Annotated in this window: 54 protein-coding genes and 1 rRNA gene (1 of these 55 cut by a window edge); 23 read left to right on the top strand and 32 right to left on the bottom strand. The window is 62.2% G+C overall.

Features of this window, described 5'->3' with window-relative positions:
- The 10 genes from AWB70_RS26940 to AWB70_RS26895 form a co-directional block, all read right to left on the bottom strand.
- Positions 1–351 carry the 5' portion of a hypothetical protein gene (locus tag AWB70_RS26940; protein ID WP_045458247.1) on the bottom strand. Its footprint begins 201 nt before the window's first position, so the window shows 351 of its 552 coding nt (coding positions 1–351); it begins with the start codon at positions 349–351; the stop codon falls past the left edge of the window.
- A 39-nt stretch (positions 352–390) separates the two neighbouring features.
- Positions 391–1,131 carry a hypothetical protein gene (locus tag AWB70_RS26935; protein ID WP_053569929.1) on the bottom strand — a complete coding sequence of 247 codons (741 nt, stop codon included), beginning with the start codon at positions 1,129–1,131 and terminating at the stop codon, positions 391–393.
- Positions 1,132–1,278: 147 nt separating this feature from the next.
- A complete protein-coding gene (locus AWB70_RS26930; protein ID WP_053569928.1) occupies positions 1,279–2,658 on the bottom strand; it encodes a sigma-54-dependent transcriptional regulator in 1,380 nt (459 codons plus the stop codon).
- A complete protein-coding gene (locus AWB70_RS26925; RefSeq protein ID WP_053569927.1) occupies positions 2,643–4,127 on the bottom strand; it encodes a sensor histidine kinase in 1,485 nt (494 codons plus the stop codon). Before AWB70_RS26925 ends, AWB70_RS26930 begins: the two co-directional genes overlap by 16 nt.
- 78 nt (positions 4,128–4,205) lie before the next feature.
- Positions 4,206–5,225 (bottom strand): GntR family transcriptional regulator, encoded by a 1,020-nt coding sequence (locus AWB70_RS26920; protein WP_053569926.1) that lies wholly within the window; start codon positions 5,223–5,225, stop codon positions 4,206–4,208.
- Entirely contained in the window at positions 5,222–6,235 is a 1,014-nt protein-coding gene (locus AWB70_RS26915) for an alpha/beta fold hydrolase (RefSeq protein ID WP_053569925.1), read from the bottom strand. Before AWB70_RS26915 ends, AWB70_RS26920 begins: the two co-directional genes overlap by 4 nt.
- Positions 6,236–6,237: 2 nt before the next feature.
- The gene (locus AWB70_RS26910) at positions 6,238–7,347 is read right to left on the bottom strand and encodes a zinc-binding dehydrogenase (RefSeq protein ID WP_053569924.1); all 1,110 of its coding nucleotides are present in this window, start codon (positions 7,345–7,347) and stop codon (positions 6,238–6,240) included.
- Between the two features lie 7 nt (positions 7,348–7,354).
- Complete coding sequence (locus tag AWB70_RS26905; RefSeq protein ID WP_053569923.1) at positions 7,355–8,191, bottom strand: phytanoyl-CoA dioxygenase family protein; 837 nt, start codon at positions 8,189–8,191, stop codon at positions 7,355–7,357.
- 26 nt (positions 8,192–8,217) lie between these two features.
- Entirely contained in the window at positions 8,218–9,420 is a 1,203-nt protein-coding gene (locus tag AWB70_RS26900; RefSeq protein WP_053569922.1) for an alpha-hydroxy acid oxidase, read from the bottom strand.
- A gap of 5 nt (positions 9,421–9,425) precedes the next feature.
- Entirely contained in the window at positions 9,426–10,691 is a 1,266-nt protein-coding gene (locus tag AWB70_RS26895) for an MFS transporter (RefSeq protein ID WP_053569921.1), read from the bottom strand.
- Positions 10,692–11,221: 530 nt separating this feature from the next.
- Between AWB70_RS26895 and AWB70_RS26890 the strand changes: the two genes are divergently transcribed.
- The 3 genes from AWB70_RS26890 (at position 11,222) to AWB70_RS26880 (ending at position 15,251) form a co-directional block, all read left to right on the top strand.
- Positions 11,222–13,651, top strand: coding sequence for an EAL domain-containing protein (locus AWB70_RS26890; RefSeq protein WP_053569920.1), 2,430 nt, complete (start codon positions 11,222–11,224; stop codon positions 13,649–13,651).
- A gap of 10 nt (positions 13,652–13,661) precedes the next feature.
- A complete protein-coding gene (locus tag AWB70_RS26885) occupies positions 13,662–14,396 on the top strand; it encodes an iron-containing redox enzyme family protein (RefSeq protein WP_041732440.1) in 735 nt (244 codons plus the stop codon).
- 123 nt (positions 14,397–14,519) lie between these two features.
- Positions 14,520–15,251 carry an OmpW/AlkL family protein gene (locus AWB70_RS26880; RefSeq protein WP_014192847.1) on the top strand — a complete coding sequence of 244 codons (732 nt, stop codon included), beginning with the start codon at positions 14,520–14,522 and terminating at the stop codon, positions 15,249–15,251.
- Between the two features lie 54 nt (positions 15,252–15,305).
- Here AWB70_RS26880 and AWB70_RS26875 read toward each other — a convergent pair whose 3' ends face one another.
- On the bottom strand, positions 15,306–17,045 hold the full coding sequence (locus AWB70_RS26875) for a sigma-54-dependent Fis family transcriptional regulator (RefSeq protein WP_053570297.1): 1,740 nt from the start codon (positions 17,043–17,045) through the stop codon (positions 15,306–15,308).
- A 442-nt stretch (positions 17,046–17,487) separates the two neighbouring features.
- On the opposite strand from AWB70_RS26875, the gene AWB70_RS26870 reads away from it, so the two are divergent.
- The 7 genes from AWB70_RS26870 to catA are packed head-to-tail and all read left to right on the top strand — an operon-like array spanning position 17,488 to position 23,078.
- On the top strand, positions 17,488–17,766 hold the full coding sequence (locus AWB70_RS26870) for a phenol hydroxylase subunit (RefSeq protein ID WP_082378120.1): 279 nt from the start codon (positions 17,488–17,490) through the stop codon (positions 17,764–17,766).
- A gap of 34 nt (positions 17,767–17,800) precedes the next feature.
- Positions 17,801–18,808 carry an aromatic/alkene monooxygenase hydroxylase subunit beta gene (locus AWB70_RS26865; protein WP_053569919.1) on the top strand — a complete coding sequence of 336 codons (1,008 nt, stop codon included), beginning with the start codon at positions 17,801–17,803 and terminating at the stop codon, positions 18,806–18,808.
- Entirely contained in the window at positions 18,801–19,073 is a 273-nt protein-coding gene (locus tag AWB70_RS26860; RefSeq protein ID WP_014192843.1) for an MmoB/DmpM family protein, read from the top strand. Before AWB70_RS26865 ends, AWB70_RS26860 begins: the two co-directional genes overlap by 8 nt.
- A 25-nt stretch (positions 19,074–19,098) precedes the next feature.
- Positions 19,099–20,685 (top strand): aromatic/alkene/methane monooxygenase hydroxylase/oxygenase subunit alpha, encoded by a 1,587-nt coding sequence (locus tag AWB70_RS26855; RefSeq protein WP_053569918.1) that lies wholly within the window; start codon positions 19,099–19,101, stop codon positions 20,683–20,685.
- Positions 20,686–20,707: 22 nt separating this feature from the next.
- The gene (locus tag AWB70_RS26850) at positions 20,708–21,070 is read left to right on the top strand and encodes a phenol hydroxylase subunit P4 (protein ID WP_053569917.1); all 363 of its coding nucleotides are present in this window, start codon (positions 20,708–20,710) and stop codon (positions 21,068–21,070) included.
- Between the two features lie 15 nt (positions 21,071–21,085).
- Positions 21,086–22,150 carry an NADH:ubiquinone reductase (Na(+)-transporting) subunit F gene (locus tag AWB70_RS26845; RefSeq protein WP_053569916.1) on the top strand — a complete coding sequence of 355 codons (1,065 nt, stop codon included), beginning with the start codon at positions 21,086–21,088 and terminating at the stop codon, positions 22,148–22,150.
- 19 nt (positions 22,151–22,169) lie between these two features.
- A complete protein-coding gene (gene catA / locus AWB70_RS26840; protein ID WP_053569915.1) occupies positions 22,170–23,078 on the top strand; it encodes a catechol 1,2-dioxygenase in 909 nt (302 codons plus the stop codon).
- Between the two features lie 10 nt (positions 23,079–23,088).
- Here the strand turns inward: catA and AWB70_RS26835 are convergent, their stop codons facing one another.
- From AWB70_RS26835 to AWB70_RS26810, 6 genes are all read right to left on the bottom strand, one after another.
- The gene (locus AWB70_RS26835) at positions 23,089–23,286 is read right to left on the bottom strand and encodes a hypothetical protein (protein ID WP_014192838.1); all 198 of its coding nucleotides are present in this window, start codon (positions 23,284–23,286) and stop codon (positions 23,089–23,091) included.
- A gap of 232 nt (positions 23,287–23,518) precedes the next feature.
- Positions 23,519–23,980, bottom strand: a complete 462-nt coding sequence (locus AWB70_RS26830; protein WP_014192833.1) for a carboxymuconolactone decarboxylase family protein — start codon at positions 23,978–23,980, stop codon at positions 23,519–23,521.
- A gap of 10 nt (positions 23,981–23,990) precedes the next feature.
- Positions 23,991–24,410 carry a cupin domain-containing protein gene (locus tag AWB70_RS26825; RefSeq protein ID WP_053569914.1) on the bottom strand — a complete coding sequence of 140 codons (420 nt, stop codon included), beginning with the start codon at positions 24,408–24,410 and terminating at the stop codon, positions 23,991–23,993.
- Positions 24,411–24,519: 109 nt separating this feature from the next.
- Complete coding sequence (locus AWB70_RS26820) at positions 24,520–25,647, bottom strand: porin (protein WP_053569913.1); 1,128 nt, start codon at positions 25,645–25,647, stop codon at positions 24,520–24,522.
- Between the two features lie 87 nt (positions 25,648–25,734).
- Positions 25,735–27,114 carry an MFS transporter gene (locus tag AWB70_RS26815; RefSeq protein WP_053569912.1) on the bottom strand — a complete coding sequence of 460 codons (1,380 nt, stop codon included), beginning with the start codon at positions 27,112–27,114 and terminating at the stop codon, positions 25,735–25,737.
- Between the two features lie 70 nt (positions 27,115–27,184).
- On the bottom strand, positions 27,185–28,699 hold the full coding sequence (locus AWB70_RS26810) for an amidase family protein (RefSeq protein ID WP_235024359.1): 1,515 nt from the start codon (positions 28,697–28,699) through the stop codon (positions 27,185–27,187).
- Between the two features lie 81 nt (positions 28,700–28,780).
- On the opposite strand from AWB70_RS26810, the gene AWB70_RS26805 reads away from it, so the two are divergent.
- From AWB70_RS26805 to AWB70_RS39570, 3 genes are all read left to right on the top strand, one after another.
- Complete coding sequence (locus AWB70_RS26805) at positions 28,781–29,698, top strand: LysR family transcriptional regulator (RefSeq protein WP_053569911.1); 918 nt, start codon at positions 28,781–28,783, stop codon at positions 29,696–29,698.
- Between the two features lie 112 nt (positions 29,699–29,810).
- Positions 29,811–30,236, top strand: a complete 426-nt coding sequence (locus tag AWB70_RS39575) for a nitroreductase family protein (RefSeq protein WP_268812240.1) — start codon at positions 29,811–29,813, stop codon at positions 30,234–30,236.
- A complete protein-coding gene (locus AWB70_RS39570; protein WP_321167020.1) occupies positions 30,137–30,517 on the top strand; it encodes a nitroreductase in 381 nt (126 codons plus the stop codon). The genes AWB70_RS39575 and AWB70_RS39570 overlap by 100 nt, the downstream gene beginning before the upstream one ends.
- A 29-nt stretch (positions 30,518–30,546) precedes the next feature.
- Here the strand turns inward: AWB70_RS39570 and pdxR are convergent, their stop codons facing one another.
- Positions 30,547–31,956 carry a MocR-like pyridoxine biosynthesis transcription factor PdxR gene (gene pdxR / locus AWB70_RS26795; RefSeq protein ID WP_053569910.1) on the bottom strand — a complete coding sequence of 470 codons (1,410 nt, stop codon included), beginning with the start codon at positions 31,954–31,956 and terminating at the stop codon, positions 30,547–30,549.
- A 220-nt stretch (positions 31,957–32,176) separates the two neighbouring features.
- On the opposite strand from pdxR, the gene AWB70_RS26790 reads away from it, so the two are divergent.
- Positions 32,177–32,839 (top strand): HD domain-containing protein, encoded by a 663-nt coding sequence (locus tag AWB70_RS26790; protein ID WP_053569909.1) that lies wholly within the window; start codon positions 32,177–32,179, stop codon positions 32,837–32,839.
- 38 nt (positions 32,840–32,877) lie between these two features.
- Here the strand turns inward: AWB70_RS26790 and AWB70_RS26785 are convergent, their stop codons facing one another.
- The gene (locus AWB70_RS26785) at positions 32,878–33,261 is read right to left on the bottom strand and encodes a winged helix-turn-helix transcriptional regulator (protein WP_014192824.1); all 384 of its coding nucleotides are present in this window, start codon (positions 33,259–33,261) and stop codon (positions 32,878–32,880) included.
- 88 nt (positions 33,262–33,349) lie between these two features.
- On the opposite strand from AWB70_RS26785, the gene AWB70_RS26780 reads away from it, so the two are divergent.
- The 3 genes from AWB70_RS26780 (at position 33,350) to AWB70_RS26770 (ending at position 36,201) form a co-directional block, all read left to right on the top strand.
- Positions 33,350–34,510 carry an alkene reductase gene (locus AWB70_RS26780; RefSeq protein ID WP_053569908.1) on the top strand — a complete coding sequence of 387 codons (1,161 nt, stop codon included), beginning with the start codon at positions 33,350–33,352 and terminating at the stop codon, positions 34,508–34,510.
- A 159-nt stretch (positions 34,511–34,669) separates the two neighbouring features.
- Positions 34,670–35,776, top strand: a complete 1,107-nt coding sequence (locus tag AWB70_RS26775) for an S-(hydroxymethyl)glutathione dehydrogenase/class III alcohol dehydrogenase (protein ID WP_053569907.1) — start codon at positions 34,670–34,672, stop codon at positions 35,774–35,776.
- A 41-nt stretch (positions 35,777–35,817) separates the two neighbouring features.
- A complete protein-coding gene (locus AWB70_RS26770; protein ID WP_014192821.1) occupies positions 35,818–36,201 on the top strand; it encodes a VOC family protein in 384 nt (127 codons plus the stop codon).
- A 30-nt stretch (positions 36,202–36,231) separates the two neighbouring features.
- Here AWB70_RS26770 and AWB70_RS26765 read toward each other — a convergent pair whose 3' ends face one another.
- Positions 36,232–37,224, bottom strand: a complete 993-nt coding sequence (locus AWB70_RS26765) for a GlxA family transcriptional regulator (protein WP_045458315.1) — start codon at positions 37,222–37,224, stop codon at positions 36,232–36,234.
- A 220-nt stretch (positions 37,225–37,444) separates the two neighbouring features.
- Between AWB70_RS26765 and AWB70_RS26760 the strand changes: the two genes are divergently transcribed.
- Together AWB70_RS26760 and AWB70_RS26755 are read left to right on the top strand one after the other, a co-directional pair.
- On the top strand, positions 37,445–38,740 hold the full coding sequence (locus AWB70_RS26760; protein WP_053569906.1) for an MFS transporter: 1,296 nt from the start codon (positions 37,445–37,447) through the stop codon (positions 38,738–38,740).
- Positions 38,741–38,789: 49 nt separating this feature from the next.
- Positions 38,790–39,572 (top strand): substrate-binding domain-containing protein, encoded by a 783-nt coding sequence (locus AWB70_RS26755; protein ID WP_053569905.1) that lies wholly within the window; start codon positions 38,790–38,792, stop codon positions 39,570–39,572.
- A gap of 25 nt (positions 39,573–39,597) precedes the next feature.
- Here the strand turns inward: AWB70_RS26755 and dctA are convergent, their stop codons facing one another.
- The 11 genes from dctA to AWB70_RS26700 form a co-directional block, all read right to left on the bottom strand.
- On the bottom strand, positions 39,598–40,890 hold the full coding sequence (gene dctA, locus AWB70_RS26750; RefSeq protein WP_053569904.1) for a C4-dicarboxylate transporter DctA: 1,293 nt from the start codon (positions 40,888–40,890) through the stop codon (positions 39,598–39,600).
- Positions 40,887–41,855, bottom strand: a complete 969-nt coding sequence (locus tag AWB70_RS26745) for a LysR family transcriptional regulator (RefSeq protein ID WP_053569903.1) — start codon at positions 41,853–41,855, stop codon at positions 40,887–40,889. The genes dctA and AWB70_RS26745 overlap by 4 nt, the downstream gene beginning before the upstream one ends.
- A gap of 105 nt (positions 41,856–41,960) precedes the next feature.
- On the bottom strand, positions 41,961–42,869 hold the full coding sequence (locus AWB70_RS26740) for a LysR substrate-binding domain-containing protein (RefSeq protein WP_041732429.1): 909 nt from the start codon (positions 42,867–42,869) through the stop codon (positions 41,961–41,963).
- Positions 42,870–42,873: 4 nt separating this feature from the next.
- Positions 42,874–43,596: a GntR family transcriptional regulator gene (locus tag AWB70_RS26735; RefSeq protein ID WP_053569902.1), complete on the bottom strand. Its 723-nt coding sequence runs from the start codon at positions 43,594–43,596 to the stop codon at positions 42,874–42,876.
- Positions 43,597–43,647: 51 nt separating this feature from the next.
- Entirely contained in the window at positions 43,648–44,646 is a 999-nt protein-coding gene (locus tag AWB70_RS26730) for a PDR/VanB family oxidoreductase (RefSeq protein WP_053569901.1), read from the bottom strand.
- A gap of 84 nt (positions 44,647–44,730) precedes the next feature.
- Positions 44,731–46,278 carry a Rieske 2Fe-2S domain-containing protein gene (locus tag AWB70_RS26725; protein WP_053569900.1) on the bottom strand — a complete coding sequence of 516 codons (1,548 nt, stop codon included), beginning with the start codon at positions 46,276–46,278 and terminating at the stop codon, positions 44,731–44,733.
- 165 nt (positions 46,279–46,443) lie between these two features.
- Positions 46,444–47,760 carry an MFS transporter gene (locus AWB70_RS26720; RefSeq protein WP_053570295.1) on the bottom strand — a complete coding sequence of 439 codons (1,317 nt, stop codon included), beginning with the start codon at positions 47,758–47,760 and terminating at the stop codon, positions 46,444–46,446.
- 107 nt (positions 47,761–47,867) lie between these two features.
- Positions 47,868–48,710, bottom strand: a complete 843-nt coding sequence (locus tag AWB70_RS26715; RefSeq protein WP_014192810.1) for a class II aldolase/adducin family protein — start codon at positions 48,708–48,710, stop codon at positions 47,868–47,870.
- Between the two features lie 251 nt (positions 48,711–48,961).
- On the bottom strand, positions 48,962–49,894 hold the full coding sequence (locus AWB70_RS39390; RefSeq protein WP_235024358.1) for an OmpA family protein: 933 nt from the start codon (positions 49,892–49,894) through the stop codon (positions 48,962–48,964).
- Positions 49,891–50,865: a type VI secretion IcmF C-terminal domain-containing protein gene (locus AWB70_RS26705; protein ID WP_235024357.1), complete on the bottom strand. Its 975-nt coding sequence runs from the start codon at positions 50,863–50,865 to the stop codon at positions 49,891–49,893. Before AWB70_RS26705 ends, AWB70_RS39390 begins: the two co-directional genes overlap by 4 nt.
- On the bottom strand, positions 50,747–52,738 hold the full coding sequence (locus tag AWB70_RS26700) for a type VI secretion system Vgr family protein (RefSeq protein ID WP_321167019.1): 1,992 nt from the start codon (positions 52,736–52,738) through the stop codon (positions 50,747–50,749). Before AWB70_RS26700 ends, AWB70_RS26705 begins: the two co-directional genes overlap by 119 nt.
- Before the next feature lie 376 nt (positions 52,739–53,114).
- On the opposite strand from AWB70_RS26700, the gene tssC reads away from it, so the two are divergent.
- From tssC to tssE, 4 genes are all read left to right on the top strand, one after another.
- Positions 53,115–54,521 carry a type VI secretion system contractile sheath large subunit gene (gene tssC / locus AWB70_RS26695; protein WP_053569895.1) on the top strand — a complete coding sequence of 469 codons (1,407 nt, stop codon included), beginning with the start codon at positions 53,115–53,117 and terminating at the stop codon, positions 54,519–54,521.
- 69 nt (positions 54,522–54,590) lie between these two features.
- Positions 54,591–55,937, top strand: a complete 1,347-nt coding sequence (gene tssK, locus AWB70_RS26690; protein ID WP_075644275.1) for a type VI secretion system baseplate subunit TssK — start codon at positions 54,591–54,593, stop codon at positions 55,935–55,937.
- A complete protein-coding gene (locus tag AWB70_RS26685) occupies positions 55,934–56,596 on the top strand; it encodes a DotU/TssL family secretion system protein (protein WP_053569893.1) in 663 nt (220 codons plus the stop codon). The genes tssK and AWB70_RS26685 overlap by 4 nt, the downstream gene beginning before the upstream one ends.
- A 22-nt stretch (positions 56,597–56,618) precedes the next feature.
- Positions 56,619–57,065 (top strand): type VI secretion system baseplate subunit TssE, encoded by a 447-nt coding sequence (gene tssE / locus AWB70_RS26680; protein WP_053569892.1) that lies wholly within the window; start codon positions 56,619–56,621, stop codon positions 57,063–57,065.
- Between the two features lie 166 nt (positions 57,066–57,231).
- On the opposite strand, the gene rrf is transcribed toward tssE, so the two are convergent.
- Positions 57,232–57,337, bottom strand: a 5S ribosomal RNA gene (gene rrf / locus AWB70_RS26675); the annotation flags it as partial.

Below are 57,337 nucleotides of genomic sequence, written 5' to 3'. Positions count from 1 at the left end.
ACCGAAGAGCGAAAGCACCACTTCGCCGCACGCTTCCATCGCCTTGCGTTCGACGTGCGGCTTGTGATGCTTTTCGCCGTTGGGATGCGGACCTTCGTCGAGAATCAGCACGCCGCCCGGGGTCGTCAGGGAGACAGCGGCGATCATGTCCGCAGTGCGAGGCTTGACGCCGCGCACGCGAACGACATCGCCGAGGGCGACATGCCGCGCAAGTTTCTTCGACAGATGCGGAGGAAAGTGAACCTGACGCGAGCCGATGACGAGACCGTCGAGTTCACCGTGCGAATTCAACAGGAAACGCGTGACTTTGCCGCGCGTCTCCGGAAGACTTGTGGGGTCGATCCAATGCATGTTCGTTATCCTTAATGATTGTGAGTTGAAGGTGTTGATTCAGGGCATGAGCGCGTTGCGGTCGTAGAGCGGCGTCAGGTTGCCCGGCGAGCCGAATGCGGTGGCCTGAAACGCGGTGCCATATTGATTGCGCGTGCCATAGCCTTGCGCGGATACCGTCGCGCCCGTGCGTACCAGCGCCGCGAACTGTTGCGCCACGGGCGGCGTGAGTTTGATGACCGTGCCGTCAGCGAGAATCACGCCGTCGGGTTCGCCGCGAGGCGCGGTTGTGACATGGGCCACCCGCCCTTGCGCGCTCAGACGCGAAAGACCTTCTCCGCGCGCCGCGCGCGGCAAGGGCGCGGCGCCACGCATCGGTGGCTCGTCGGTCACTTGCCGGCCACTCGTTGTGTCGATGATGCGTTGAGCGGCGAAGCTGCCCCCTTCCTCGCGCCGGCCGCTCACTTGCACGACGTCGCCGGGGCGAACGGCCGAAGTCAGTTGCGTGCTCATATGCGGAGGAAAGCGCACGAGGGTGCCGTCGCTGGTCATGAAGCCATCGACATCGCCATCGGGATTGGTCAGGAAACGCGCCACGGTGCCCTGCGTCGTCGCGATCGAAGCCGCGTCGGCAAGCGGGCCCGGCCCGGCGACCGGAGGCGGCGGAGGCTCTGGCGCAACGGGCGGCGGTGGCGGCGGTGCAGCGTCCTGAGGTTGAGGTTGTGCCGCGCAGCCGGCGCCCGCCGTGAGCAAGGCGGTGAGCACGGCGATTCGCAAGCCGGGGTATCGAGTCGATTGCATGATTCACTCCTTTCGCGTGACGAGGAGTGTTCTGCAAGGGCTATGCCATTCGAGAAACGCCGATGGATCAATGCGCCGCGTGCGAAAGGCGCATCGAGGTGTCAAGCAATCGGACGGCGCATGTCCGGTTCCTTGACGGTTTCAGGCTCACGCGGAAGCCTCGGACATGCTGAGCGCCGCCATGCGCGTGTAGAGCGACTGCCGGCTGATGCCGAGCCGGCGCGCGGCCTCGGCGCGATTGCCGCCCGATGCCGAAAGCGCATGAACGATCAGCGCCCGCTCCAGTTGCGCCACCGCCTGCGGGAGGGGAAGTTCGAGCAGGGCCAGGGGAATTGCGTCATCCGCGCTGTCTTTCGTCGCCGTCAGAAACGCGAAGTCTTCGCGCGTCAGCACCTGTCCGGGCGCAAGCGCGCTCGCCCGTTCGATCGCATTGGCAAGCTCGCGAACGTTGCCCGGCCACGCGAAGGTGGCAAGCAGGCGCTGCGCATCGGCCGAAAGATGTTTGCGCGCGATATCCGGCGATGCGGACGGCGCGCCCGCAAGAAAGTGCTCGGCGAGCGGCAGGATGTCGGCCACGCGCTCGCGCAGCGGCGGCAGATGCAACGGAATCACGTTGAGACGAAACAGCAGGTCCTGCCGGAACGTGCCGGCCTCGACCATCGAAGCGAGATGGCGATGCGTGGCGGCAACCACGCGCACATCGACTGTCACGATGCGGTTCGTCCCGAGGGGCGTGACCTGCCGTTCCTGCAGCACGCGCAGGAGTTTGGCCTGCATGGGAAGCGGCATGTCGCCGACTTCATCGAGAAAGAGCGTGCCGCCATGCGCCTCTTCCACTCGCCCGCGCCGCTCGGCCTGCGCGCCGGTGAACGCGCCCTTGCCGTGCCCGAAGAGCTCGCTTTCGAGCAGTTCGTCAGGGATGGCCGCGCAGTTCACCGCGATGAATGGGCCGCTTCCTCGTGCCGACGCACGGTGCAGCACACGCGCCGCGATTTCCTTGCCGGTTCCCGTTTCGCCCGTGATGAGCACCGTCGAATTCGCGCCCGCCGCGCGGCCGATACGCTTTTGCACCTCCCGCATGGCTTCGCTCACACCGAGCAGTTGCGGCTCATGGGACCGGGCCTCCTCGGCGAACACGCGCGCGGCGGGCGTGCCGACCTGCGCCGACAGAATGCGCTCGAGCAGCGCGGCGATCTCGTCCCGTCCAACCGGCTTGGTGAGGTGCTCGAAGGCGCCGAGCCGCATCGCACCGATGGTGTTGTCGCTCGTCGCGTGCGCGGTGAGCATCACGACGGGCACGGTCTGCAGCCCCGGCGTCTTGCGCAGCGTGTCGAGCACGGCGAGACCATCCGCGCCGGGCAAACGGAAGTCGAGAAAGATACAGTCGGGCGCCGGACGGCCGCGCAACCGCTCGAACGCTTCTTCGCCCGAGCGCGCTTCGGACGGCGAGTACCCGAGGTCTTGCACGGTTTCGGCGAGGCCTTCGCGAAAGGCGTCGTCGTCGTCGATGATCAGGATGGTCGCCATGGCAAGTCGATCACAAAGCGCGTCACGTTCGAATCTTCCGCAAGGTAAGCGCGGCCGCCATGCGCCGACGCGACTTCACGCACGACGGCGAGGCCGAGGCCGGAGCCGTCCGGGCGGCCCGTCACGAACGGCTCGAAAATCCGCTCGCGCTCGGCCGGGCTCACGCCGGGACCATTATCGATGACTTCGAGCCTGAGCCGTTCGCCTTCTTCCGTGACCGCGCCGTACGCGCGAACCGTCACGTTTGCGCCTGACGGCGTGTGCCTGAGCGCGTTCACGAGCAGATTGTCGAGCGCGCGCGCGAGCTGAGCGGGATCGAAAACAGGCCGCGTCGGGCGCTGCGCGACCTCCACGCTCAGCGTGACATGCCGGGTTTCGGCGCGCGATTCATGCGTATGAACGATATCGTCGAGCCACGCGCGCAGATCGACCTCGCGTGCGTCGACCGTCACCGATTGCGTCAGTGCCAGCAGGCTCGTCACCTGCGATTCGATGCGTCCCACTTGCTCGATGATCGTCCTCAACGCAGCTTCGCGGCGCGCGCTGTCGCCTGCCAGCGCATTTTCGGCCTTGAGACGCATCGCGCCCGCCGGATTACGAATCTCATGCGCGATTTGCGCCGCCATCTTTCCCAGCGTGCTGAACCGCTCGGCCTGTGCGAGTTGCCGGGTGAGCGCGCCGGCATCGCGCTCGAGCCGCTCGGCCCGCTCGCCATAGCGATTGAGCGCATCGACGATCTGGTCCAGATCGCGTTCGCCGATGCGTTCGAGCCGCTTGCCTCGCTCGAATTCACCGTCGGGTGCGAGCGCATGTTCCAGCAGCGTCAGGTTCCGTCTCCAGCGCTTCAGCGTCAGCGCCAGAAACAACGCGAGAACGACGATGAAAGCGAGCACGCTCGCGAGAATGGCCGTGGCGCGCTCGCCGTAAGGCCCGAGCGGCGGGCGCGCGCGCGTGAGCGTCCATGCGAGCAGGTCCGCGCGACGGGGCACGGGACAGGCCACCGCGAGCACGGCATCCGTTCCGCTCGACACGATATCGGTCTGCAACTGTCCGGCACTCGATGCGCTTTTCAGCGCACGCAGAATGAGCGGCGTCTCGGCTTCGGGAATGTCGCGCTTTAGCCCGCTGCCTCCATAGGTAGGAAATGCATACGCGATAAAGCCGTTCGACGCGTTCGGCGCTGGCTCGCGGGTCCAGAAGCCTCCTTCGATGCCTTCGGTCTGGATCAGTACGAGGTCGAGCACCGCGTGCATCAGGTCGACATTGGTTTCGCCGGGGCGCTGCATCGACAGGTCATAGCGCGAGGCAACCGCCGTGCAGGCCGCTGCCGCCTGCTGTCTGGCGGCAACGACGCGCTCGCTCAGCGCCGACGACAGCATGAGCCATACCGCGACACTCAGCAGGCCGCAAAGCACGGCGATGAGCATCCAGAGCGTGAGCAACTGAGTGGAAAACGACGGTCTCGGCATGAGAGGATCATGAGCGAACGGAGGCGGCGAACTGGGAAGCAAGTCCCTTGCCAAGCACACTAGCATCTCGCGTCGCGTTCAACCCGCGTTCAGCGCCGTCAGATAAGCAGGAAAGTTCGGCTGCTTCATGCGCCGGATGGTCTCGAAGCGCAGCATCCAGCGCGTGTCCGCTTCGCGGATGTGGTCCTGCAAGGCCTGCGCGGCGCGCTCGGGTTCGCCCGCGAGTATGTCGTCCACGATCTGCAAATGCTCAGTGAGCGCATCGCTGATGAGCTGATACGGAATCTCGAGGTACGGGTCGCGCAGATAGCGCGTCGGTACGAACAGCACCTGCGTGCGCGAGAGCGCGAGCACGATCTCCTTGTTCGGGCAGTGCGACAGGAGATCGATATGCAGATCGGTCTCGGCGGTATCCATCTCCGCCCCGCCGCGATTTCCCGCCTCCATCGAGCGGACGAGGCGCGCGCGTACCGCTTCGAGAAACTCACGCGGCACGTGGTGCGCCGCGTGCAGCAGCGCGGTCGGTTCGAGCAGGCGGCGTATCTCGAACAGATGCCCGATGCGCTCCCTTGTCACCTGCTCCGCGACCCAGTGCCCGTTGCGGTCCTGCGACAATTGCCCGACGCTGTGCATGCGCGCCATCACGCCGCGCGCGACGGTGCGGCTCACATCGAAATGCTGCGCGAGCGCTTCTTCCGTGATGCGCACCGAACCGAACAGCACGCGCGTGCATAACTCGCGTTCCAGTTCCGCATACATGCGTTGCCATTGCGGCGCGCTCGTGATTTCCAGCTTGTCGAGCACGGCCGGCTTGCCCGCGCGATCGCCGGATGCAGCGCCCGCCACGAGATAGCCACGCCCTTCGCTTTCGACGATGATCCCGTCCGCGCACAGCGCCGCCAGCGCAATGCGTGCCGGCGAGCGGCTGATACAGAACGATTTCGCCACCTGCGCTTCGAGCAGCCGCTCGCCAGGCGCAATGCGCCCGTCTTCGATCATCTCGCGCAAGAGCCGGTAGGTGCGATGCTGAATGGAACCGCCCGCCTCGGCGGCGGAATGCGCATTCGTCGGTGCGATGGCCTCGACCTGATGGTTCATGACGCTGATTCCCGCGAATAACCCATGAACGAAGCGATCTCCGCATTCAGTTGCGCGGCAGAGGCGGCATCCGCCTCCGAGGCCATCATATGGCCGCTCGTCGAAGGCACGCGCAGCAGCGTGGCGTTGCCGATCTGCTGCGCCGCGCGCACGCCCTCTTCCACCGGATTGTAGAGGTCCAGCGCCGGCACGCCAATCAGCGTGTGCGCCTCGATGCTTGCGAGCGCACGCGCCGTGTCGCCTTCGAAGCCGGGCGTCGTGCCGACATCGTGGGCATCGTAAGCATGCGACTGCCAGATCCAGTCGAGCGGATCGAGCCGTTGAGTGCGAAACCACGCGGCACGCTTGTCGAGCCACGCATGGGTGCCGCCCGCCCGTGCCGCGTCTTCCTCGAAACGCTCCGGCGTGCGCATCGCCAGGACGTGCATGATCGCGAGCCATGCGCGCCAGTCGCCCGATGTCTCGAGCGCGCGCCGCCCCGCCTGATTGACCGCCTGCGACCAGGCTGTCGTCTTCGCCATCGGCACGAGTGCGACCAGCTTCTTCATGAAGCGCGGATACGACACGCCCCATTGCAACGCCTGCATGCCGCCCATCGACGCACCCGCGACGGCATCCAGCGCATCGATGTTCAGATGATCGAGCAGCGCCTTCTGGCTGTTCACCATGTCGCGTATCGTGAAGCGCGGAAAGCTCGACCCGCCCTGCGTGGCCGAATTCGATGGCGAACTCGAAAGCCCGTTGCCGAGCGCATCGGCGACGATCACGGTCACGCGTGCGGGATCGAACGCGCGCCCCGCGCCGATCAGGAAGTCGAGCCGATGATGCGTGCTGCCGATCGCGCATACGCCCAGCACGATCGGGCGCGACCGGTCGTCGAGATCGCCGTGGACGACATGGGACATCAGCAGATCGTCGATATATTCGCCCGATTCCAGCCTGAAGCGCCCGAGGGACGCACAGCGATGCGGCGCATCGATCCAGCTGGGTTGCATGTCGGGATGGCTCATCGTCAGAACTCGATCACTGCGCGGACCTCGGCACCGGCCGCCAGCCGTTGCATGCCTTCATTGATGTCTTCGAGCGCGATGCGCGAAGTCACGTATTCGTCGAGCCGCAGCGTGCCGTCGAGATACGCATTGGCGAGCATCGGAAAATCCCGTGCGGGATTCGCGCCGCCATAGCTCGAACGCACGATACGCTTCTCGCCCATCAGCGCGCCCCAGCGAAACGAGGCTTCATCGTCGGCGGGCAGCTTGCCGAGCCAGACCACCTGTCCGCCGGGCCGCGCGATCTCGACGCTCGCCTTAAGCGCGTGACGGTTGCCCGCGGATTCGATCACGCAATCCGCGCCGCGTCCGCCGGTCAGATCGGCGAGCGCCGCGACGAGCGCGTCATCGGCAAGCAGTGTGTGGCTCGCGCCCACCGCACGCGCCATCTCGAGCCGCTCCGGAGCGCGATCGATCGCGACGATCCGCGACGCGCCCGCGTGCCGGGCGCCCTGTATCGCGGACAGGCCGACCGCCCCGCAGCCGATGACCGCGACCGTGCTGCCCCGCTCCACCTTCGCGACGTTCGTCGCCGCGCCGAAACCGGTCATCACGCCGCAGCCGATCAGGCATGCGCGATCGAACGGCATCGCCGCGGGCACCGGCACCGCGCACGCCTGCGACACCACGCAGAATTCCGCGAAGCTGCCCATATAGGCAAGCTGATGCACCGGCGCGCCATCGTCGAGAAAGAGGCGCGGGTTACCGTCGAAATGGAACGATTGCGCCATGCGATCGCGATACGGCTGGCACAGGATCGACACTTGCCGCTCGCAATAGAAGCACCGGCCGCAATGCGGATTCCACGACATCACCACATGATCGCCCCGCGCGACCCGCGTCACGGCGGCGCCCGTCCACTCGACGATGCCGGCCGCCTCGTGCCCCGGCACGAACGGCAGCGGCGTGCGCAAGTCGCCGCGCATGGCTTCGAGATCCGTGTGACAGAGACTCGCCGCCTTCACGCGAACGACGACGTCGGTGTCGGCGAGATTGCGCAGCGACAGGCGCGCGATGCGCAGCGGCTCGCCGGTGCGCTCCATGACGGCTGCATTGAAAGTCAGTTGATTCATGCCCGGTTCAGCGCCGGCCTGCCGCGCTCTGCGCCGCGCCCTTGTAGAGAATGTTCAGATTGCGCTCGCCGATCTGCTGATGCAAGGCGACGAACGCGGGATCGAGATCCTGCGTCGGACGCGGCTCGTGCTCGAACGTGTTGTACGTATCGACGCCGCGCACGAGCGTGGCGCTGTCATCGCCTTCGAGCTGACGCACGTAGGTGGGGATATAGCGGATCGCATAACCGATGCGCCGGTTCGGCGACGCGTTCGGCGGCGAGCCGTGCACGATCCGCACGTGATGCAGCGACATCTCGCCCGGCTCGAGCTCGATCGACACGGCCTGCGATTCGTCGACGTCCACCGCCACTTCCTGACCGCGCGTCAGCAGGTTGTTTTCATTGAAGGTGTCGCGATGCGGAATCTGATCGAGCAGATGCGTGCCGGGGACGACCTGCATCGCGCCGTTCGCCCGGTTGCTCTCCGACAGCGCGACCCACGCGGTGACCACATCGGGCTTCGAGAGCCCCCAGTAAGTCGAGTCCTGATGCCACGACACATACGCGGGATCGTTGCCGTTCTTGATGAAGAAGCTGCTCGCCCAGACCAGCAGATCCGGTCCGTACAGATCCTCGATGGCATCGACCACCTTGTCGCTGCGCACGAGATCGTTCAGCCACGAGAACAGCAAGTGGCTCTTCATGTTCAACGCTTTCTTCCTGAACGGCGCGTCCGAATGCTCGAAATCCTCGAGACGTGTGCGCAATTCCAGTGCGGCCCGCTCCGACATGACGCGAACCGGCGCGACATAGCCATACTTCCTGAAATGTTCGAGCTGATCGGGCGTCAACGACTTCAACATGATTCGAGTCTCCCTGTATGCGGCCGCTATGCGACCTGTATGCGAACCGGCGCCGCACCTTCGTTCGATGGCTTGCGCGGCCGGACAAAACCGCCTGCGCGCAGCACGGCGCCATCCACGTTGCAAACGTCCGTCACGCCCGCGAGCGCCATCGTCATGTCCAGTTCGTCGCGGATGATTTCGAGGCAGCGCGTCACGCCGGCCTCGCCTTGAGCGCCCAGACCGTAGAGAAACGCGCGTCCGATGTAGACCGCATGCGCGCCGCACGCGAGCGCCTTCAGCACGTCCTGTCCCGAGCGGATGCCGCCGTCCATGTGAAGCTCGATCTCGCCATCCAGCACGTCGGCGATGTGCGGCATCATCGAAATGGTGGAGGGTGCGCCGTCGAGCTGGCGGCCGCCGTGATTCGAGACGATCACCGCATCGGCGCCGACATCGCGGGCAATACGCGCATCTTCCTCGTCGAGGATGCCTTTCAGCACCAGCTTGCCGCCCCAGCGCTCGCGCACCCAGTCGATGTCCTTCCACGTGAGCGTCGGGTCGAACTGCTTCGCGGCCCAGTCCGCCATCGACGCGATGCCGGTCACGCCCGGCGCATGTCCGACGATATTGCCGAAGCTGCGTCGCGACGTGCCGAGCATGCCCGCGCACCAGCGCGGATAGCGCGACAAGTGCGCGAGATTGCGCAGCGTGAGCTTCGGCGGCGCGGAGAGGCCGTTACGCTTGTCCTTGTGACGTTGTCCCTGAATCTGCAGATCGAGCGTGAGCACGAGCGCGGAGCACTGCGCGTGCTTTGCGCGCGCGATCAGATCGGCGATGAAGCCGCGGTCCTTCATCATGTAAAGCTGGAACCAGAACGGCTTGTGCGTGAAGGCGGCGACGTCTTCGATCGAGCAGACGCTCACGGTCGAGAGCGTGAACGGCACGCCGAAGCGTTCGGCCGCACGCGCCGCCAGCATCTCGCCGTCGGCGTGCTGCATGCCCGCGATGCCCGTGGGCGCGAGCGCGACCGGCATCGAGACGGCCTCGCCGAGCATGGTCGTCGCGAGAGTGCGCCGGCTGAAATCCACCGCGACGCGCTGACGGAATTGCAGGCGGGCGAGGTCTTCGCTGTTGGCACGATAGGTGGACTCGGTCCATGAGCCCGCATCGGCGTATTCGTAGAACATGCGCGGCACGCGTCGTCGGGCGGCAATGCGTAATTCCTCGATGGTGGCGTAATGACGCATGTCGATCAGGCCAGCTCGGGTTGAAGTTGCAGTTCGGCTTTCGGCGCACGCACGAACACCGCGACGAAGAGCGCCCCCAGCGCCGCGATGATGCCGGTCAGCACGAACGCGCTCTTGAAGTTGCCGGACCATTGCACGAGAAAGCCCGTCAGCGCCGGCGCGACGATGCCCGCGAGATTGGCGATGAAATGCACGAAGCCGCCGACCGCGCCCACGCGGCGCTTCTCCACCGTGTCGAGCACGATCGCGAAGTAGGTGTTGAACGACGCGTACATGAAGAACACGGCCACGGCCATCAACGTGACGGCGCTCGTCAGTTCGGTGACCGTGCCCGTCACACCGATGCATATCGCGCCCGCGCCAAGACTCGTGATGAGCACGATCTTGCGCGAGAAGATCGCGCGGCCCGTCTTGCGCACGAGCCAGTCGCACGCATAGCCGCCCGCCACCAGACCCGTGACGCCCACGGCCCACGGAATCACGCTGACGATCGACATCTTCTGGATGCTGAGATGATGCGCCATCGTGAGATAAGACGGGAACCACGACAGGAAGAAGTAGAGGATGTACGCATAGCCGAAGAAGGCGAACGCGGTGGCGAGAATGGCGGGCCGCAGCAGATAGGTCGAGAGCGGCGCGGGCTCGGCGCTTTCGTCGGAGAGCGCGGCATCGCGCACGCGCGATTGCTCGGGTTCGACGATCGGCGTGGACGGCCTCTCCTTCGCGAGCCAGAGCCATGCAACGACCCACAGCACGCCCGCCGCGCCGATGATGACGAAGGAGGCCCGCCAGCTCGTCGCCAGTGCGAGAAAGCCGACGACCGGCCCCGCGATCGCCGCGCCGATGGATTGCCCGGAGTTGGCGAGGCCGAGCGCGCTCGCCTGCTGATCGCGCGGGTACCAGTTCGACACGAGCTTGTTGATGTTTGCGCAGAACGGCCCCTCGCCCATGCCGAAGATGACGCGCACGAGCAGCAGACTGACGATGCCGACCGTGGCCGCCGTCAGCCCGCAAAACAGCGACCAGACGAGCATCGACACGCTGAGCACGACCTTGGGCCCCCAGCGGTCCGCCGAATAGCCCCCCACGAAACAGAACAGCGCATAGCCCACGAAGAAGCTCGAAAACACGATGCCGAGCTGCGCGGGGTCGAGGTTGAGTTCTTTCGAGATCAGCGGCGCGGTGATCGAAAGCGCCGCCCGATCCAGATAACTGATCATGCCTCCAACGAACAGCAAGCTCACGAGCGTCCAGCGAGCGCGTGTTTCCATCGCTTCCTCCGGTGGTCTGCTTCAGGCTTCAATCTCGGCACATCACTCAGCGGATCGCTACAATGTTCAATGTATCCACTGTACATTAAGCGTAGTGGATGCTTACTCTCGATGTCAACGAGCGTCTTGCCGGTGTTAACCCTCGGCTGGAAAAGTACGAACGGTCGCTGCTTGTCAGCTCGCCATTATTCGATAATTCGGTGTACGAATTACTCCGCCACATTAAATTCGCACAATCGTTCTCTATAAGCCGCGTCTCAAACACATTCGTCCGCGAACGTTTCGGCTCGTCGCGATAAATACAACAGTTCGCACTCTTTCTTAATATCAAACGATTTCACTCCGCTTACGGCAGGTACTATTCGACGCGCGAGATTTCGAGTGAAACCTCAAGTTCATACGCCTCATGCCGTTATAAATCGAAGCGACAGGATTTCCACGCAAAACACGATCGTTCGAGATATTTCGACGGCGCTTTGCCGTGGAATTCTTCTTGTCGCTGCGCGCAGAAACCGATAACAAGGCTCGTTATGCCGGCGGCATCGAAGACCAACCGACAGTTATTCAAGACCACATGGCCGTTTCTGGCCGTCGTTGCGTCGCTGCTGGCGCTCGTCGCGACGAGTCTCTCGATCATGTCGTCCGTTCGCGCGTATATCGGTGGTGAGAGCACGTGGTCGAAAGGCCAGAAGGACGCGGTCTTTTATCTCATTCGCTATGCGCAGACCGGTGATGAAGCAGCCTTTCGCCAATATGAAAGCGCGATAGCCTATCCGCTCAATCTGAAGCGCGCCCGGCTCGCGCTGGAGGGTTCGGGGCCGGATCCCGATCTCGCTATCGCCCGGCAGGCGCTTCTCGAAAGCGGCGTCGATCCGGCCGATGTCAGCTCGGTCATCTGGGTCTTCCGCACCTTCCGGCGCGCCAGCTATTTCGAACACGCCGTCACGTACTGGACACGCGGCGACGCGCTCGTGGATCAGCTCGTCGAAACCGCTCAAAGGCTGCGCATCGCCAAGTCCGCCGGCGCACGCGGCCAGATCGACGTCGAGCGCCTGACGGGCGAAATCTGGAACCTCAATTCGGCGATCGCGCCCGTCTCGCGCGCATTCGCCGACGTGCTGGGCTCCGCGTTCCGCAAAACAGCGTTGTTACTCTTCGGCATCAACGTCGTCGTAGCGGCGCTCCTGGTCTCCTTGTCCGTGTGGTACGCCCGCCGCTTCATTACCGCGCGGCTTGCCTCGGAGCACGCGTTGAGGCGCAGCGAAGCGCGCGCGAAGGCCACGCTCGGCTCGATCGGCGAGGCCGTCGTTTCAGTCGGGCCGACGGGCCTCGTCGAATTCATCAATCCCGCCGCGGAGCGCCTCTTCTGTCGCGAAGCCGAGAGCTGTGTGAGGCACAAGCTGACCGCGATCGTCTCCATCGCACGCGAATGGGACCGGCGTCCCGTCGATCCGATCGGACAGGCGCTACGCGGCGTCGAGCCGTGGGACCCGAGCACCGATCTCGTGCTGACCAACCTGCAGGGCACGGAGACCGTGGTGCAAGCGATCACGTCCGTCGTGCACGACACGTCCGATACGATCACCGGCGCGGTGCTCCTGTTGCGGAACATGACCCGTGAGCGCGAATACGTCTCGAATCTTTCGTGGCAGGCCTCGCACGATGGATTGACGGGCTTGCTCAATCGCACGGAGTTCGAGCGACGCCTGTCCGCATCGCTCGATGCAATGTCGGGCATCGAGAGCGCACAGCGCCCCCGCATGCTCATGATCCTCGACCTCGACCAGTTCAAGGTGGTCAACGATACCTACGGTCACGCGGCGGGCGATACGATGCTTCGCGAAGTGGCGAGCCTCTTCAAGCATTGTCTGCGAGAAGAGGATGCGCTCGCGCGCCTAGGCGGCGACGAGTTCGCCGCGCTCATGTCCGATTGCGACGAACGAACCGCGATGAAGATCGCCGAGCGCCTTCGGCAGGAAGTCTCGGCGTTCCAGTGGTCGTGCGAAACACACACGTTGTCGACGAGCGTGAGCATCGGTCTGGTCGATCTGCGCGGGCTCGACATGGAAACGGCGATGCGCTTCGGCGATATCGCCTGCTATCTCGCCAAGGAACGCGGGCGCGACCGTGTGCATCTGGCCGTGCGCGGCGACAAGGAACTCACGCGTCATGCGAGCGCCATGTCATGGTGCGGCCGCATCAAGGACGCGTTGGCGAACAATCGCTTCTGCCTCTACGCCCAGGAGATCAGCGCGCTCAAGCGTGCGGACGGCCCCGGCGAATCCCCACAGCATCCACGCCACGTGGAAGTGCTGCTGCGCATGATCGGCGAAGGCGGCAAGGTCGTATCGCCCCACTACTTTCTGCCCGCCGCGGAGCGCTACGGACTGATGTCCGCGATCGACCGCTGGGTGGTGCGCGCGGTGTTCGCGACGCTCGCGAGGACGGGCAATCCCGAGCGCGTTCAATACGCGATCAATCTGTCGGGAGCCTCGATCGGCGACGAGCGCTTTCTGCAGTTTCTGACCGAACAGTTTGACCTCAGCACGATCGCTCCCGAGTCCATCTGCTTCGAGGTGACCGAAACCACCGCGATTGCCAATCTCTCGGCCGCCGCGCGTTTCATCCGCGAATTGAAGAAGCGCGGCTGCAAGTTTTCGCTCGACGACTTCGGCGCAGGCATGTCCTCGTTTGGCTACCTGAAGCATCTGCCGGTCGATTACATCAAGATCGACGGCGGATTCATCAAGGACATGCTCAAGGATGCCGTTAGCAAGGACATGGTGGCAGCGATCAACGACATCGGCCACTCGATGGGGCGTCTGACCATTGCGGAGTACGTCGAGAACGAAGCGATCCTGCGCGCGCTGAGCACCATGGGCGTGGATTTCGTTCAGGGATTTCATGTGGGCCGACCGGCTCTTTGGGCACAGAACGTTGAATTTCTAGAAATGACGTAGGAGGAGAGGTTTGGATCCCACTTTTCAGCGGGTTGGCGACCTGAAGGACATCGCCAGCTACCCAGCCTGGTTGGGCGACGTAGTGAGCGAAACGAACGAGACCAAGCAGACGGTGATCGGCCATCCCATCTTTGAAGCGATGCGTGAAGCCAAGCTGACGTCGCGACAAGCCGAAGCATTTCTCGTCAACGGCTGGCCGGTTGTCGAGCAGTTTCCGCAGTACATGGCGATGAATCTCCAGAAGCTGCGCTACGGGCATTCGCGCGGTGAGGATCTGGCTCGACGCTACTTGACACGCAATATCCGCGTCGAGCAAAACCACGCTGACTACTGGGTCGACTGGGCGGCCGCGCACGACGTGAACAAACGCGCCCTGATGAAAGGCAGCGGCCCGTCGCTCGCTTACGCGCTCTCGCACTGGTGCTGGAAGAGCAGCAGCGGCGACCCGCTTGCCGCGAGCATCGCCGCAACCAACTTCGCGATCGAAGGCGTGACCGGCGAATGGTCGACCTATGTCTGCAGCAGCGATACGTACGCCAATAGCTTTCCCGCCACGATGCGCCGCAAGGCCATGCGCTGGCTGAGTCTGCACGCGCACTACGACGATGCGCATCCGTGGGAAGCGCTCGAGATCGTCGCGACGCTGCTCGGCAACGCGCCCGGCGTGGACGAAGTGCACGCCGTGAAGCGCAGCATCGAAATGAGTTACGAGTATTTCAAGGTAAGTCTCGACTGCTGTCTGTAGAGACCGCCGGTCCAGTTGCTTTCCTTCGTTGTGCGTTCGTCGCCCCGAGCACGGTGGCCGGGGCGATGCGGACGCGCTCGCCTGTCATCGATTGAACCTGAAACGAGAAGAGAAGAAATGAAGCTGAAACACATTGCATGCGCAGCCCTCGCAACGATGAGCATGGCGGCCGGGACGAGCGCGCATGCGCAGTCGGCGGGCGATTTCCAGATTAGCGCTGGCTGGTTGCACTTCGCACCGCAGGAATCGAGCGGCCCGTTCAACGTCACCGCACTGGGCCAGACGGTCACGAAACAGGGTGCTGGCGCGTCGGTCGGCGATGCCGACACGTTCGGTCTGACGCTGCAGTACTTCGTCACCGATCACATCGCCGTCGAAGCGGTGACGGGCGTGCCACCCAAGTTTCATCTCACCGGCGAAGGCACGCTCGGGCCATTGGGGGAACTCGGTACGGCCCGCGAGTGGAGCCCGACGCTGCTGCTCAAATACTACTTCCTGAATGCCCAGAGCAAGTTCCGCCCCTATGTCGGCGCAGGCGGCTCGTACGTGTGGTATTCGGACGTCAAGCTGAGCCAGCAAATGGCCAACGGCGCGTTCCTCTATTCGCCGCAAACCGGCACTGCATTGACGGGACCCACCAGCGTGCATATCAGCAGTTCGTTCGCGCCGGTCGTGAATGCCGGGCTTTCGTATAACTTCACCAAACACTGGTCGGCAGCGTTCTCGGTGTCGTATATGTGGCTGTCCGCGCGCGCGACGCTCACGACGAACTCGGCCGTCGGGCAGGTCAAGAGCGAATCCAAGCTCAAGCTGAATCCGATCGTGACGTTCCTCTCGGTGGGCTACACGTTCTAAGCGGGTGCGCGGCCGTTTTGAAGCCGCCGGTGAGTGAGCCGGGCTGACTCCCGCTCAAACCTTTATGCCCCGGCTCTTGAGCCGATAAACCAGCTGCGGCCGCGTGATGCCAAGCGTGCGCGCCGCAGCCGACAGATTCCCCTCGGCCCGCTGCACCGCGCTCTTGAGCAACGCCGTCTCGATCTCATCGAGCGACGTCGCTTCCGTATCGCCGCCCATCCCCAGCAGCAGGTTATTCACCTTGCGCGCGATGCGCTCGACGCCGGCTCCGCCCGTATCGCCCGCCTGAGCCAGCAAGGAACGCGACGCGGTAAGCGAGCCATCGTCGCCGATACCGAAGGTCTGCGTGTCGATGCTCTCGCCGCTCGTGAAGAGATGGCCGATGTCGATCGCGCCGCCATCGTTCGCCAGAATCACGCCGCGCTCGACGATGTTCTCCAGCTCGCGGATATTGCCCGGCCAGCCATAGTTGAGAAGCGCATCGAGTGCGCGCGCCGTGAAGCCGGTGACGTCGCGCTCGTGCCGCTCGCGATACTTGCGCAGCATGTGATTGAGCAGCACGGGTAAATCCTCGCGACGCTCGCGCAGCGACGGCACGCGAATCGGAAACACGTTGAGCCGGAAGTACAGGTCTTCGCGAAAGCGTCCCGCGCGAATCTCGTTGCGCAGATCGAGATTGGTCGCGGCCACCACACGCACGTCCACGCGCCGCGTCTCGGCCCCGCCCACGCGTTCGATCTCGCCTTCCTGCAGCGCGCGCAGCAGCTTGCCTTGCGCGGTCATGCTGAGAATGCCGATCTCATCGAGAAAGAGCGTGCCGCCATGCGCGCGCTCGAAGCGCCCTGGGCGGCTTTGCGTGGCATCGGTAAAACCGCCCTTGTCGACGCCGAACAGTTCCGACTCGACGAGCGCCTCGGGAATCGCCGCGCAGTTCACGGCGACGAACGGACCCTCGGCGCGTTTGCTGATCCTGTGCAAGGTCCGCGCGCACACTTCCTTGCCGACGCCGCTCTCGCCCAGGAACAACACGGTTGCGCGCGTGCCCGCGACGCGTCCGATCATATGGCACACCGCGTTGAATCCCGGCGATGCGCCGACCATGTTCTCGTCGCCGAACGCGCCCTCGCCGCCCGCGCCGGTCGCGGCGAGCCCTTGCGTGAAGGTCTGCGCGCGCATGAAGCGAAGATCGTCGGCGGCTTCCTCGCCCCATTCCTCGACCGGCTTGCCGATGATGCGGCAATGCGCCTGTCCGAGCGCGCGGCATTCCACCTCGCGATAGAGCACCGGGCGGCCCATGAACACGCTCGTATAACCCGCGGCATAACCGATCTGCGTCCAGCACACCGGCTCCGCGCCGATGCCGTAAATGCGCACGTGCTCCTCGTCTTCGGCGCAGTTCTTCCAGATGAATTCGCCGTAGTACTTGCCGCGCTCGACGTCGATTTCGAGGCGCACCGGCTCGACCATCGTCATGCCTTCAAGCATGTGCAATTGCGGGCCGACGGTGAACATCTCGGTGACGCTGTTCTCGGGGCGCACGCGGCGTGCAAGTTCGGCATCGCGCGCGCCGGAGTTGTAGCCCATGCGCGTGAGCAGTCCGCGCGCCGCATCGAGGCCGAGGCTTTCGATCAGCTCGCGCCGCATCGTGCCCATCGCGCCCGTGTGCACGAGCAGCATGCGCTGCTCGTCGAGCCAGATGCGGCCGTCGCCCGGCGAGAAGTGCAGGCGCGACATCAGATCGGCGATGTCGGGATAGCGCAGGCTGTCGACGGGCCCGCCCTTCGGCGCGACCATCGACATGCCGTTTTGCACCTTCGATGGCGCTTTCTCGCGGCGTGGCATTGCTCGTGTCTCCGTAGGCCCGGTCGATTTCATGTCGCCACGATAGGCGATGTGCGCGCATCGCGCAATGCTCCGCGGCCCCGTCCGCGATTCGCCGCGAACCCGCTACTAGTGCCTTCCCCGATACGGATTTGATCAGGGCGAATCACGCGTTTTTCGATCATTTCATCAAGTCGCCCAGCCGGTGCGGGGGCCATGCGCGCGGGGATCCAGACACGCTGCGAAGCCGTGTCAGCCGCGCCCCGCAAGGCTCTGGCCGCGCTGAATCGAAGCAAACCCGCCGCCTGCACTCATCGATTGGCATACGTGTTGCCTTATAGGGTGCGCCCGCCGGTTCTCGATCAATTGATTCATCGAACGGACCCGGCGCAACACAAGACACCAGGAGACAGCGATGCAAACATCCGCGCGCGTTCGCGAACGCGCTTTCGATCGCGGTTTCGACATCACGCGCCGCTATGTCCGCTTCAGGGAGCATCGGGAAGACGGTTTCGTCGAGTTCGATTTCTCGATCGGCGATCCGCGCCTAAGCGTCGAACTCGTGATGCCCCTGCGCGAATACCGGTCGTTCTGCCATGCCAATCGCGTGATCCATCTCACGCGCGACGAAGGCGAACAACTCGATTTCGAAGAGTCGAAATGGCGCTACGGCCAGCCCGGACTCTCTGAATGATCCCCACGAGATCCCCATACCAAAGGAGTGACGAATGCAGATCGACATCAAGACTTCAGCCGTCGAGCAGGTGCGGCAAACCTTCTCGCACGTCGCGCGGCGCCTGGGCGCCGACAAGCCCGCTTCGCGCTATCAGGAAGCGACCTTCGACCTTCAGCCCGAAGTGAACTTTCACTATCGTCCGCTGTGGCAGCCGGAATTCGAGCTGTACGACAAGGGCCGCACGGGCATCGTCATGAAAGACTGGTACGCGTTCAAGGACCCGCGCCAGTACTACTACGGCGCGTACACCACCGCGCGCGCAAAGCAGCAGGAGACGATGGAGAAGAACCTCGAATTCGTCGCGAAGCGACGCCTGCTCGCTGATCTCCCCGACGAAGCGAAGGCGCATATCGCAGCGCTCATGGTGCCGCTGCGTCACGTCGAATGGGCGGCGAACACCAACAACTGTTTCGTGACCGGATACGGCTGGGGCACGGCCATCACGCAGGCGACGATGTTCCATTGCATGGACCGGCTCGGCATCGCGCAGTATCTCTCGCGCCTCGGGCTCGCGCTGGACGGCAATCAGGGCACATCGCTCACCGAAGGGAAAACGCGCTGGATGAACGATCCGATGTGGCAGGGACTGCGTCGCGTCGTGGAAGACACGATGGTGGTGCGGGACTGGTTCGAGACGTTCGTCGCGCAGAACGTCGTGCTGGATGGCTTGCTGTATCCGCTGGTCTATAGGTCGATCGACGAGCGCATCTCGCGCCAATACGGTCCGGGTCTCGGCATGCTCAACGAGTTCGCGAGCACGTGGTTCGACGAAACCAGCCGCTGGGTGGATGCCACGGTGAAGACCGCGGCGGCAGAGTCGCCGGCCAATGCGGCCCTGCTCGCGCAGTGGGTAGCGAAGTGGCGCGGCGCGGTACTCGAAGCGCTCAAGCCCCTCGCCATAGCGGCGCTCGATGACGACGCGCATCACGCGCTCGAAGCAGCCGCACAGGCCTTCGATGCGCGCATGGTCAAGCAAGGCGTGGAGGTGAGTCATGGCTGATTCCGTGTTCATCGCGTTCCAGGCCAACGACGATTCGCGGCCGATCATCGAGGCCATCGAAGCGGACAACCCGCATGCGGTCGTCAACGCGTTTCCGGCGATGGTCAAGATCGATGCGGTCGGCAAGCTCGTTATCCGGCGCGAATCGATCGAGGCGATCATCGGCCGCGACTTCGACCTGCGCGAACTGCAACTGAACCTGATCTCGCTCGGCGGCAACATCGACGAGACCGACGACGAATTCATCCTCGAATGGAAGGCCTGAACGGCCGCATGAAGGAGACAAGCAAATGAGCACACAGCAATCTGCGCCGAAGAAGCTGAGCATCAAGGAAAACTACGCGATGCTCACACGCGGCCTCGGCTGGGAAACCACCTATCAGCCGATGGACGAAGTATTCCCCTACGACCGCTTCGAAGGCATCAAGGTGCACGACTGGGACAAGTGGGAAGACCCGTTCCGTCTCACGATGGACGCCTACTGGAAGTATCAGGGCGAAAAGGAACGCAAGCTCTACGCGATCATCGACGCGTTCCAGCAGAACAACGGCCAGTTCAATGTCACGGACCCGCGCTATATCAACGCGCTCAAGCTCTTTCTGACCGGCGTGAGTCCGCTCGAATACGCGGCGCATCGCGGCTTCGCGCTCGCGGGGCGCAACTTCCGCGGCGCGGGTGCGCGCATCGCCTGTCAGATGCAGGCGATCGACGAGCTGCGTCACGCGCAGACGCAAGTTCACACGATCAGCCACTACAACAAGTATTTCAACGGCTTTCACGACTTCAGGCACATGCACGACCGCGTGTGGTACCTCTCGGTGCCGAAGTCGTATTTCGAAGATGCGATGAGCGCCGGGCCGTTCGAGTTCGTGACGGCGATCTCGTTCTCGTTCGAATACGTGCTGACCAACCTGCTGTTCATGCCGTTCATGTCCGGCGCGGCATTCAACGGCGACATGGCGACGGTGACGTTCGGTTTCTCGGCGCAGTCCGACGAGTCGCGCCACATGACGCTCGGCCTCGAAGTCGTGAAGTTCCTTCTGGAGCAGGATCCGGGCAACGTGCCGATCATCCAGAAGTGGATCGACAAGTGGTTCTGGCGCGGTTACAGGCTGCTCACGCTCGTCGCGATGATGATGGATTACATGCTACCCAAACGCATCATGTCGTGGCAGGAGGCATGGGAAACCTACTTCGAGAAGAATGGCGGCGCCCTCTTCCACGATCTCGAACGCTACGGCATCCGCATGCCGAAGTATCACGACGTGGCGATGAAGGAGAAAGACCGCCTTTCGCACGAAGCGTGGGGCATCTTCTACAACTACACGCAAGCGGCCGCGCTGCACACATGGATTCCGTCTGAAGACGAAATGCAGTGGCTCGCGGAAAAGTATCCCGCCACCTTCGACAAGCTCTATCGTCCGCGCCTCGAATACTGGCGCGAAGAGCAGAAGGCAGGCCGGCGCTTCTACAACAACACGCTGCCGATGCTGTGCCAGACCTGCCAGATCCCGATGGCCTTCACCGAGCCCGACGACCCGACGAAGATCTGCTACCGCGAAAGCGACTATCTCGGCAACAAGTTCCATTTCTGCTCGGACGGCTGCAAGGACATCTTCGACAACGAGCCCGAGAAGTATGTGCAGGCGTGGATGCCGGTGCAGCAGATCTATCAGGGCAACTGCTTCGCCGAAGACGCCGACCCGTCCGCGCCCGGCTTCGATCCGATGGGCGAAGTGCTGCGCTACTACCACATTCATGCAGGCGAAGACGGTCACGAGTTCGAAGACTCGCCCGATCGCAGGAACTGGCTGCGCTGGACCGGCAAGCCGAGTCACGGCGGCGAGGAAGCGCCCGAAGCGCAGCGCGCCGCGTAAGAACGAACTCAGGAGACGAATCATGTCAGTCATCGCACTGAAAGAAGGCTATACCGGCGAGATCCGGGATCGCATCGAGAATTTTCACGGCAAGCAGTTGCTCTTCGTCGGCTGGGAAGATCACCTGATGTTCTGCGCGCCGCACTGCATTCCCGTCGAGGCATCGACGCCGTTCAGGGCGCTCGTCGACGACCTGCTTCCGGCGATGTATGCCGCGCACCCCGACTGGTCAAGCGTCGAATTGAACGCCGCCGAGTGGTTCAGATCGGGCGAGGCGTTCACGCCCGACTTCGACAAGACGATTGGCGAGAACGGTCTCGGTCACAAGGCGGTCATTCGTTTTCGCACGCCGGGCTTGAACGGCATCGACGGATCGTGCAGCTAGCAAGGAGACGATGCGATGAGCTACCAACTGACCATCGAGCCGATCGGGCAGACGATCGAGATCGAAGACGAGCAGACCATTCTCGATGCGTGCATGCGCGCCGGCGTCTGGCTGCCGCACGCGTGCTGTCACGGCCTGTGCGCGACCTGCAAGGTGCAGGTGGTGGACGGCGAGATCGAGCACGGACCGGCGTCGCCGTTCGCGCTGATGGATTTCGAGCGCGACGAGCGCAAGTGCCTCGCGTGCTGTGCGACGGCGCAATCGGACCTGACGATCGAAGCCGACATCGACGAAGACGAGGACGCCCGGCACTTCCCCGTGCGTGACTATACGGGCCGCGTGAAAGAGATGATCGATCTCACGCCGACGATCAAGGGCATCTTCGTCGAGCTCGACGGAAACGGCATCGAGTTTCAGGCGGGCCAGTACGTGAACGTGCACATTCCGGGCGAGGACATGCCACGCGCGTTCTCGCTCGCGGACCAGCCGGCCTCGCGCAACGTGATCGAACTGAACGTGCGGCGCGTGCCCGGCGGCAAGGGCACCGGCTATCTGCACGATCAGATCCGATCGGGCGACGAGATTCGCTTCAGCGGGCCCTACGGACGCTTCTTCGTGCGCAAGTCGGACCCGCAGCCGGTGATACTGATTGCGGGCGGCTCCGGTCTGTCGAGCCCGAAGGCGATGCTCATCGACATGCTGGAAGAGAACGACGCGCGGCATATCACGCTCGTCTACGGCGCGCGTAACCACTCGGAGCTGTACTACGACGGTCTCTTTCAGCGGCTGCAGAAGGAGCACGCGAATTTCACCTACGTGCCCGCGCTGTCCGACGAACCGGCGGACTCGTCATGGGAAGGCTTTCGCGGCTTCGTGCACGACGCGGCGAAGGCGCATTTCGACGGCGTGTTCCGCGGACACAAGGCTTATCTGTGCGGACCGCCCGTGATGATCGAAGCGGCCATCCGCACGCTCATGCAGGGCCAGCTCTTCGAGCGCGACATCTATACCGAGAAGTTCCTCACCAGCGCGGACGGCGCCGATGCGCTCGCGAAAAGTCCGCTGTTCAAATCGATCTAAAACCTGAACGGAGACACGCATGAACCACGATACGATCGACGCCCTGCTCCACAAGATCAACGCCAGCGCAACGAGCGAAGGCAACCGGCGCACGAAGGCAATCGTCAACCGCATCGTCCGCGATCTGTTTCATACGATCGAGGATCTCGACGTCACGCCCAACGAGTTCTGGACCGCGCTCAACTTCCTGACCGAAACAGGACAGCGCGGCGAATTTGGGCTGATCGCGGCGGGGCTCGGCTTCGAGCACTTTCTCGACCTGCGGCTAGACGAAGCGGAGCGCAAGGCGGGCCTCGAAGGCGGCACGCCGCGCACGATCGAAGGGCCGCTGTATGTCGCCGGTGCGCCGGAGTCGGAAGGTTTCGCGCGCATCGACGACGGCACCGATCCCGGCCAGACGCTCGTGATGCGCGGCCGCGTGCTCGGCGACGACGGCAAGCCGCTCGCGAATGCGCTGGTCGAAGTGTGGCACGCGAACCATCTCGGCAATTACTCGCACTTCGACACGTCGCAGCCGGCGTTCAATCTGCGCGGCTCGATTCGCACCGACGCTCAAGGGCGCTATAGCTTCCGCAGCGTGGTGCCCGTTGGATACAGCGTGCCGCCGGGCGGCAAGACCGAACAACTGCTCGATCAGCTCGGCCGGCATGGGCACCGGCCCGCGCATATTCACTTCTTCGTGACGTCGCCGGGATATCGCAAGCTCACGACGCAGATCAATATCGAAGGCGATCCGTATCTGTGGGATGACTTCGCGTTCGCCACGCGCGAAGGTCTCGTGCCCGAACTGAAGAAGGCAGAGGGCGCGGACGGCAGGCCCTACGGCGTGGACGGCAATTTCGTGCTGATCGACTTCGATTTCACGCTCTCGCCTGAGCGCGCCGGCGTGCCGACCGCGGAAGTGGAACGGGCGCGCGCCGCAGCCTGAGCGCCGGAATCTAGTGATATTTCGACACTGACCGCAGGAGCGCGCGTCCTTGCTCAGTCACGCGATGATGCGCGCCGCCAGACGTCATGGCTTCCAGCAGAACAAGCTGTCGCTCGCACAGGGCATCCAGGTCGTCCAGGTCGAGACCGCTCTGGATGGGATTTGTATCGAGCAGCATGAGCGCTGCGATCTCATGTGGGCTTAGCATGTTCGTCTCCAATGATTCGAGTCTTACGTCATCACACTTAAAGAATAAATTGTGATGTCGCTTCGTCGAGGTGCATTTTGTCGCAGCCGAAGAGCGTGGGTCATGCCATCGAAAAAAATTGCCGGCTGATCAGAGCCGGCAAAAAAAGGTACCTGGGCCACCCAGATGACGGGCCCAGAACCTGAGAGAAGGTTGATGCGATATCGATCTGAGTGCGCGAATTTTCTCTGCATCAAGCGTTGCTTTTCGCCACGGCTTCAGGTGTGTTACGGAAGCTGACGCCCAGGCGGTTATAGGTGTTCATCAGGCCGATGGCGATCGTCAGGTCAGCAAGCTCTTTCTCGCTGAAGACGGCGCTTGCCGCCAGGAAGTCCGCATCCGGCACACCAGATTGAGCGACGCGCGTCACCGACTCGGCCCAGGCCAATGCCGCCCTTTCCCGTTCCGTGAAGAGCGCTTCCGCCTCATGCCAGACCGGGACCAGAACTATCTTGTCGATCTTGACGCCCTTCTTGATCAGATCGCGCGTATGCATGTCGATGCAAAACGCACATCCATTGATCTGACTAATGCGCAGATAGACGAGGTCGACGAGCGTCCCGTCGAGCCCGGACTGCATGATATAGCCGTAGACCTTGCCGAGCGCCTCGACGCCCTTCGGCGAGGCCTTTTCGTAGTTCAATCGCTGTGTCACTCTGAAACTCCTATTTGTCCATCGTCGTGAGGGCCGTGTCCTTGGTTTCGACCACGAACACGGCAAGCAACTTGGCGGGCTCCGTCTGGCTCGCATTACGGCTTACCAGATGATGCGCGCCCGGGTCCTCATAGAAGGCTTCACCCGCCTTGTAGGTGCGCGCCGGCTGCCCTTCCACCTGACTCACGACCTGCCCCGACACCACGTAAGCGTAAATAAACGCCGAGTGAGCATGACGGTGCGACATCGAAGCCCCACCGGGAGGATACGACACCTCCACGGCGACGAGCGACTTGCCGGGAATATTCGGAATGGCATGCGAAAAATTGGGCTTCACGCTGTCGCCAGCGTTGTCCGCAGCGACAGACACCTCGGCGAGCGCCAGTCCCATGGCCACCAGTAAAGGCAGCAGAATGCGCTTTGTCTTCATTACAGTTCCTCGAATGGAATGACCCATTCTGCGCTCGGTCAAGGCATGAAAAAAGGACCAAAAACGCACATTCTGGCTGTACCATCCACGCGGCGCTCGGGGCGTCGCGCTAGAAGTGCTGGCGCACGCCCGCCATCGCGCCTAGCTGATTCGTCCCTCGACGTGGCGTAGTGCCGCCGCCGCCCGCGCTGATCGTGTAGGCGGCCTGCGCACTGTTCCATAGATAGCCGACCTGCGCATACAGTGCCGTGCGCTTGGAAAGCAGATAAATGCCCCGCACGGTGGATAGCGTGGCACGGCTGTCGTGCTGTTGGTTGATGACCCTGATGATTTCCGCTTCGGCAATCATTGCTGGCGTCACCTGATACGAAAGGCCGCCGAAGAAGATGTCGGAACGTATGTCCGGCTCGGCCGATTGATTCTCGGTGTTGCGATGCAACCAGCCGCCTTCGACCTTCACCTTGCCGAACATGACATGACCTGCGACCAGCAGCCGCGAATCGATGTCGGTTGCGCTCGTCATCGGCACGGGAGGTACGCCGTCAAAGAAGTTGGCCGCAGCGCCTGTGCCGCCTCGCTGCTCGTCGTAGGATAGGCCGCCGCCGAATGTCGGCCCGTCGTATTTGATCATTGCGGTCCACTGCCGGCATTGTGTCGGTGCGCCCGGAACGGAGCCGGCACACAGACCCTGACCGGGCGTATTCCCGCCGACCGCGTCTCTACCGAAAGAATAGGTTGCGCCAATCGTGACATACCGGTACGTGCCCACATAGCCGATCGCGTTGTCGCTCCGCGCATTGGGAATGTAGGCGTCAACGGAGCCGATGCCATAGATTGCGGGGCCCATGACATCGTTATCGAGAACCGTGTAGAGCGTGGCCGTATTCTGACGCCCGAGGAACCACGAACCCGTTGGGCCCGAAATCCCGACCCAGGCCTGCCGCCCGAAGAGACGCCCGCCTTGATTGAGGTCTCCCGCCCGGAGATTGAAGGAGTTCTCGAGATTGAATCTCAACGAATATCCGTTTCCTATCGGCTCGGAACCGCGCAATCCCCAGCGTGACGGCGTGGACCCTGTGATTGCCGGCATTCTGACCACGCTGTCGCCAAGCTTGTTCGCGTGGCTGACGTATTCGATACCCGTATCCACGATTCCATAAAGCTGCACGCTTTGTGCTGATGCGTGGCCGCTGATCCAACCTATTCCCGCCATCAGGCCAATCAATGTTCTTTTCATTGCGTCTCCAGACAGCAAAAAGCGTTCTCTACTAATTCGTTATCCTATGTATATGTGCGACTTTCTTGGATTTTCGGACGTCACGACCTATTCGGACTCGGGTGTCAATTCGCTCGTAATCGCGAGTGCATGCGTCTGCTTGCGCGACACAACGTCCTTCAGCAAGAGGGCACAGGCCGCGATGAAGCTAGGGACAGCAAGCATGCCGATAATGACGCCGACGCCCAGCCCAGCCTGAAGGAGACTCGCGCCGGCCATCGATCCGACGATGCCGCCAATGCGGCCCGTCCCCAGCATCCATGCAATGCCGGATGCCCGTCCATTCGTCGGGTAAAACGCCGCGGCGAGCACCGGCATGGAGACTTGCGCACCGCTCAGGCAGGTGCCGGCGATGAAAATCAGCACGCCAATGGACAACATCTCGCCGCTAAGCTGTCCAATGCTCCAAAGCAAGCAGCCGGTTAGCATATAGGCGACAGCCACTACCCGATGGGCGTTGACGCGGTCCATCGCATATCCGCAGACAATCGATCCGATGCCACCACCAAGCGGAAACAACGCCGTGATCAGGGATGCCTGTTTCAACGTCATTCCGCTGTCTTTCAACAAAGTCGGCAGCCAGCTGGTCAGCAGAAAATAGACGAGCAGACCCATGAAATACGTAAGCCACAACAACAACGTTCCCGTGCGATAGCGCTTCGACAGAATCAATGCGACAGGCTTATGTTTCGTCGCTTCGGCGCCTTCGTGAAGCTTGAATCGGGATGCCTGCAGCGGAGCGCCCGAAATGCGGCTGAGCACCTCATTGATCCGTTCGGCGGGCCATGACTTCGCGACCATGAAGCGAACCGACTCCGGCAGATACACAAGAAGCAGGACCGCCAGCAAAAGCGGCACGATTCCGCCAGCGAAAAACACGCTCTTCCATCCGAACTGCGGTATCAATAGCGCGGCTGCAAATCCGCCCGCGGAAGCGCCTATCGTGAATCCGCAAAACATCACGTTGACGAGAAGTCCCCGATGCTTTGCGGGTACGTATTCGGAGATCATCGTCGTGGCGTTCGGCATGGCCGCACCCAGGCCGATGCCGCAGCCAAGGCGAAAGAGCGTCAATGCTTCGATGGAACTCGCCTGCACGGACGCAAGACTGAGTGCGCCGAAGATCACGACGGAACCCACGAGCACGCGCTTTCGTCCGATCCGGTCCGCAAGCGGGCCTGCGACAAGCGCGCCGACCACCGATCCAACCAGCGCAGCACTCAGCACGGGGCCGAGCTGGACCCAGTTCAATCCCCATTCTTTGGCAAGCGCGGGCGCGACGAACCCGGCTGCCGCCGTGTCGAAGCCGTCAGCGGCAACGATCAAAAAGCATAGCGCCAGAATGAGCCATTGATAGCGGGAGAACTTCTGTTTATCGATGAAATCCTGTACATCGAGGATTTCAGATGGACTAGGGTTCGACGACATGATGCATCTCCTGATCGCGTGACTCGCGAAATTGTTTATTGATCTTGTAGGTTGGTAGAAGAGCGATAACTCAGACAGCCTCATAATCAAGAGCGGATATCCCGGCGTTATCTCGCTCGATTACCGATGCCGCGCTTAGCAGACGCAATTCGCGGAAGCTATCGGCCACGAGTTGCACGCCAACCGGCAGGCCATCACTCAGTCCCATCGGAACGCTGATGCCCGGAAGGCCGAGTGCCGCGGTGGCAATCATGGGACTTTGCGCGGCGATGAGCGCGCGCATCTCTTCGATCGTTCCAAGGTCCGTGCCCCACGGTTGAGGCAGGCGGCATGAAACCGGCAGAAGCGCAACCGGATAGCGGTTAAGGAACGCGTTCCACTTGCGCCGCAATTCGTCCCGACGCGCGATGGCCTGAACGTAGCCTTCGAGATCGACAGTCGGCGCGCAATCGGCCATGCCGTGAATCGATCGCCTGGTATCCGGGTCATCCATCGAGTCCGCGGCGGAGATCATGCCGAAACGCGCCTCGGTCATGACGATCGATTGCCACACGTCGACGCACTGCTCGATCTCGGGAGGCAAAGCCCGCTCGATGATATAGCCCGCCGCTGCAAGCACGTTCGCTGCTTTCACCAATGCCGCTTTGACCTCGGGGCATACCGTGGATCCGGGAATCTCATCGATAAGGGCGACCTTCACCGGCGCGTGATCGTCGGCGTGTTCGAGACGTGCGTCGACCCATGTGGCGTCACGCGTATCGGGGGCGGTCATCGCACGCAACCCGAGCAATACATCGGCGACCGATCGAGCCATCGGGCCCTGCGCAGACATGGATTGAAGCCCATAGAAGCGTTGTCTGACGGTCGGATGGTAGGCTGACACTCGCCCCGGCGTGGTACGAAGACCGACGATACCGTTGACATACGCGGGATAGCGAATCGACCCGGCGATGTCCGTGCCATGCGCGAGCGCGCACATGCCCGTCGCCACCGATACCGCCGCGCCGCCGCTCGAACCGCCTGAAGTGATGTCGGCGCGCCACGGGTTGAGCGTTCTGCCGTATAGCGGGTTATCCGTGAACCACCTGAACGAAAATGCTGGCACGTTCGTGCGGCCGATAAGGTTCGCGCCGGCATTGCGCAAGTTCGCGACCACGGAACTGTCCGCCGGTGCCACGCGATCCGCATAAGCCGGATTACCGTTCGTCGTGGCTTCGCCTTCTACGTCCACGTTCAGTTTTATCGTCAACGGCACCCCGTGCAGCATGCGCGTCTCATGTGGCGTGCGTCGCAGCGCATCGTCCGCTCGATTCGCCGTCTCGATGGCACGGTTGCGATCCGCATGGACGATCGCATTGAGTCGCGGATTGACCGAATCGATCCGCTGATGAAACGCGCTCAGCACCTCCGCACAGGAGACCGTACGCGCGCGAACTTGCGCAGCGATATCGACGGCGGACCAGCGCCAGATTTCGGTCGGCAGTGTGCGGGGCGAACGTTCGGCTTGCAGCCAGTGGCCGTTGTGCGTGGTAGACATGTTTAATCGGGCTTGATCGCGTTGGAGATCGATGACGAATGCGTGCATTCTTCCATTGCGCTACTATCGCGACAACCGATCAACGGGATACCGCGCATCGAAAATTTCGATATCACTGGGTAGAGAACTATGGCTTCGCTCGACGTGGAATGGATCTGGGTTTTCGATGAGGTCTACAAGACCTTGAGTGTGACGAGCGCTGCGGACAGGCTCGGCATGACTCAGGGCGCGGCCAGCACGGCGCTCAATCGACTGCGCGACTATTACGGCGATCAGCTCTTTATCCGCACGTCGCGCGGCATGTTGCCGACGCCGCGCGCTGTCGCGCTGCAGCCGGTTCTACATAAAGTGCGTGAAGATCTGGAGGTAGCGCGTACAGGGGCGCCCGTCTTCGAACCGGCGCATTCGCACCGGACGTTTCGCGTGTGCATGACCGATCTCGGCGAGATATCTCTGCTTCCGCGCCTGCTTCGCCATCTGCAGTCGAATGCGCCAGGCATTCACGTCGAAGCTGAGAAGATCAATGCAGATAGCCCTCGACGGCTGGAAGACGGCGCAGTCGACCTGGCGGTCGGTTACATGCCGCAACTCGACGCCGGTTTCTATCAGCAAGCCCTGTTCGAGCAGGACTTTCAGTGCATTGCGAGCTTGTCGCACCCGCGAATCGGAAAGCGGCTCGGCAAAAGCGCCTACGCCGTCGAACGACACGTCGAAGTATTCAATCCGGCAACGGGGCATACCGCGATGGTCGATAAGGCACTGGCCGCTGCCGGCGTTTCCCGCGACATTGCGTTGCGAGTGCCGAGCTTTCTGGCGGTAGCGCAGATAGTCAGTGAGACGGAACTTCTCGCGACGGTGCCGCGCTATTACGCGCTCGCCATGCTATCGCGCGAGCCGATTCGACGTCTGGTCGTGCCGTACGAGCTGCCGCGCTATAGCGTGAAGCAGCATTGGCATGCGCGCTTTCATCGCGATCCCGGCAACGTCTGGCTACGGCAGACCATTGCCGATCTCATGCCCGGCGCGGTGTCAAAGCATGCGACATAGGCTCACTTGAATGCATGGCATTCATTTTCGCCTTGCAGTAATTTCAGTTCATAAATGATTCGCGGCGTCGTAGGCTATACCGGACCCAATGTTTCAAGAGCTTTCATCCACCATGATCATTGACGAAACCAAGCCGACGCAAAAGCTATCCGAAACCGAGCACATCATGATGAGCCGGTTTGCCAATCGATTCTTTCTGGATCGAGAGGTGGATCTCGACGCCATCACCGGCATCCTCGATGCGGCGCGTTATGCGGGAACGGGTGCAAACGTCCAACCCTGGCGCGTGTATGTCACGGCGGGGACCGCCAAGCTCACGCTGACCGACGCGATCAGCCACGCGCACGCGACTTCAGCCGCGGAGCATTCATCCGAATACAGCTATCTTCCCGACCCTTTGCCCGAGCCGTTCGCTTCGCGCCGGCGCGAGTCGGTTCGATTTTCTTCGGCTCGCTCGGTATCGCGCATGATGATAGCGACGCGCGTGCGGCGAATACTGCTCGAAACTGCCGGTTCTTCGACGCTCCGGTCGGGCTGATTTTCACCATCGATCGGCGTCTGGAGAAAGGAAGCTGGCTCGATCTGGGCATGTTCATTCAGAACATCATGCTCGCGGCGAAAGCGCGCGGGCTCGACACCTGCACTCAGGAGTTTCTTTCGCGCTATCACGCCGTTATCCGGTCCGAGTTGCCGCTCGCACCCGAGGAGCTCGTCGTGTGCAGCATGGCGCTGGGTTTCGGCGAACCGCACTGGGCTAAACGACGCCCGCAGATGCCGAAGGCATCAATCGAAGAGTTCGCCTCGTTCCACGGCTTTTAGTTTTTTAGAGGATGATCACTTCGTATAACTTATTGCGATCGCACAAGTTCCGCCAGTCGGCGACAGTCGGCGGATAACTTCTGCTCGTTCAGATTGGTCACGCCGAGCAGAAGTCCCTGCCGCGCTGGAGCGTGCATAAACCACGGCGACAACGGAGCCGGAGCCATGCCGAAGCGCAGGGCTTGCGACGCGATCTCGACGTCCGACACGGAGTCGGGCAGCCACGTGACGACAGCCATGCCAGCGGTCGTCTGCACTTTCATCGAATCCGACTCCAGCGCCTGCAGACAGCGCAACAGCCCATCTCGCCGCGATGCATAGAGACGCTTCATGCGGCGAAGATGACGAAGATAATGCCCCTCGCGAAGAAACTCGGCGACAGCGTACTGCGTGGAAGCCGCTGGCGCGGGCGTCAGGCAGGCCGCGACCTCGCCGAATTGGTGAGCAAGCTCCAGCGGCACCACAAGAAAGCCCAGTCGAAGCGCGGGACTGATGGTCTTGCTGAAACTGCCGATATGCAGCACCCGTCCGTGCTGATCGAGCGATGCAAGCGCGGGCGCGGCGCGCCCTTTCAGTTGCAGCTCGCTCAGGTAATCGTCCTCGATAACCCAGGCATCGTTTCGTCGAGCCCAGTCGAGCAATGCAAGCCGACGGGGAAGCGACATGGCCATGCCAAGCGGTGCCTGCTGCCCGGGTGTCACGACTGCGACGGCTGCGTCGGCCGCATGTCGAATGCCGGCATCCATATCGAGACCATCCGCATCGACGGGAACGGCTGTTACGTTCATGCCCGCCAGATCGAGCGCACGACGCGTGAGCGGAAAGCCAGGATTCTCGGTCCAGGCTTGCTTGCCTTCGAGCCGAAGACCGCGGACGGCAAGACCGAGCGCACCGGCGAAGCCGGACGTAACGAGAACCTGCGATGGCTGGCACCGCAGACCACGGGCCACGCCCAGGTAGGCCGCGATTTCCTTTCGCAGGCCGGGATCGCCGCGAGGGTCCGGGTATCCGACCGGCGCCACGGCGGCCTGCCGCGCGCCACGCGTCAGAACCCGCGACCATAACTTGAACGGAAAGGCATCGTTCGCGGGCACGCCCATTTGAAACGTCAAAGGGACCGCACCGAACTCGGGAAAGAGATCAGGAAAAGGCGACGCATCCAGCGACGAAAGACTTGCCGCTGGCAGGCTCGGACGTTCGGCGACGCGCGTGCCTGCCGCGCCTAAACCGATCGCGAATTGCTCGTCGATCAGGCGCTCATAAGCAACGCGCACGGTGCCTCGCGAGACGCCGAGCTGAGCCGCCAGGTCCATCCAGGAAGGCAGGCGCGCGCCGGCTACGAGTTGCCCGGTCTCGACCGCATCACGGATTGCGTAGTAGATCTGCGCGGACAGAGACGTCGCTCCGGAACGATCGAGGCCGATAGGGAGTGTTGTCATAGCCGAAATGGTACATTCAAACGAGTCAATCATGACACTGTTTGCTGACCTGCAAACCGCATACTTTTCTTCGTATTGACGAAGCCGATAACGTCCGCGCGCCGACTGCGATGGTGCATTCCGAAAGCTCAGTCTTGGGACTGTGTCGTGACGCTAAAGAGAGGTAGCCTTCCTCGATGAAACGGACAATCCATTTAGCCAACATCGAGGTCGATTTCAGATGAATGCAGATAGCCTTATCCTCACTTCCGGAACACACCGCATCAGCATTCCGGATAGCCAATTGGCGCGTGAAGTCACGGAACTGATTCGCGACACCGAAAGTGAAATGCTCTTCAGCCACTCCAGTCGCGTCTATCTGTGGGGCGCGCTGCTCGGCAAGCGCAATGGCGTAAGCTTCGACCCCGAGTTGCTCTATGTGGCTTCCATGTTTCACGATATCGGTCTTACGTCGATTTATCGCGACAGCCAGCTTCGCTTCGAGGTGGATGGCGCAAACGCGGCACGCAATTTCCTGAGAAGCCATCAGATCTCGGAGAGCGACATCGATAAGGTCTGGGCCGCGGTCGCGCTGCATACCACGCCCGGAATTCCAGAGCATATGCACGGAGAAATCGCGCTGGTGCAGGCGGGAGCCGGAATGGACGTAGCGGGACGCGGCTTCGAGCACTTCACGGAAGAACAACGCGAGGCGGTGATCGCTGCCTATCCGCGCGGCAGCGATTTTGCCGACAAGATGATCGATGCCTTCTACGACGGCATGAAGCATCGACCCGCCAGCACGTTCGGCACCTTCAACGATGATTTCCTCGCCCACAAGGACGCGGGTTTCGAGCGAGTGAATCTCTGCAGCATCATCTTGAACTCGAAGTGGGAGCGCTGAGTCACCACTTCGGCCGTCGCCGATTCATTCTCGAAGACTCAGTGTGACGTAAGCCGGCCTCGAACCACAGCCTCGCATGGCACGAGCCGGTCGGCTTCGTCGAGTTCCTTTGCATGATGGGCCGCCCAATCCATCAAAGACTCCAGAACCGGCCGCACGCTTTCGCCGAGTGGAGTCAGCATGTATTCGATCCCTTGCCGGTCATCCGCGCACGGCCGCCGGCTCACCATACCGTGCTCCTCCAGCGCGCGTAGCTGCTCGATCAATACCTTCTGTGAAACGCCCGCAATGCGCTGCTCCAGCTCGCAGGTGCGTTGCGGGCCATCCAGCAATACGTGAAGAAGGACCGCCTTCCAGCGGCCGGAGAGGACACCGAGCGCACGCTCGACCGGCAAGGCCGGCAGTCTCTTGATGATCTTCATCTTCCCTGACTGACCAAACGGTGTGTAGATGGGGGCGCTTTCGAAAACTAGACTTCGTTCTGGATCAAAACCGAACCGAAGGATACCTGTGAAAGACCTTTTCGAAGCTCAATGGCTTGGCGGAACTGTCCCGCTGAAGAACCGCATTGTCATGCCGCCTCTGACGCGCACGCGGACGTCCGATGGCGATGTCCCGAACGAACTCATGGCCACCTACTACGCGCAGCGGGCCAGCGCCGGACTGATCGTGACCGAAGCGGCGGACGTGAATCCGCATAGCAACGGCTACGCCATGACACCCGGCATCTATACGGATGCGCAACGGGAAGGCTGGCGTCTCGTAACCGATGAAGTACACCGTAATAACGGCACGATCTTTCTTCAATTATGGCATGTCGGCAGAATGGCGCATTCGTCACTCATGCCGAACGGCGAGGCGCCTTGGGGCGTGACCGAGCAAAGAGCCGAGCACTCGACCGTCTTCGCGCACGACGCGGATGGCAAGCTCGCGCTCATTCCCGCAGGCACGCCGAGGCGCATTGCAACGGACGAAGTGTCGGCGCTGGTCGATAGCTTTTCCCAAGCCATCGCAAACGCGCGGCAGGCTGGATTCGACGGCGTAGAACTTCACGGCGCGAACGGCTATATGTTCGAACAGTTCATGAACTCCGTGCTCAATACACGCACGGATCGATACGGCGGCGGCACGGTCGAAGACCGTACGCGCTTCCTGATGGAAGTCGTCGAAGCAGCGGTTGCTGAATTCGGTCCGGGACGTGTCGGCGTGCGTCTGTCTCCGCTCGGCAGATTCAACTCCATGCCGGCGGACCCTCTCGCCGAAGAAACGTTGTTGTATGTTGCCGAGCAATTGGATCGCCGCGGCGTCGCCTATATGCATCTGGTCTATGAACTGATGCCCGAGGGCAACATGGAAACCGCGGAGTTCAAAAGCCGGTTTGTCGATCATGCTCTGCTCGCCAGAATTCGGGCGGCGTTTTCCGGTGCAATCATCTGGTGCGGTGGATTCAATGATTCAACCAACGCACAGGCTGCGCTCGACACCGGATTGGTCGATCTGATCGCGTTCGGCAGACCCTATATCGCCAACCCGGATCTGGCTGAGCGCCTCAAGCACGGATGGCCTATCGCAGAAGCGGACCGCTCGACGTATTACACGCGACGCGGCGAATTGGGGTACACCGACTTCCCTTCCTATCAGATGCGCACATCCGGCTACAGCACAGTCTGAATTCGCTTTCCCGCAAAAAGGCCAATGCCTCGGCAACGGCCCTATGGAACCGTTGGCCAACATACACTAGTTTTAGGCCAGATTCAGCCCGAATCGGCCATCGCGTCTTCCGCCGCGAACATCATCCCGAGAACACTGTTTGCCTTGGGACGAGAAATCATGAAGACGAAAGCAGCCGTTGCATGGAAAGCGGGCGCACCGCTTACGATCGAAGAGGTGGAGCTCGAAGGCCCTCGCGCCGGCGAAGTGCTCATCGAGGTGAAAGCAACCGGCATCTGTCATACCGACTATTACACCCTCTCGGGCGCCGACCCCGAAGGCCTCTTTCCGGCCATTCTCGGGCATGAAGGCGCGGGCATCGTCGTGGACACCGGGCCGGGCGTGGGGACGCTCAAGAAGGGAGACCACGTCATTCCGCTCTACACGCCCGAGTGTCGCCAATGCAAGTTCTGCCTGTCGCGCAAGACCAATCTATGCCAGGCGATTCGTTCGACGCAAGGCAAGGGACTGATGCCGGATGCGACCTCGCGCTTCTCGCTCGACGGCAAGCCGCTGTTCCATTACATGGGCACGTCGACATTCTCGAACTACATCGTCGTGCCGGAGATCGCGGTCGCGAAGGTGCGTGAAGACGCGCCGTTCGACAAGATCTGCTATATCGGCTGCGGCGTGACGACAGGGATCGGCGCGGTCGTGTTCTCGGCGAAAGTCGAAGCCGGCGCCAACGTCGTGGTCTTCGGCCTGGGCGGCATCGGGCTCAACGTCATTCAAGGCGCGAAAATGGTCGGCGCCGACAAGATAATCGGCGTCGACATCAACCCCGGTCGCATCGAGCTCGCTAAAAAGTTCGGCATGACCCACTTCGTCAATCCGAAGGAAGTCGATAACCTCGTCGACCATATCGTTCAGTTGACCGACGGCGGCGCGGACTATTCCTTCGAATGTGTCGGCAATACGCAGTTGATGCGCCAGGCGCTCGAATGCACGCACAAGGGCTGGGGACAGTCGTTCATCATCGGCGTGGCGGCCGCTGGCCAGGAGATCAGCACGCGCCCGTTCCAGCTCGTGACGGGCCGCGAATGGAAAGGCTCCGCATTCGGCGGCGCGCGCGGCCGCACCGACGTGCCGAGGATCGTCGACTGGTACATGGAAGGCAAGATCAACATCGACGATCTCATCACGCACCATCTGAAGCTCGACCAGATCAACGAAGGGTTCGACCTGATGAAGAAAGGCGAATCCATCCGCTCCGTCGTCATCTATTAAGCAAGACCCGCCAATCCCGCTTCACAGCCAGGAAGATAATCATGACCGTCTACACGCACGTCACCGTTGGCACCAACGACCTCGAAAAAGCACGCTCCTTCTATGACAGCGTGCTCGGCGAGATCGGTCTCAAGCGTCTTGCCGATCTGGAAAACAACGGTTCGATCTGGGGAGAGAGCGCGCCGTCGTTCTTCGTTCTGAAGCCGGCGAATGGCCAGCCCGCAACGGTTGGCAACGGCGTAACGGTTTCGTTCGAGGCCCCCGACCGCGCCTCGATCGACGCGTTCCACAAGCAGGCGCTCGCCTGCGGCGGCCAATGCGAAGGCGCCGCGGGCACGCGTGGCTGGGCGCCCAACGCCTACGCAGCCTACGTTCGCGACCTCGACGGCAACAAGCTGGCTGCTTATTGCTTCAAGCCGGAATAAGCCCGCCGGTCAGCGCGGCCTCGCGCTGCGTCATGCTTCGGCGCTGCCTTGTGCAGCGGCGCCGAAGCGGTCCCGATAGACGAGCGGCGTGATGCCGAGCGTCGTCTGAAAGGCTTTACGCATGGCGTCGTAGGTCTTGAAGCCCGAATCGGCCGCAATGGTCTTCGCGGGCAGCTTGCCTTCTTCGAGCATCCGCCTGGCCGCTTCGATGCGCGCCCGCATCAGGAATGCGGTCGGCGTGGTGCCGGTTTCTTTCTTGAAGCAGCGATTGAAACTGCGCACGCTCATGGCGACGCGCGACGCCATCTCCGGGGTCGCGAGATCCTTGTCGAGATTCTCGAGCATCCAGTTCTGCAGGTCGCGCATGCTGAGGTTCTGGGTCGCGTGGCTGTCGAGATGCGCGCTGAATTGCGACTGTCCGCCCTGCCGCCTCAGAAAGACGACGAGATCCCGAGCGACATCGAGCGCGATGTCCGCCCCCATGTCCTGCTCCACGACGGCCAGCGCCAGATCCAGGCCCGCGGTCACGCCCGCGGACGTCCACACCTTGCCCTGCTGAATGAAGATGCAGTCCGAGTCGAGCCGGATGGCCGGATAGCTCGTTTGCAGCATGTCCGCAACCGCCCAATGGGTCGTGGCCCGCTTGCCGTTCAGCACGCCGGCCTGCGCGAGAAAGAACGCGCCCGAACATAGCGCGATCGTTCGTTCGAGTCGCGGCGCGCAGGTCCTGAACCAGTCGACGATGCCGGCCGCGCCGGTCACGGCGCCCTCGATATGCCACGCGCCCACGATGATCGCGGTGTGCGGAATGTTCAGCGTGGACAGCTTTTTCTCGGCATAGAGCGGAATCTCCGTCTCCGACATCACCGGCCCGACGGACAGGGACGTGAGCTTGACGTCGTATCCCCCTTGCCGCCCGCGCCGTTTCAGGTGCGCGTTCGCGTACTTGAAGACGCTCAGCGCGCCCACCGCTTCGAGCGCCTTGAAGCCTGGATAGATGATGACGTCCACCGTGATGTTCATGTTGCGCTTTCCTCGTCCCCTTTCGCACTGTGCCCCGTCCCGCTACGGCACTCGATTCTAGCTTCCTCCACGGCTTCGCCGGCGAACCCGTCGATTGATAACCAGCGCACATCAATCGTTCCGAAATTTGCACTTATCGTTTTGCCGGCGCGGGGCGAATATGGGCAAAACACAAATCGACCGCCTCACCCGCGTATTCCGGAATTCAGGAGACACCTCGATGCACCCCTCGCCTAGCCTTTCGCCCGGTCAATCGAAGGCCGCCGCGGTCTTCCGCGTCACCGCCGGGAATTTCCTCGAACAGTTCGACTTCTTCCTGTTCGGCTTCTACGCCACGCAGATCGCCAACGTCTTCTTTCCCGCCGCGAGCGAGTTCGCCTCGTTGATGATGACCTTCGCCGTCTTCGGCGCGGGCTTCCTGATGCGGCCCTTGGGCGCGATCGTGCTCGGCGCCTACATCGACGACGTCGGCCGCCGCAAGGGCCTCATCGTGACGCTGTCCATCATGGCGAGCGGCACGATTCTGATCGCCTTCGTGCCAGGCTACGCGTCGATCGGCCTGTTCGCGCCGGCGCTCGTGCTGCTCGGACGGCTGCTGCAAGGCTTCTCGGCGGGCGCGGAACTGGGCGGCGTGTCGGTGTATCTCGCCGAGATGGCCACGCCCGGCCGCAAGGGCTTCTTCACGAGCTGGCAGTCGGCCAGCCAGCAGGTCGCGATCGTCGTCGCCGCGGGCCTCGGCTTCGCGCTCAATCAATGGCTGAGCGCGCCCGCCATCGCCGCGTGGGGATGGCGCGTGCCGTTCTTCGTCGGCTGCATGATCGTGCCGTTCATCTTCATGCTGCGCCGCAATCTGGAGGAAACGCAGGAGTTCAAGGCGCGCCAGCATCGTCCGAGCATGAAGGAAGTGTTCGGCACGCTGCTCGAAAACTGGACCGTCGTCGTCGCCGGCATGATGCTGGTGGCGATGACCACCACGAGCTTCTACCTCATCACGGTCTACGCGCCGACCTTCGGCAAGACGGTCCTGCACCTGAGCACCGCCGACAGCCTGCTCGTGACGCTGTGCGTCGGCGTATCGAACTTCGTGTGGCTGCCGATCGGCGGCGCGCTGTCCGACCGGATCGGCCGCCGGCCGCTCCTCATCGGTATGACGATGCTCGCCATCGCGACCGCCTATCCGGCATTGTCGCTGCTCGCTCACGCGCCGAGCTTCATCAACATGCTGCTCGTGCTGCTCTGGCTCTCGTTCATGTACGGCGTCTATAACGGCGCGATGGTCGCCGCGCTCACGGAGGTGATGCCGGTGCAGGTGCGCGTCGCCGGCTTCTCGCTCGCCTACAGCCTCGCCACGGCCGTGTTCGGCGGCTTCACACCCGCGATTTCGACGGCGCTCATTCACACGACCGGCGACAAGGCCGCGCCCGGCTACTGGATGAGTTTCGCCGCCGTGTGCGCCCTGCTCGCGACGTTCGCGCTCTATCGCCGCCGCGCGCCGACGCTGACTCCGGCGCACTGATGCGGGACTCCCGCACCCAACGCAACCCTGCACGACCACGAACACGACCATGAAAAACCTGCTTCTGAAAGTGTGCGCGGCAGCACTCGTCGCCGCCTCGGCCGCCGCGGCGAACGTGCAGGCCGCCGACCTGCACGTGATGAGCTCGGGCGGTTTCACCGCCGCGTACAAGGCGCTCGGCCCGGCATTCGCGTCACAGACGGGCAACACGCTCGACACCGCGCTCGGGCCCTCGATGGGCAAATCGCCCGAAGCGATCCCCAACAGGCTCGAACGCGGCGAGCCCGCGGACGCCGTCATCATGGTCGGCTATGCACTCGACGATCTGATCAAACAAGGCAAGGTCATTCCGGGCTCGCGCGTCGAACTGGCCGATTCGCGCATCGGCATGGTCGTGCGGGAAGGCGCGGCGAAGCCCGACATCAGCTCGATCGAAGGGCTTAAACAGACGCTGCTGCATGCGAAGTCGATCGCCTATTCGGACAGCGCGAGCGGCGTGTATATCGAGCGGGAGTTGTTCAAGAAGCTCGGCATCGAGGATCAGGTCAAGGCGAAGGCGAAGATGATCCCGCGTATTCCGGTGGCGTCGGTGGTGGCGAACGGTGACTACGAAATCGGCTTTCAGCAGGTGAGCGAGTTGTTGCCCGTTCAGGGCGCGGCCTTCGTCGGCAAGATTCCCGAGTCCTTGCAGTCGGTCACGCGCTTCGCGGCGGGCATTCCCACCGGCGCGCAGCATCCGAAAGAAGCGAAAGCGCTCCTCGACTATCTCGCGTCGCCCGGCGTACAGGCGGAAGTGAAATCGACCGGGCTCGATTCCGTCGCGGCGCATTGAGCAGGGCCGCATCGAGCGCCCGACGTCAACGCGCGGTGTCGGTGGCGTTCGGGCGGTCCGGTTCGGCCACGCCGAGCATCCGCGCGAGACGCGTGCGATCGCACGCGCCTTCCCACATTGAAACGACGATCACCGCGCACGCGTTGCTGATCACGCTCGTCAGGGCGCGCGCTTCGGACATGAAGCGGTCGATGCCCACGAGAAGCGCCACGCCGGCCACGGGCAGATCGGGAATCACCGTGAGCGTGGCGACGAGCGCGACCAGCCCGCTGCCGGATACGCCCGCCGCGCCCTTGGACGTGAGCAGCATGACGGCGAGCATCGTCGCGATTTGCGGCGCGGAAAGCGGCACATCGCACGCCTGCGCGATGAACATCGAGGCGAGCGTCAGATAGATCGCGGTGCCGTCCAGATTGAACGAATAGCCCGCGGGCAGCACGAGCCCGACGACGCCCTTGTCGCAGCCGAGCGCCTCCAGCTTCACGATCAGGCGCGGCAGCACCGGTTCCGTGGACGACGTTGCAAGGACGATGAGCAACTCTTCGCGCATGTAGCGCAACAGCCGCCAGAGCGCGAACCCGTGCAGCCGCGCAAGCGGCGCGAGCACGAGCGCGACGAAAAGCAGGCACGCCACGTAGAACGACATCATCAGCAAGCCGAGCGAGCCGACCGAGCGGATGCCGAAGCGGCCCACCGTGAAGGCCATCGCACCGAATGCGCCGAAAGGAGCGAGCCGCATGATCATCGCGAGAATGCGAAAGAGCGCCTGCGCGATGCCTTCGATGAGCGCCAGCACCGGCCGGCCCGCGCGCGGATACGCGTTGAGCGAGAAACCGAAGAGCAGCGAAATCAGCAGCACCGGCAGCACCTCGCCCTTTTCGAACGCGCCGAGCATCGTCTCCGGAATCACGCTCAGCCCGAACTCCACGAGCCCGTGCGTCTGTGCGTGCTTCACATATTGCGCGAGGATGCTCGAATCCAGATGATGCACGTCGATGTGCATGCCCGCGCCGGGCCGCAGCACGAACGCGGTGACAAGACCGAGCGCGAGCGCGACGGCCGTGAGCAGATAGAACAGCGCCAGCGCGTGGACGATCGTGCGTCCGATGGTCTTCCCGCTCGCAAGCGAAGTGATGCCCGAGACGATCGTGCAGAAGACGATCGGCGCGATCATCATCCGCACGAGGGCGACGAACGCGTCGCTGAGCGGCTTGAAGAGCGCGCCCGCGTGCGGCCAGACGTGGCCGAGCGTCATGCCGAGCAGCATCGCCAGCAAGACCTGCACGTAGAGCAGACGAAGTGGTCTTGCCAACTTCACGATTCGGTTTTCCTTCCTGTCTTTCCTGTCGTCGTGACGGTATTGTCCATCGCATCGCCGCCTGTCACGCCGTTACGCTTCGTTTCGATGATGGCCCGGTGAAACTCCTGCGCGGCCGGCGTGAGCGGGCGTCCCCGCCGCCTCACGATGCCGACGCGCCGTTTCACGACCGGATCGACGAGCGGCACGCTCGTGAGGATGGGATGCTCGTGTCCGGGCATGGCCATCGAAGGCACCGCGGCGACGCCGAGCCCCGCTTCGACCAGCCCGAGCATGGTCGTGACGTGCCGCGTCTCGCAGACGCTAGGCGCGCGCGGCGCGACGGTCGAGAGCGCCTGATCGAGCAACAGGCGGTTGCCGGACGTCTTGTCCACGGAGACGTAATCGTGCTCGTAAAGCTCGTTCCAGGTCACGCGTTTCTTCCGCGCGAGCGGATGGTCGCGGCGGCAAGCGGCCACGAAGCGCTCCTGCAGCAGCACCTTGAACTCGATCTCGGACTCCTGGCTACCCATGAAGCTCACGCCGAAATCGGCCTCGCCGCTGATGACCGCGCCGAGCACTTCGTTCGCGCTCGAATCCAGCAGCTTGACCCGGATGCGCGGAAAGCGGCGATGATAGCTCGCGATGACATTCGGCAGAAAGTAGTACGCCACCGAAGGCACGCATGCGATGGTCACGTGACCGAGCCGGCTCGACGAAACATCCTGAATGCCGAGCAGCGCGATATCGAGATCATCCAGCAGTTGTTCCGCGCTCGGGGCGAACACGCGGCCGACGGTGGTGAGCGTGACGCTGCGCGTGGTGCGTTCGAAGAGACGCACGCCGAGCGCTTCCTCCAGCTTGTCGATCCGGCGGCTCAAGGCCGGCTGCGAAATACTGACCGCCTCGGCGGCCTTGCGGAAGCTTCCCAGCTCCACCACCGCGCGAAACGCCTGCAAGTCATTCAAGTCGAAGTTGATCCCCACTGGCCGATCTCCGCATTCTGGATGCCGGTATTCTGCATGAAGAGGATCGATGATTCGATCAAACCGTGCCGTTATCGTCGGAGGAGTGGGAAAAGGACGTCGGCTTTACGAAGGCACCGCTTCGACCGCAAGCCCGGCTTTTTCCCACAGCCAGCGGCGAAAGCTCCTGACCTTTTCCACGTTCTTGTCGCTGACGCGATAGGAAAAGAAATGCGTTTCGCGGGCGAGCGGCCGGAAGACATCGCCGCCCAGCTCGACCAGATCGCCTCGCGCCAGCTCGCGCTCCGCCAGTCTGACCGATTCGAGCGCGACGCCCATGCCATCCACCGCGGCGGAAAGCACCAGCGCGGCCCTGTCGAACGACGGCCGCGGCTGCGTCGGAATCGGTATGCCGTTGAGCACGAACCAGTCGGGCCAAGTCACGCGGCTCAACTGGGAGTCGATGAGCGTCGCGGACGCCATGAACTGCATGAGCGATGCGCCCCGGCTCATGAGCGCGGGCGAGCAAAGCGGCACGATGCGCTCCCGCCCCAAAGCAAGGGTCGTGATGCCGGGCCGCTCGAGCGCGTAACCGTAAGAAATGGCGACATCGATATCCTGAAGCTGCGTCAGGTCGATCGCCTCCGCGCTCGACGACAGCCGGATCGTCACGTCGGGATGGTCGCGCATGAATTCCGGCAGCCGCGGGCCGAGCCATTTCGCCGCGAAACTCGGCGCGCAGTGGACGACCAGAACCTGAGCCTTCGGCGCAAGCGCGACGTCGCCGCACGCGGCCTCGATGACATCGAAGACACGGCCGAGGCTTTCCTGCAGGCGAAGCGCCTCCTGCGTCAGTTCGACCCGGCGATTGCGCCGGTGAAACAGCTTGCGGCCGAAATAGTCTTCGAGTTCTTTCACCTGATGACTGATCGCGGATTGCGTCAGGTGCAACTCCTCCGCGGCGAGCGTGAAGCTCTGCAAACGGGCCGCTGCCTCGAACGCGCGCAAGAGGACGAAATTGGGAATGCGCCTCATCGTTTCAGGCTCTCGTGACGCCGGACGCCGAGACGATCGCATCCGGCCGGTCAATCCGCTGCCGATGCGCGAGGACCGCCTCGACTCTCGGAATCAGGTTCTCGCGCGCCATGCGGACATGGCGCTCGCTCAGGTCCACCGCCCGCGTCGCGTCACCATCGGCGATGGCGGATGCGATAGCCGCATGCTCGTCCCAGATCGACTTGCGTTGCATCGACGATTGAAGCACGGCCCCCATGACCCGCCGAAGATGAACCCAGTGCGAACGCGCCGTCTCCGCGATCAATGGATTTCCCGATGCGGCATAAACGGCGAAATGGAACGCCACATCCGCTTCGATCATCGCGGTGACGTTCCGCCCTTTCGCCACCATCCTGCCGTTTTCGATGATGCCTTGATCGATCTTCCAGCGCCGTTGGGCGGCGAGGCGCGCCGCGAGCGAGTCCAGCGCGCCTCTGATCTCGTAGAGGTGACTGATCCATGCCGCGTCCAGGGGCGCGACCAGCAAGCCACGGCCAGGCGCGTCCCTGACCAGCCCGTCTTTCTTGAGAAGACGCAGCGCCTGCAGCACCGGCGAGCGTGACACGGCAAGCTGCTCGGCGATGTCTTCCTGCGTGATCCGCGCGCCTGGCGAAAGCGATCCGTCGCTGATCGCGTCCAGCAGAACCTTGTACACCTCATCGACATAATCGGTGCGTGCCTGAAGCCTGACCAATCTTGCAACCATGATTTCGCTCTCTGGATGGATAGGTCGTGCCATCCCTCGGGATGGATGCGCTTACAGATCGAGCACCAGCTCTTTGCTCGTGGCTCTCGACACGCATGCCGTGAGGTATTCCGCTTTTTCCTCGTCGCTCAGAATGAAGTCGTTGTGCTCCACTTCGCCCTCCAGATAGCGGACCTTGCAGGTCGCGCACAGGCCGGCGCAACACGATGTCTCGACCGTGACGCCCGCGGCGCTCAAGGCGTCGGCGATGCTCTGATCGCGCTGCACCGGAATCACCTGTCCCGAACTCGCGATCTTCACGTTGAAGTCGCCGGCGGCATCGGACGCTTCCCGTTCGCTGACCGGCCGCGCGGGCGCCTTGAAATGCTCGAAATGAACGCTGCCTGCGGGCCAGTGCGCGGCAGCATCCGCGCAGGCTTTCATGAAACCGCCAGGGCCGCAGTGATACACGTGCGTGCCCGGTTCCGGTTCGCTCAGCAAGCGGCCGATGTCGAGCCCGGCGCCAGGCTGGCCGCCATCGAAATGGTAATGAAGCTTGCCGCGTTCCCTCAACGCTTCGAGTTCCGCCGTGAACGCCGCATACGAGAACTCCTTGGCGCAGTAATGCATCTCGAAGTCGATGCCGCTCGCTTCGAGTTCGTGAGCCATCGCTTTCAATGGCGTGACGCCGATACCGCCCGCGATCAGAACGACTTTTCGCGCATCCCGAATCAGATGAAAATGATTGCGCGGCTCGCTGATCTTCACGATATCCTGCACGCGAATCTTGTCGTGAACGGCTTTGGAGCCGCCGCGCCCGCTTTCGTCGCGCAGCACGGCGATGACATAGCGTTTGCGATCGCCCGGCGCATTGCACAGCGAGTATTGCCGGATCAGCCCATCGCCGACATAGATGTCGATATGAGCGCCTGCGTCGAACGGCGGCAAATCCTCGCCTTCAGGGTCGACCAGTTCGTAAGAGTTGATGCCTTTTCCCTCGAAGCGGATTTGCTTGACCAGAAGCTTTAGCGTGGTCTTCGTGGGATTCGGCTCTTCGATTACGGTGTCCATTTCTGTTCCTGTCTGCTGCTGTCCATGAAGCTGAGGTAATTCGAGCGGGCCCATGCAAGGTGCGCCCGCTCGCCCTGCGCCGGTTTACCCCTTGATCGATTGCTCCATCTCTTCCAGCTTCGCCCGCACGAAGTCGGCGCGCGGCTGTCCCTTCAGGTTCATGCTTTCGCTTTCGGCCAGAATGGCGACGACCTTCTTCGTGACGGCACGGCGCTGCACGACCTCGTCTTCGACCGTTGCGGCAATCGGAATGTCGAAAACATTGCCGGTGCAGAAGCTGTTCGGCGTGCCGGCGTTCTCTTTTAGCCACGCCGCGAAGCCTTGCGCCGACGCCGCGGCATTCGTTCCGCGCACGGCGTCGCGAAGCAGCTTGCGGAACTGATAGACGCCCGCATCGAACTTGGTCGGATTCTCGAGTGCATGAACGGCGATCGGACGCTGGCTGATGATTGCCTCGTAGTCGCCCGGCGCGTGCTGCGCGTCCTTGTAGTTGGCCCGCTCGCGATGGTTCGAAGGAATCGGAACCAGGTCGTCGATCTTGTACTGGCCAAAGCGTTCGGGCCGACGCATCGCAACCTGACCATCGAGAAAGTCGATGCTCTCGTAGCCGACCAGTTCTTTCTTTCCGATGCCGCGCGTGTCGATGCCCGGACCCATGACGCGCCAGCCGATCATCTTGCTGTTCTCATCGTCGACAGGCACGGTCCAGCGGATGATATGGAAACGGCTAAAGAGCTTCTTCTTTTTACCGTCTTCGGACGTGTAGGCATGCAGGCTCAGATTCGGCAAGACCTGATGTTGCACGCGAACGAACAGGCGATCGTCATCGACGCGGCGCGCACCGGCGCACGCCAGGCTTCGGCCGCCCTGCACCGGAACGAACTGCATGTCCGGCGCGACTTCCATCGATGCGGCGCCGACTTCGTCGAACGTCGTCTCCTGGAATTTTCCGTTCACCACGTTCTTCGCCGCATGCAGCGCGGTCGGGTGGAAGTTATCCGCGGCGTTGTCCTGCACCTGCAGCCAGTTGCAATGCTGGAAGTTGCTGTAGGGCACGAGTTCATCGCCCGGCGCGACCGTGAAATCGCCTTCCCACTCCGGGAACGGCGGCTCGGCGTCCGGCGGGCCCATGTAGGCGAAGACGAGCCCGTTGCGCTCCACGGCCTTGTACGCGCCCTGTTGAATGGAGCAGGCGTATCGTTCGGCTTCCTTTTCTTCGCCTTTGGGGAACGGGACATGCAGGCAGGAGCCGTCCACGTCGAACACCATGCCGTGGTAGCAGCACTGAATGCCCTTGTCGAGAATCTTGCCGTATTCGAGCGACGCGCCACGGTGAACGCAATGCGCATGCAGGACGCCGACCGCGCCGCTGCCGTCGCGGAAGGCGACGAGTTCTTCACCGAGGATCTTCAGGAAGCGCGGCGTGTCGGTGAGCTCCATCGACATGCACACGGGGTGCCAGAACGCGCGCATGTATTCGCCCATCGGCGTGCCCGGGCCCGTTTCCGTCAACTCGGGATCGTGGCCGGGCACCTTGCTCGCATAGTAGCCGCCGTACGGGATCAGCTTTTTCGCCGTCGGCGCGCCCCCGGCGCTCTTCTGACCTTCGACCTTGTCGCACTTGACGCTCATGACCTGCTCCTTTCAAAGTGGGTAATTGAGTACGGCATTCTGTGGTCCGAACTCTGTATCCAAAGATTAGGCCCAAAATTGGGCGACGTCTTTATGGGTAAACACTAGTGAAGACGCTCCGGCGGGCGCGATCGTCTGCGGTCGAGCGCCCGCCGGGATAGAGGTTCAGCCGCGCGTTTTGCGCGAAGAATTGACGAGCTTCGCGGGCACGGTGAACACGAGAACACTGCCTATGACAAGGCTTGCGGCCAGTGCGAGCACGGCATTGCCGGTGGAGCCTGTCGCGGTTTGCACGAAGCCGATCAGCGAGGGACTGACCACGCCCGAGATGCTGCCCACCGAATTCGCCAGGGCGAGTCCCGCCGCTGCGGCGGCGCCGCTAAAAATGGCCGGTGGCAGCACCCAGAACTGTGAGATGGTGGTCATGACGCCCATCGTGCCGACCGTCAGCGCGATCATGGCGAGCGCGGTCGAATGGGCATACATCACGCTGAAGACCAATCCCGCGGCCCCGACCAGCCCTGGAATAGCGAGGTGCCAGCGCCGCTCGCCGCTCGCGTCGGAGGTTCGACTGACGAATATCATGGCGAACACCGCCGCGCCGTATGGCACCGCCGTCAGCAATCCGATGTTCATCGGGCTCGATACGCCGCTTGCCTTGATCAAGGTCGGCAACCAGAAACTCACGCCGTACAGGCCCATCGTGAAGAAGAAATAGATAGCGCTGAGCAGAAGGATTCGAGGATTGATCAGCCCGTCCCGGACGGAATGCAGGCTGTGCTCAGGCGTTTCCTCCCTCAGATTGCTTTCGATCATTGCCTTCTGGGAGTCGCTCAGCCAGTTCGCGTCCTTGACTTTATCGTCGAGATAAAAGAATGCGATGACGCCGAGTATGACCGTCGGGACGCCTTCCAGCAGAAAGAGCCATTGCCATCCACTCATTCCGTAGGATCCCGAGAGGCGCGTCATGATCCAGCCGGAAATCGGCCCGCCGAGCACGCCTGACATCGGAATGCCAGTCAAGAACAGCGCCGTGACCTTGCTGCGCCGCGAAGCCGGAAACCAGTAGGTCAGATAGAGCAGAATAGCGGGAATGAAGCCCGCCTCGGCGACGCCCAGCAAGAATCGCATGATATAGAAGCTGGTTGGCGTCGTGACGAAGAGCATGCATGCGGAAAGCGCGCCCCACGTCACCATGATTCGCGCGATCCAGCGCCGTGCGCCCACGCGTAGCAAAAGCAGATTGCTCGGCACTTCGAATAGCAGATAGCCGATAAAAAAGACGCTCGCACCGAGCCCATAGACTGCGTCGCTGAATCCGAGATCCTTCAGCATTTGCAGCTTTGCGAACGCGACGTTGATGCGATCGAGATAGGCGAACAGATAGCAGACGAACAGGAACGGCAAGATCCGCCACATGACTCTGCCATACGTGGAGGATTCGTCGCCTGCGAAGAAGGCGGTTTGACTGGGGGAACTCATCATGTGTCTCCTGACTTGAATACCTGGGAGAAGGCGTCGACGCTGATGCGTTCTTGTCGCCTTCCCTGCTTTGGCTGGTATTACGGCCTGACGGCCCGGCGACGCGATTAGTCGAACATGTCCGGCTGCGTCGCCACGAGGTCGGTCCAGATGGTCTGGAAGTGCAGCCAGCCGATGTAGTCGCTGCCTACGTGCTCGCGGCTGTAGCGCGCGCGATCTTCCGGCACGAGCTTCGGCGTGATGCCGGTCGCGTCGATCATCAACTGTTGCTGGCAGCAGCGCTCGAGCGCGATGAACCAGAACGCCGCCGAATCGATGCTGTGACGGCTCGCCGTGAGCAGACCGTGGTTCTGGTGAATCGCGGCCTTCACGCCCTTGAACGCGTTGGCGACCTTGTTGCCGCCCTTCACTTCGACGGCGACCTTGCCGGCTTCGTCGCCGATCACCACGTGGTCTTCGAAGAACGCGCACGCGTCCTGCGTGATCGGCGCGAGCGGCTTGCCGAGCGAGGCGAAGGCCGTTCCGTACGTCGTATGTGCATGGCACATGGCGACGATGTCCTGATGCTGTTCGTGAACCGCCGCGTGCAGAACGAAGCCCGCGCGATTGAGGGCGTATTCGCCTTCGACGACGATGCCCTGATGGTCCGCGCAAATGAGGTTCGACACCTTCACTTGCGAGAAATGCACGGCCATCGGATTCGTCCAGTAGAGGCTCGGGTTTTCCGGGTCGCGAACCGTCAGGTGGCCGGCGAAGCCATAGTCGTAACCCTGAAGCGCGAACGCGCGGCAGGCTGCGACGAGGCGTTCCTTCAAATACTGGCGATGCTCGGCGACGCTCTTGAACTTCGGCACGGCCGGGAAAATCAGGCCTTCCTGGTCGGGCTCATAAATCGAGATCTTGCCCGGTTTGACGATCGACTGCGGCTTTTCAATGACTTCACTGGACATGCGTGCTCTCCTTTGACGGTGGTTAGACGACGCAGCCCTTCGATTCGTCATCGGGGGTTGCTCATGACCGGTTGATTCCGGATCGTCGATAACCGCATCTTGAGCGGCGAGCGGGGGCGTGACAAACGACGGTTGTTCATTCACGCATGAACCAGATTGATGGATCGGTGGAAACGATGAGTTCGCGGCGCACAAGGTTGTGCGCCGCGAGGTGGCGGTTTTAGCGAGCTAGCTGAGGATAGAAACGAGCGTTACTGCTTCGACGGCTTGCCCATGATCGCATCGAGCGATTCGCCGATCACGACGATCTCGGTGCGACGATTCTTCGCCTGGCCTTCGGGCGTGTCGTTGCTCGCCGCAGGCTTGTCGTAAGCGAACCCCTTCGTGGCGATGCGCGAATCGACGATACCGCGCTGCTCCAGCGCACTCGCGACCGTCTGCGCGCGCGCTTCGGACAGCGACTGGTTGTACTCATGCGTGCCGGTGTTATCGGTATGTCCTTCGACGATCACCGACTTCTTGCTGCGCTTGAGCAACACGACCGCACGATTGAGCGCCGGGCCCGAATCGGCACGCAGCGCCGACTTGTCGAAGTCGAACAGCACGCGATCCGGCAGGCGCACTTGCACGCCTTGTTTGGTTTGCGTGACCTCGATGCCGACTTGCTGGTTCAGCGCGGTTTCCTTGTCGCGGTCGGGTGCGGAGGCGCACGCGGACAGCAACGTGATCGACAGTGCGCAAGCGGTGAGGGAGATGATGTTCTTCATGCTTTTTTTCTGCTGGGTGGATAAATCGATGAGGCGCGGTTCGCTCAGTGCGGAAGCGATACCGCACTGGCGCTTGCCTTTGAACGCCGTCCCGGTCAGTCGATTGAAACACTGTTTGCAGGTCCAGCATCGGTATGTGATGCGTTGCGCGATGCCTTTGCCGGGCCCTCGATCGCCAATCTTTATCGAGCCGCAGTAAGGACAGCGCGTCGGCTCGGCGCGATCCACCGCAGCAAGCCATTCCAGGAAACCGAGCGCCTGTTCGTGCAGCTCGGACGGCAAATGGCGCAGCGGATCGATGCCGCGCAAGGCGTGATCGACCTCCGTTTCGGGCAGGCCGACGGGGCCTCGCACGTCTGTCTTGGTTTCGTGCATCGGTAGTCTGGCGCTGTGGCAGTCGAGATCGTGCGTCGTCACAACGTGCCTCGTGCGCCGGGCAACGGTGTTTCCGCTTTCTTCGCAGCTTCGATTGCGGCCTTGGGTAGCGGCGGCGGACCGTCGGCGAGCTTCGCGCCTTTAACCGGTGTCTCGCGCTTCACGAAGATGCGCGAAGGCAAAACGAAGCCCTTCAGGGCCAGCAGTTCCAGCGGCCCCTTGCCTACATCGGTGCGCATCACGTAGCTCAACGGATGCGTGATATCCGCCGATGCAGCGGCGCTCGGCCCGTGTTCGGTCAGCGCGTCCTGATCGGCGGCGTCAGTCGTCTTCGGGGCATAGCGCGTGTCCTCGAACTGCGCCTTCGCCTGCCACGTCAACTGATATGTGGACGTATCAATCGGCTCGACATGCGCGCGTTCCAGCATGCGCACGAACGCCCAGCGGCCGGCAAATTCGAAGCGCTGGTTAGTGCCCGCCGTTTCGGACTGCCATTCGAGGCGCGTGCCCGCGCTTTGCGGATCGCTGGTCGGCCACGCCATGCCGCTCCACGTTTCCATCTGGTTGTAGTAGTGCAGCTTTTGCGCGTCGATGGTCAACAGCGTGTCCGTGATGCCGGGCTGCGGCACGGGCTTGAGCTCGAACCGGTACGACGGTTCGCCCTGCGCTAGCAAATGACCGCCAATGCGCTGCAGCGTGTTGATCGCTTTGAGGAATGCCGGATCGATCTCGCGTGCGGCGCTGCCTGAGCCCGTCGCGCCCGCGACCGGCACCCATTGATCGCCCTGCAGTTGCAGCACGCCTGCCAGTTGGGTGGCAAGGAATGTATCGATCAGACCGGCCTGTGGACGCAGGAAGCGGGCGAGTTCCGGCAGCGAGGCGTCACTGGACGTGTTAGCGAACGGATAGCGGCCCGCGAACGAGCGGTTCCAGTTGGCGACGATGGTGGCCTGCCATGCGTCGTTCAGGCTCGCCTGCGCCGGTTGCAGCACCGTTTGCGTCGCTTGCGACACGGGCCGCACGAACAGTTCCGCGCCCATGCCCGCCCATTCTTCGCCGAGACTTGCCGCGATGAGTTGGGCATACGCGAGCGTGTCCGCGAGTTCCGAGCCCTTGCCCAAGAAGAGCGATTGCGCGATTTGTTTGGCCTGCTCGTCCGAATCGGGACTGTCGCTGATTTGCTGCAGCTTCAGACGCAATGAGGTGACGCGTTCGGTGAAGCGCTCCATGCTCAAATCGCTGCGCGCGCCTGCGGAAACGTTTGCGCTCGATTGCGCAACGAGTCGCAGCACCGGGCCGAACGATGCGCCCACCCGCGCGGACCGCACCTTGAGCCGACGTGCGAAGCTCAAAGCCTTCCCCGCGCCGTTCCAGCTTGTTATCAACCAGATACCCCAGATTCAGCTGCGACTTGCCCGAATGCTCCGTGCTGAGCTTGATCCCCTCCTGCCCCTGCCAATCCTCCATCCGAAGCTTGTTATTGCTTTGCGTGCGGATCTCGTTTCTCGACAGCCAGCGCCGGTCGCTCGTGACCAGATCGACCGCCTGACTATGATGCTGGAACGCAGCGATATATGGCTTATCCGGGTCTCCATCCCGAAATTCGATCACCGCCTCATCGTTGTCCAGCGCCGGAAAGTGCATCCCCGTCTGCAGCTTGCCCGCAAAGGGCTTCGCCATACGCAACGGAACGCTTTCACCACCATTCGGCCAGTCCGCGAAATCCAGATCGAAGCGAACTGTGTAATAGCCGGCTGCGGTTAGATAGGCATATTTATATTTGTCGGGACTTGTGACGCGGGCGCTGAGTGAGCCGGAAATTTTCGGCCACGCGCAGTCCTCGAATTTCAGCCTGAAACGCCGGTCAGCGGGAATCGCCTTGAAGCTGTTGGTGTACGACTGGTCACGCGCGCCGCGATGCGTGATCTCGAAAATCAACAACCCATCGGGCGCGTCATCGACTTCCTCGTCCATGCCAAATACGCGCGCCACGTGCAATTCACGCGCCGTGCTCTCGCCCTCGTAGACGATCTGCCAAGCGATCTCCGCCTCGTGGCGCAGTTGTGCCTGACGCTGGGCGCCTTTCTGGTCCTCATGGTTCGTCCCGTAGATGTAAGGACTGCCATACGTGGTATCATCCTGAGGTGCGATGTTCTCTTCGCCCTTGTATCGCTCATAGGCGCGCTCAGGATTATATTCCGCGACGACAATCGACTTCGGCACCGTCGTCGCTTTCGCCACGAGTTCATACACCGATTCAGCGGCGGCGTTCAGACCTGATGGTTCTCTGAACGGCAGCACCAGCTTGGGATCATGGACGTAATGATCGACGTCGTCGCCCAAGACGATCTGGTCCCCGTGCTCCGTCTCGATCACATACAGGTAGATGCCAGCCTTCTGGCACAGCATCTGCACATATGCCAGATCAGTCTGCTGGTATTGGAAGCGAAACGCGTGCTGCAGATAATTCGCCCGCAGCCGGATGCTGATCAGATGTGCAGGAATGCCGTGCGAAAGCAAGATGCCTTCGATTATCTCTGGCGTTGTCTTATGTTGATATATTTTTGAATTGACAACATCAAGCCGACCCAGATGGGACACCAGCGTGATTTCGTAACTCGTGAAATCGGCCGTCGTCTTGATCGTCGCGTATGAGGCGATGTAGCCTGAGAAGCGTCGGGACTTCTCGCCGAGCGGAGTCATGATGAACGCGGCGTCGCGGCTCAGGAAATGCCTGCGCGATACCTTCCGCGGATGCGTCACGCACAGCTTAGCCACCACCGGCTGCCCCATGCGTTCCTTCACTTCCCACGAAACAACCGAGAACTCCCCCGCGAGCGCTTCCTGGCTCGGCACTTCAAGGTGATACGCTTGGCGACCGGGCATGGCGCCCCCGCTCGCGACAAGCCTGCTCCCATCGTCCAACACACTGGACATAACAATCCTCTCTGTTTAGCAGCACTATCGAAGCCTGCCGATCGACACTAGACGATGGCAAGCGTTGAGAATGGACTGCGCGCGCAGCACCTCGGCCGCGCTTAGTCGGAGGGACGATATCCGACCGATCAAAACTAGGGAAGAGCTTTGATTGATAAATCCGACGAATCCCCACTTAAACAGTGCTTTTTCAATATTCGACAGTTTTAAGCGGTCCGCTGTGCTATACATCGTCCGCTTAAAATCTGAATAAACGATATTCGAGCCACTTACTGCTCTCTTACATCAGAAAATTCGTCTCGCGCGAAAAAGAAGAACGAGTCTCATGGTTCAGCCCCGCCCTCCTGCTGTCGAGCCTGCCTCTGCGCAAGCACCGATCTCCGATAAAGCAAGCGAACACGTCGATCAGTCGCTCCTTGAGCCCATCGATCTCGGGCCCGACTCCGGATGGACTGATTTCTGCATCGCCGAATGCGACGCGTTCATCAGCCGCCAACTAGACGAAATTCTGCATCACCCCGACTTCCAGCGTCTTGAGTCCGCCTGGCGCGGTCTGAAATTTCTCGTCGATCAAACCGACTTTCGCCAGCGCGTCGTCATCGAAGTGCTCGACGTATCGAAAGAGGTCGTGCGCCAGGATTTCGAGGACGCGCCGGATGTGGCTCATAGCGGATTGTTCTGGCACACCTACACGCAGGAATACGACACGCCGGGCGCGCATCCCTTCTCGGCCGTCATCTCGAACTTCGAATTCGATCATGGTCCGCAAGATATCGCGCTCTTGCGCGATATCTCGAAGGTGGCCGCCGCTGCCCATATGCCATTTATCGGGGCGGTGTCGCCGCAATTCTTCGGCAAGGCCTCAATGGAAGAGGTCGTGAGTATTCGCGATATCGGCGATTACTTCGATCGGGCCGAATATCTGCGATGGAAGAGCCTGCGCAAGTCCGAAGACGCACGCTATCTTGGGCTCACGCTGCCGCGCTTTCTGGCGCGGCTGCCCTACGACGTCAATACCGCACCCACACGCGCATTCAACTACACCGAAAACGTCGGGAGCGATCAGCGGCACTATCTCTGGGCGAACGCATCGTTTGCCTTCGCGACGAATCTGGTGCGCAGTTTCGTTCGTAACGGCTGGTGTGTTCAGATTCGCGGACCGCAGGCAGGCGGCCTCGTCGAAGCCTTGCCCACGCAGCTTTACGATCTCGGCACAGGTGGTCTCGCCAAGATTCCAACCGACGCGCTCATTCCCGAAGCGCGCGAGTTCGAATTCGCCAATCTCGGTCTGATTCCGCTCTCGCATTACAAGAACCACGATTACGCGTGCTTCTATTCGGCGCACTCCGCGCAGCGCCCTGAGAATTTCGATACCAAGGAGGCGAGCGCCAACAGCCGCGTGAATGCACGGCTGCCATACATTTTCCTGTTATCAAGGATTGCGCACTACCTCAAGCTGATCCAGCGCGAGAACATCGGCACGACCAAGGACAGGCGCCTGCTCGAACTCGAACTGAACAACTGGGTGAGAACGCTCGTCACCGAGATGACCGCGCCGGGCGACGATTTGCAAGCCTCGCATCCATTACGCGATGCGCGAGTAGAAGTCGAGGATATAGAGGACAACCCAGGTTTCTTTTGCGTCAAGCTCTATATCGTGCCGCATTTCCAGATCGAGGGTATGGACATCAATCTTGCGCTCGTCTCGCAGATGCCCAAGGCGAAGAACTAGTCCGCTTCACGAAACCGTCGATCAAAGCGCGTCGATCGACGGACATTGCACTTCTCAAAACAAGACACAATGAAAATAACTCGACCCTTGTGGGCACAAGGCGTCTTTATGACGCCGCAGCACTTCCAGCAGCAGGCGCTATGGGAGCAGTTCTCTAATCAGCGCATCGCCACGATGGCCAGCGCGGACCCGTGGGGCGTCGTCAATGTCTCGCTCGACACACAGTCGCTCGGCATCAATCGACTGCAACTCGCGGCCCTTTCGCTGCGCCTGCCCGATGGCACGCTGATCGACAGCGAGACCTCGGACTGGTTGCCCGCTGCACGAAACCTCGACGATGTCCCTTCCCAACATGACGCCGTGACCGTGCTCGCAGCCGTGGCGCTCGTCGATGCGCAGGGCCACAACTGCGTGGAGCCGGGCACGAAGCCGGCACGCCCGCGCCGGTTTGTGCGCGAGTATCTGCACGTCGCAGATGTCAACGGTGAGGGCAAGGAGGAGATCAGCGTCGAGCGCCACGCGGTGTCGCTGCTGCTCGACTTCGAGGAAACGGGCGATTATGTGACCTGTCCCGTCGCGCGGCTCATTCGCAACGCGCGGGGCCGCTTCGAGCTCGATGCATCGTTCGTGCCGCCGTGCCTGTTCCTCTCGGCGAACGCGACGCTGACCGCACGCATGAAGCGGCTCTCGGAGATCCTGAGCGCGAAGAGCACGAGTCTGGCCATTCGCCGCCGCGAACGCTCGGATCAGATTGCCGACTATGCCGTGGCCGACGTGTCGCTCTTCTGGCTGCTGCACAGCGTCAACTCGTCGTGGCCGGAGCTGGCGCGCCTGGCTCAGGCGCCAGATCAGCATCCCGAGCGCCTCTATACGTTGCTGGCGCGGCTCGCCGGCTCGCTTCTGACGTTCTCCACCACCGAGACCTTGCAGGCCATTCCGGCCTACGATCATATGGCGCCGGAGCCTGTATTTGCGGAGCTGGAATCGCTGATCCGCAATCTGCTCGACACGGTGATTCCGTCGCGCGTGGTGCCCATCGCGCTGCAACGTGTGCGCGGCACGATGTGGACGGGGCTCATCGAGGACGAGCGCCTGGCCGACGATGCGGATTATTATCTGTCCGTCCAGGCCGCGCTGCCGGCGCATACGCTCATCGAGCAGTTCCCGCGTCTGTGCAAGGCCGGCGCGCCCGATGAAGTCGAACAGATCGTCAACTCGGCGCTCTCGGGCATTCCGATCAAGCCGATGTCGCGCCTGCCCGCGGCCATTCCCGTGCGCATCGAGAACCAGTATTTCGCGCTGGACTCGGCGCATCCGGCGTTCAAACGCATGATCGCGGCGCACGCCTGCCAGTTCTACGTGCCCGCCTCGATTCCCGACGTATCCATCGAACTCTACGCGGTGCTGCCAACATGAGCGCCATGAGCGATGTGCTGCCCGTCGCGCTGCGCGATACCGCGTTGACCGTCTCCGATCTGTATCAAGCGAGCGGCCGTTCGTCGGAGTGGGCGAAGCAGGTTCTGAAGGATTGCGTCGAACAGATCGCCCGTTTTAAGGCGGAACTGCAAACGCGCGGATTATCGCCTGATCAAATCGACGATGCCGTGTGTGCGCAGTGCGCTCTGCTCGATGAGGTCGCGTTGCGCAATCTCGAAGGCGATGCGCGTAACGAGTGGGAGCGAAATCCGTTGCAGTTGGCCGAATTGAAGGTCAACGATGCGGGCGAGGAACTCGTGCGGCGCATCGAACAGCGTCTGCGTGACGCACAGTCCGCGAGACTTTTGCTTGCGATATTCGCGGCGGTGCTGGACCTGGGCTTCACGGGTCGGCTTGCGCTCGACGGTCATGACGCGCGCGGACGGCTACGGCGTGCTCTCGATGAACGGTTCGGCGCAACGAGCCAATCTGACGATTCGAATGAGGATGGCGCCATTATCGTCCGGGCGCGTGTCACACGGACGTGGGGCCAACGAATTTCCCCGCTCGGATGCGTGGCGCTCGCTTGCGTGGCGATGAGCCTGATCTGGTTCGCGATCGACAGTTGGCTCGACGCATCGGTCCGCGCGATGCATTGACGACTATGCGCAAGGAGAATGCATGACGCGCGCAGGACCAGGGCTTTTCGAACGCATCACAGGCCACTTTGCCGATGGACGATCCATCGATGAATTCACGCCCGAGGAGCAGACATTTTATTCGGTGCGGGACAACATCCAGCGAATATTGAATAGCCGGCGCAAGGCGCTTGCGCATTTGCCGCACTATGGGCTTGACGATCTGTCGGAGATTTATCGGCATCTGCCGGCGTCGGCGCACAAGTTGCAAAACGAAATCGAAGCGACGCTGTTGCAATACGAGCCGCGTTTGCAATCGATCGAGATCGAAATCAATGAACCGGAGCCGGGCATGCTGCTCAGCTTCACGATGGCGTGTCATCTGCGCCGCGAGGGTCTCGTGCGATTTGGCACGCACTTCACGCCGGATGGCAGGACACGGCTACGAATGCTGAACTCGACGATCGATCAGGACCGGTCTATCGCGTAAGTGTCCAAGATGGTTGCCTTGAAAGGCAACCTGACGACCACGGGCGGCCGCGTACTGGATGGATGGCGGCGATGCCATCGCTCGATGACGGGCAACGGAGAACTCGATTCCGAAACGCAAAAACCCCACCTTTGCGGGGTGGGGTTTTTGTTTTGCGGCATGAGGAGCCTGACGATTACCTACTTTCACACGGGTGATCCGCACTATCATCGGCGTGGAGTCGTTTCACGGTCCTGTTCGGGATGGGAAGGGGTGGTACCGACTCGCTATGG

Origin of the sequence: Caballeronia cordobensis (assembly GCF_001544575.2) — a bacterium.
GTDB classification, from domain to species: Bacteria; Pseudomonadota; Gammaproteobacteria; order Burkholderiales; family Burkholderiaceae; genus Caballeronia; species Caballeronia cordobensis.
Note: the sequence above shows the minus strand (reverse complement) of the source record. Positions and strands in the feature narration are given on the sequence as shown.

Coding starts and splice junctions, on each gene's coding strand:
- AWB70_RS26935 (WP_053569929.1), bottom strand. CDS start 1,131: ATGCAATCGACTCGATACCCCGGCTTGCGAATCGCCGTGCTCACCGCC.
- tssC (WP_053569895.1), top strand. CDS start 53,115: ATGGTTCAGCCCCGCCCTCCTGCTGTCGAGCCTGCCTCTGCGCAAGCA.
- tssK (WP_075644275.1), top strand. CDS start 54,591: ATGAAAATAACTCGACCCTTGTGGGCACAAGGCGTCTTTATGACGCCG.
- AWB70_RS26920 (WP_053569926.1), bottom strand. CDS start 5,225: ATGAACCATCAGGTCGAGGCCATCGCACCGACGAATGCGCATTCCGCC.
- AWB70_RS26860 (WP_014192843.1), top strand. CDS start 18,801: ATGGCTGATTCCGTGTTCATCGCGTTCCAGGCCAACGACGATTCGCGG.
- AWB70_RS26835 (WP_014192838.1), bottom strand. CDS start 23,286: ATGCTAAGCCCACATGAGATCGCAGCGCTCATGCTGCTCGATACAAAT.
- AWB70_RS26725 (WP_053569900.1), bottom strand. CDS start 46,278: ATGAGCGTCAAGTGCGACAAGGTCGAAGGTCAGAAGAGCGCCGGGGGC.
- AWB70_RS26905 (WP_053569923.1), bottom strand. CDS start 8,191: ATGTTGAAGTCGTTGACGCCCGATCAGCTCGAACATTTCAGGAAGTAT.
- AWB70_RS26865 (WP_053569919.1), top strand. CDS start 17,801: ATGCAGATCGACATCAAGACTTCAGCCGTCGAGCAGGTGCGGCAAACC.
- AWB70_RS26730 (WP_053569901.1), bottom strand. CDS start 44,646: ATGGACACCGTAATCGAAGAGCCGAATCCCACGAAGACCACGCTAAAG.
- AWB70_RS26825 (WP_053569914.1), bottom strand. CDS start 24,410: ATGAAGACAAAGCGCATTCTGCTGCCTTTACTGGTGGCCATGGGACTG.
- AWB70_RS26790 (WP_053569909.1), top strand. CDS start 32,177: ATGAATGCAGATAGCCTTATCCTCACTTCCGGAACACACCGCATCAGC.
- AWB70_RS26735 (WP_053569902.1), bottom strand. CDS start 43,596: ATGGTTGCAAGATTGGTCAGGCTTCAGGCACGCACCGATTATGTCGAT.
- tssE (WP_053569892.1), top strand. CDS start 56,619: ATGACGCGCGCAGGACCAGGGCTTTTCGAACGCATCACAGGCCACTTT.
- catA (WP_053569915.1), top strand. CDS start 22,170: ATGAACCACGATACGATCGACGCCCTGCTCCACAAGATCAACGCCAGC.
- AWB70_RS26870 (WP_082378120.1), top strand. CDS start 17,488: ATGCAAACATCCGCGCGCGTTCGCGAACGCGCTTTCGATCGCGGTTTC.
- AWB70_RS26820 (WP_053569913.1), bottom strand. CDS start 25,647: ATGAAAAGAACATTGATTGGCCTGATGGCGGGAATAGGTTGGATCAGC.
- AWB70_RS26845 (WP_053569916.1), top strand. CDS start 21,086: ATGAGCTACCAACTGACCATCGAGCCGATCGGGCAGACGATCGAGATC.
- AWB70_RS26760 (WP_053569906.1), top strand. CDS start 37,445: ATGCACCCCTCGCCTAGCCTTTCGCCCGGTCAATCGAAGGCCGCCGCG.
- AWB70_RS26875 (WP_053570297.1), bottom strand. CDS start 17,045: ATGGTCGCGCCGAAGGGCGGGCCCGTCGACAGCCTGCGCTATCCCGAC.
- AWB70_RS39575 (WP_268812240.1), top strand. CDS start 29,811: ATGATCATTGACGAAACCAAGCCGACGCAAAAGCTATCCGAAACCGAG.
- AWB70_RS26930 (WP_053569928.1), bottom strand. CDS start 2,658: ATGGCGACCATCCTGATCATCGACGACGACGACGCCTTTCGCGAAGGC.
- AWB70_RS26815 (WP_053569912.1), bottom strand. CDS start 27,114: ATGTCGTCGAACCCTAGTCCATCTGAAATCCTCGATGTACAGGATTTC.
- AWB70_RS26785 (WP_014192824.1), bottom strand. CDS start 33,261: ATGAAGATCATCAAGAGACTGCCGGCCTTGCCGGTCGAGCGTGCGCTC.
- AWB70_RS26855 (WP_053569918.1), top strand. CDS start 19,099: ATGAGCACACAGCAATCTGCGCCGAAGAAGCTGAGCATCAAGGAAAAC.
- AWB70_RS26685 (WP_053569893.1), top strand. CDS start 55,934: ATGAGCGCCATGAGCGATGTGCTGCCCGTCGCGCTGCGCGATACCGCG.
- AWB70_RS26900 (WP_053569922.1), bottom strand. CDS start 9,420: ATGCGTCATTACGCCACCATCGAGGAATTACGCATTGCCGCCCGACGA.
- pdxR (WP_053569910.1), bottom strand. CDS start 31,956: ATGACAACACTCCCTATCGGCCTCGATCGTTCCGGAGCGACGTCTCTG.
- AWB70_RS26910 (WP_053569924.1), bottom strand. CDS start 7,347: ATGAATCAACTGACTTTCAATGCAGCCGTCATGGAGCGCACCGGCGAG.
- AWB70_RS26720 (WP_053570295.1), bottom strand. CDS start 47,760: ATGAGTTCCCCCAGTCAAACCGCCTTCTTCGCAGGCGACGAATCCTCC.
- AWB70_RS26775 (WP_053569907.1), top strand. CDS start 34,670: ATGAAGACGAAAGCAGCCGTTGCATGGAAAGCGGGCGCACCGCTTACG.
- AWB70_RS26850 (WP_053569917.1), top strand. CDS start 20,708: ATGTCAGTCATCGCACTGAAAGAAGGCTATACCGGCGAGATCCGGGAT.
- AWB70_RS26700 (WP_321167019.1), bottom strand. CDS start 52,738: ATGCCCGGTCGCCAAGCGTATCACCTTGAAGTGCCGAGCCAGGAAGCG.
- AWB70_RS26770 (WP_014192821.1), top strand. CDS start 35,818: ATGACCGTCTACACGCACGTCACCGTTGGCACCAACGACCTCGAAAAA.
- AWB70_RS26895 (WP_053569921.1), bottom strand. CDS start 10,691: ATGGAAACACGCGCTCGCTGGACGCTCGTGAGCTTGCTGTTCGTTGGA.
- AWB70_RS26765 (WP_045458315.1), bottom strand. CDS start 37,224: ATGAACATCACGGTGGACGTCATCATCTATCCAGGCTTCAAGGCGCTC.
- AWB70_RS26715 (WP_014192810.1), bottom strand. CDS start 48,710: ATGTCCAGTGAAGTCATTGAAAAGCCGCAGTCGATCGTCAAACCGGGC.
- AWB70_RS26740 (WP_041732429.1), bottom strand. CDS start 42,869: ATGAGGCGCATTCCCAATTTCGTCCTCTTGCGCGCGTTCGAGGCAGCG.
- AWB70_RS26755 (WP_053569905.1), top strand. CDS start 38,790: ATGAAAAACCTGCTTCTGAAAGTGTGCGCGGCAGCACTCGTCGCCGCC.
- AWB70_RS26915 (WP_053569925.1), bottom strand. CDS start 6,235: ATGAGCCATCCCGACATGCAACCCAGCTGGATCGATGCGCCGCATCGC.
- AWB70_RS26805 (WP_053569911.1), top strand. CDS start 28,781: ATGGCTTCGCTCGACGTGGAATGGATCTGGGTTTTCGATGAGGTCTAC.
- AWB70_RS26925 (WP_053569927.1), bottom strand. CDS start 4,127: ATGCCGAGACCGTCGTTTTCCACTCAGTTGCTCACGCTCTGGATGCTC.
- AWB70_RS26810 (WP_235024359.1), bottom strand. CDS start 28,699: ATGCACGCATTCGTCATCGATCTCCAACGCGATCAAGCCCGATTAAAC.
- AWB70_RS26890 (WP_053569920.1), top strand. CDS start 11,222: ATGCCGGCGGCATCGAAGACCAACCGACAGTTATTCAAGACCACATGG.